This window comes from Ruegeria sp. AM7 (genome assembly GCF_056535965.1).
This window is the reverse complement of the sequence record NZ_JBQFJE010000003.1, coordinates 2,701,775-2,756,636: the sequence shown is the minus strand read 5'-3', so window position 1 is coordinate 2,756,636 and position 54,862 is coordinate 2,701,775. Positions and strand designations below refer to the sequence as shown.

Sequence of the window (54,862 nt, the reverse complement as noted above, 5' to 3'; positions counted from 1 at the left end):
CAAAAGAAACCCTCTCGTCAGCAAGTTTACACCCTGCTTGTGCAGATCGGTCGCAAGGAAGGCGATGGTTTGCCTGAAGGTGCAACCGGTGCGGCGCTGATGTGCTTTGCCAGTGGCGTGGACGAAGCCGAGGCCGTTCGTGAAACCGTCGCCATCCTGAAACAGGCTGACACAGCGCCTTTGGATGTGACCGGCTATGGCACGCTGGCTGAACGCGAGGCGCAGGGGCATGAAATCGACCCGGATGAGCGCGCCCTGATGCAGCGCGCGTTGGACGAAAACGCGGTTATTGTCGCCCAGATGACACCGTTTTTCGGGGATGAGGAACCAGCTTAGTTCCGCGCCCCGAACCATTTGCGGTAGATTTCGTCATAGGTTCCATCTTCGCGTAGCGCCAGCAGCGCCTGATTGACATCCTCGACCAGAGGCGACCCGGTGGGAAAGGCTATGCCGTAGTTTTCGCGCAGGAACACCCCGCCGGTCATGGACGCGAATCTGCGTCCTTCGTGCGATGCATAGTAGGACAGGATGGGCGCATCAAAGACGATCGCGTCCAGTTCTTCGGCCCGGAATGCGTCCAGCATGGATTCAAGCCTGTCGTATCCGGTAAATTCGATCTCGCGCCGGTTCAGGAAGCTGGCCGCAGTCGAGTTCGAGATCGTTCCGACCTGTTTGCCGTACAGATCATTCACCGAATTCACGTTGCCGCTGATCGCATCCACCGTCATCACCGAGGTGATCCGCGCGGTAAAGACAGACACGATGAACAGGGACGATACGACCAAAACAACACCCAGCAAACGCCCAAAGGGTGTGCGCGGCATCCGTTCCTCGAACCCGCCATTCACGACCAGATTCAGCGCCCACCAGAAGGACGGAAACCATGCTTCGTCCAGCTTGCGATCGAAATAGGGTTGCGAGCGGCGCTCGAACACCCACATCAGCATCCCTCCACCCAGCAGGATGGCAAAGGCCAGCCCGATGGCGATGAACAACTCGACCGACAACAACGCCTGCAACAGTGACGGGCGGCGCATCGCGTCCGACGGCACCATGATCTGAAGCCCGGCCTCGAAAATCGGTTGACTGAAATCCATCTGGGTTTCGCGCGCAGCCGTGATCGAGATATTGGCGATGGCCAGATCTGCTGATCCGTCCTGCACTGCGACCAGCATATCACCGAACCCCTCGACCCGGTTGATTTGGTAGTCCCAGTCCAACGATTGTGCCAGTGCAGCCAGAAGATCCATCGAGAATCCGGTCTCTGCCCCGTCCTCGACATACGAGAACGGTTGGCGGGTCACAGTGGTGACCGTCAAAGTCTGAGCCTGGCTTTGCTGTGCAAGAACGGCGAAAGTCAGGCAGATCCAAGCGATAAAAGCGCGTGTCATCGAAATTTACCTGTTTCGCGGCCCTCTAACGCGATTTCGAATTGGGCGGCAAGGCAATCGCAACGGAAAGCCAATGTTTTGTTGACATCTCATCGCGAGATAAACTGCAAAAAAGCGTGTGAAGCGTGCCGTGCGGGGGTTGGCAATCCCGCCAATTCGTTGAATCTGTGCGCGAAGATGCAGTTCAGTGCAGAGAAAGGGCAAGAAATGACAGATGCGGTAGAATTGACAGCGGACCTGATCCGTTGCCCATCGGTCACACCTGATGAAGGGGGCGCCCTTGTTCTGTTGGAAAAGCTGCTGGCGGAGGCGGGGTTCGCCTGCACCCGTGTCGATCGCGGCGGGATTTGCAATCTGTTTGCACGCTGGGGCGACAAAGGGCATCCGCGCAGCTTTGGTTTTAATGGCCATACAGACGTCGTGCCAGTTGGGGATGAGGCTGCATGGACCATGCCACCTTTCGGGGCCGAGGTGAAAGATGGCGTGATGTTTGGTCGAGGCACGACGGACATGAAATCCGGAGTGGCGGCCTTTGCCGCAGCGGCCGTTGATTTTGTGCGCGACACGCCGCCCGACGGGGCCGTCATCCTGACCATCACCGGGGATGAGGAAGGCGACGCGCTGGACGGCACCACCGCCCTGCTGGACTATATGGACAGCGCTGGGGAAAAGATGTCGGTTTGTCTGGTTGGTGAGCCGACCTGCCCCAACACAATGGGCGAGATGATGAAGATCGGGCGGCGTGGCTCGATGAACATCTGGTTCACCGTGACCGGGGTACAGGGCCACGCGGCCTATCCGCACCGCGCCAAGAACCCGATGCCCGCAATGGCGCGGCTGATGGACCGGTTGGCCAGCTACGAGCTGGATCAGGGTACAGACCATTTCGACGCCTCAACACTGGCCGTGGTGACGATCGACACGGGCAACCCGGCAACCAACGTGATCCCCGCGCAATCTACAGGGGCGGTGAATATCCGGTTCAACGATTTGCATTCCGGGGCCAGCCTCAGCGATTGGTTGCGGGCCGAGGCCGCTGCAGTGGCCGATGAGTTCGGGGTTGAGATCGACCTGCGCATCAAGATCTCGGGCGAGAGCTTTCTGACCCCGCCGGGACCCCTGTCCACCCTGGTCGCCAAGGCGGTTGAGGCGGAAACCGGTGTGGTGCCCGAGATGTCGACCACGGGCGGTACCTCGGACGCGCGATTTGTGAAGAACCACTGCCCGGTGGTGGAATTCGGCCTTGTGGGCCGCACCATGCATCAGGTGGATGAATGCGTCGAGGTGGCGCAGATCGAACAGCTCAAGTCCATCTACACGCGCATCCTGCGGGACTATTTCGCCTGACATGCAGCGCACTCTCGTGATCATGGTGAAAGAGCCGCGCCCGGGTCGGGTGAAAACCCGGCTGGGCCGCGATATCGGTATGGTTGGGGCGGCTTGGTGGTTTCGCCACCAGACACGCTCGTTGATCCGGCGGCTGCGTGATCCGCGTTGGCAGATCGTGCTGGCGGTCTCGCCTGACCGCGAAGCTCTGACCAGCCGAATCTGGCCTGCTGATCTGCCGCGGGCGGCGCAGGGGCGCGGAGATCTGGGTGACCGGATGGGTCGGATGCTGCGCGGGATGCCGCCGGGGCCGGTCTGCCTGATCGGCGCGGATATTCCGGGCATTACCCGCAGCCACATTGCCCGCGCGTTCACGGCGTTGGGGTCAACGCAGATGGCATTTGGCCCCGCGCCTGACGGCGGCTATTGGCTGGTGGGCGCGCAAAGATATGGCGCGCTGCCCCACAATCTGTTCCGCAATGTGCGCTGGTCGACTGAGCATGCGCTGGCGGACACGCTGGCCTCGATCCCCGGTCAGCGCGTGGCCCTATTGGACCCGTTGCGCGATGTGGACACGGTGGCGGATCTGAAACCCTGATCCGTTTTTGGTCATGACGCCGTCGCACGCCCGTGTTACGCCAAATATATGAGTCGTATCCCCACCAAGCAGGAGGTCCTTGACTGGATCTCGGCGAACCCCACCCTGACCTCGAAACGCGATATCGCCAAAGCCTTTGGGATCAAGGGCGCGGCGCGGATCGATCTGAAACGCATCCTGCGCGAGCTGGAGGCCGAGGGCCATCTGGAAAAGCGCAAGCGCAGCTATGGCGACCCGGATCGTCTGCCGCCGGTCAGTGTGCTGCAGGTGAAGGCTCCGAACGTGGATGGCGACCTGTTTGCGCGCCCGTTGGAATGGCATGGCGAGGGGGTTGAGCCCATCGTCTTGCTGATCACCCGCGCCAGTGACCCGGCTTTGGGCGAGGGCGACCGAATTCTGGCCCGCCTGACCGTGGTACATGAAGAAGACCACAATTATGAGGCCCGTCTGATCCGCCGGATCGGCACCAACCCGCGCAAGATCGTCGGCATCTTCCGCAAAGGGGCCGAGGGCGGGCGGATCGTGCCCATCGACAAAGCGGGCCAGAATGAATGGCTGGTCCCTGATGGTGCGGTGCATGGCGCCAAGGATGGTGAGTTGGTCGAGGCCGAACAGGCCGGGCCCAAGAACCGCATGGGCCTGCCTCGTGCGCGCATCGTGGAACGGCTGGGCGATCCCACCGCACCCAAGGCGGTCTCGCTGATTGCTATCCACCAGCATGGTATCCCGGACGACTTCCCGGACAAGGTGATCGCTGAGGCTGATAAGGCCAAACCCGTCGGTCTGAAGGGCCGCGAAGACCTGCGGGATATGCCGCTGCTGACCATCGACCCCTCAGATGCGCGGGATCATGACGACGCGTGCTATGCGCACGCTGATGACGACCCCAAGAACCCCGGCGGCCATGTAATCTGGGTCGCTATCGCAGATGTCGCCGCCTATGTGCAGCCCGGCACCGCGCTCGACCGTGAGGCACGCAAGCGCGGCAATTCCAGCTATTTCCCCGACCGGGTGGTGCCGATGCTGCCGGATCGTCTGTCGGGCGATTTGTGCTCGCTGCACGAAGGCGTCCCGCGCGCTTGTATCGCCGTGCGGATGCAGATCGACGCCGAGGGTAACAAGATCGGCCACCGTTTCGTGCGCGGGCTGATGCGCTCGGCCGCGTCGTTGCACTATGCCGAGGTGCAGGAGGCCATCGACGGGTCGCCGAATGATCGCACCGGCCCACTGTTAGAGACAGTTCTGAAGCCGCTCTATGCTGCTTATGCCGCGCTAAAAACCGCACGGGCAGAGCGGCAGCCGCTGGATCTGGACCTGCCGGAACGCAAGATCGTGCTCAGCGATACGGGTGAGGTGACCAGCGTGGCGTTCCGCGACCGGCTGGACGCGCATAAGCTGATCGAGGAGTTCATGATCCTCGCCAATGTGGCTGCCGCTGAAACTCTGATCGCCAAGCGCCGCCCGCTGCTGTTTCGTGTCCACGAAGAACCCGCGCCCGAGAAGTTGGAAAGCCTGCGGGAAACCGCGCAGGCCGCCGGGTTGAACCTTGCCAAGGGGCAGGTATTGCAGACTCGCCATCTGAACGCGCTGCTGAACGCTGCTGCGGGCACTGAAGATGCCGAGTTGATCAACCTCAGCACCCTGCGCTCGATGGCACAGGCCTATTACAACCCCGAAAACTTTGGCCATTTCGGGCTGGCCTTGCGGAACTACGCGCATTTCACCTCGCCCATTCGCCGCTATGCCGATCTGATCGTGCATCGCGCGCTGATCTCGGCCCATGGATGGGGCGAAGATGGGCTGACCGAGGATGAAATCGCGCGACTGGACGAAACCGCCACCCATATCTCGGACACCGAGCGGCGTTCGATGATGGCCGAGCGCGACACAACCGATCGCTATCTGGCGGCTTATTTGAGCGAGCGGGTGGGCAATGAGTTTACCGGCCGCATCAGCGGCATCGCGCGGTTCGGGGCCTTTGTGAAGATGGACGAAACCGGCGCTGATGGGTTGGTGCCCGTGCGATCCTTGGGGCGTGAGTTCTTCCACTTCGACCGCGAAGCCGGGACGCTGATGGGATCAGACACCGGGTTGATCATCGCCATCGGTCAACGCGTCACCGTGCGTCTGACACAGGCCACACCGGTCACGGGCGGGCTGGAGCTGGAGCTGCTGTCCATCGACGATCAAGCCCTGCCGCGCGGCCGCGGCCCAGTGAAACGCGGCGCGCGGCGAAAGGCGGTCAGTTCCAAGCGCAAGAAAGACAAGATCAAGCGCAAGGTCGAACGCAAACGCCGTCAGAGGTGATAGGTCAGCGCCCGCGCAATCAGCCATCCGTGGCGGTTCGCGTCAATCTGGCGGGGGTCGTCGAAAAGAACTGCCCGGTTGCCTTCCAGCCGATCCTCGTCTGGGAAGGCCGAAGTGAAATCACTGATCAGACGGCTTTGGCAATGGACGAACAGGGCGAAACTAGCGGTCTTGTGGCCCCCTAACCTGATTGTGGACCCTTTGGGTGCCAGGTAGGCGGGTTGCCCCCAGCGCAAGGCTTCTTGCAGCGGTTGGGCGCTGGGAAGAGCTAGGGCCGTTTCAAAGATCAATTCACGCAGGGCCAGCACACCCTTGTGGGTGTCTGATTTGTACCCGTCGAAAACGGACTGAACAGCGGGGTCTTGAAAGGGCGTCATAGGGGGATCGCCTGCTCTAACCGGTCCAAATAACTGTTAAGCAAGGTATCGGTTTTGATGCGCCGCGTCAGCTGAGTTTCTTTTGGTGTCGCGCGCATCGCGGCCAGTACAGGCCCGACGCTCATGTCTGCGGCGGTTGGGCTTTCACCGAACAGGAAGGGCGACTGCCACAAAAAGGCCGATATCGCTTCGAGGTCACGTTCCAGGCGATCTGTGCGCTCAGTATCCGAGAACCGCGAGACACCGGCTCCGTCCATTCGCTTCATCACCGATTTGCGGATTGCGTGGGTCACGGGGCGACGGATCAGTGCAGGAACCTCGGTGAAGAACATATCGCGCAGGATCGGCCAGACCTCGTCATTGCCCCAGCGATCCAGAACGACGTGGTTATAGATATGTTCTTCGGCCATGCGGATCAGGGCGCGGGACTGAGCCTTTTGAATATCACTAAGGCTTGCATCGAAATTGGCCCCTTGTGTTTCCAGCCAGTCCCGGATCAGGTCGCTGTCGGCCACCAGCCTTTGAGACGTGCGCAAAACAGGCAATTTCTGGTGGGGCATCTTCGATGGGTTCAGCATATCGGACCGCTGCCAGCTTTGGCCGGACAGTTGCAACATATACGCCGTTTTGACGCAAAAAGGGCTGGCGCTGAATTGGCCGAAGGCGGCAGGGAAGGTCAGAAGGGTCAGCATCGTTGGCTCCGGAGTCGTTAAGATGCCGTTTGGATAAGATGCCATAATGACAGTTTCTGTCATTAGCCTTAGTCTAGATTGCGATATGTCTCGCACCGCTCGCCTGTTCCAACTGATGCAAGCCTTGCGCTCTGGCCCGTCGCCCAAGACCTCGGTCCAACTGGCGCAGGATCTGGGCGTCTCTGCTCGCACCGTTCATCGTGACATCGACGCTTTGCGCGGACTGGGGGCCGTCATCGACGGAGAGGCAGGGTTTGGGTTCACCCTGATCGAGGATGCGACTCTGCCGCCTTTGGGCTTCACCGATGACGAGCTAGAGGCACTGGTTTTGGGCCTGCGTGAGGTGCAATCCATTGGCGATCCAGGTCTGGCAGATGCGGCTGGGGCGGTTCTGCGCAAGCTGCAGGGACGCTTGCCACACCGCCAGTCGCATCGCCTGTCACACGCCGTCCTGACGGCCACCCGGTTTGATCGCCCGGCCCGGCCAACCATAGATGTGCGCGATCTGAGACAGGCCACATGGGATGAACGCACAGTCGAGTTTGCCTATACCGATGCCAAGGGGGATGCCACCCGTCGTCGGGTGAATCCGCTGAGTATCGTATATATGGACCGGGCAAGCGTTTTGATCAGTTGGTGCCATTTACGGCAGGATTTCAGGATATTCCGGCTGGACCGTATGCGCGACATGGCCCTGACCGAAGACTTTTTCCGGCCCAACAGGGTGCCTCTGCTTCGGCAAGCGCTGGATCGGTTGCGGGCCGAGCGGGCAGCAAAACTCCGCGAGGACGAAACCTGAGCTCTTTGTGATTTCGCCATTATGCGCTACCTTGGTGTTGAGCAGTAATCAGGAAAATCGGAATGCATAAATGCGTAAGCGGCGTCATGACCGCTGCATTATGGGCATCCATAGTGCAGGCGGATTCTATCAACTCGGCCAATGGCCCACAGATTCACGAGCTCGCATCGGCCGATGTCACCGTGTCGATACGGCCGGTTGTTCGGCCAGAGTTTAAGGAGATCCGCGTGTCAACCGAAGGGAATGCGCGCTTTCAGGCGTGGCTGGGAGCGTTCCGCGAACGCACGTTGCAGCAAGGTATATCTGCGACGACGTTGGACCGGTCATTGGCGGGGCTGACTTACGATTGGGACGTTATCAAGCGCGATCGCAATCAAGCCGAGTTCTCGAAGCCAATCTGGGAGTATCTGGACTCTGCCGTATCAGACCGGCGAATTGCGAATGGACGCGCCGGGTTGGAGCGCCATGACGCGGTCTTGACCCGGATCGAAGCGCAATATGGCGTCGAGAAAGAAGTTGTAACGGCCATCTGGGGGCTTGAGACGTCGTATGGTTCGTTTCGGGGCGGAGATCAGACGATCCGGTCGCTGGCAACGCTGGCGTTCGACGCACGTCGGGCGTCTTTCTTCGAGGCGCAACTGGTGGCGGCCTTGCAGATCATTCAGGCTGGCGATGTCGAGCCCGGTGCTATGACAGGCAGTTGGGCGGGCGCAATGGGTCATACGCAGTTTATGCCGACCTCGTATTTGGAACATGCGGTGGATTTTGATGGCGACGGACGGCGAGATATCTGGTCCGACGACCCGACAGACGCTTTGGCTTCGGCTGCATCCTACCTGGCGCGACATGGGTGGAAAAAGGGTCAACCCTGGGGGATCGAAGTGCAGTTGCCAGGCGGTTTCGATTTTGCCTCGGCCAAGCGGGACCATAGGTTGATGCCATCCGAATGGGCCGCGCTTGGTGTTGTTGGACGCGATGGGCAGGCTATTCCGGATCATGGAAAGGCGGCCATTCTATTGCCGGCAGGCGGCCAAGGCGTGGCCTTCATGATATTCGAGAATTTCAAGGTGATCGAGAAATACAACGGTGCCGATGCCTATGTGATCGGGATCGGTCATTTATCGGATCGGCTGGTCGGTGGCGGCCCGTTTCAGACTTCTTGGCCCCGCGATGACCGGATACTGAGCTTTACCGAAAAGAAAGAGCTGCAGAGCCTTTTGACCGAGGCTGGGTTCGATACCCAAGGAATCGACGGGCGCACAGGCCCGAATACTGTCAACGCGGTGCGGGCCTATCAGTTGGCGCAGGGTTTGGTACCGGATGGTTATCCAACCCTGCGGTTGCTAGAACGTTTGAGGTAGGGGAGGGGGCTCTGCCCCCGTCGCGGCAAGCCGCGCCTCCCCCGAGGTATTTTGGGCCAGATGAAGCTGCGCGGATCAGCTTGCGGCTTTCATCAGCCCTTGTTCGATAATGTCGGCCTGGGCTTCGTCCAGCGATTTGTGGATGCGCACGAACATCTCGTCGATATCCGATGGGGTCAGGATCAGCGGAGGTGAGATGATCATCCGGTCCCCCACATGGCGCATGATCAGGTTGTTGCCAAAGCAACGGTCGCGGCAGACATAGCCGACGGCGCCGGGGGCTGAGGCGAACTTAGCGCGGCTTGCCTTGTCGGGTGTCAGCGCGATTGAGGCCATCATACCGACGATTTTCGCTTCGCCCACCAGCGGGTGATCGACCAGCGCCTCCCATTTTTCTTTCAGGTAGGGGGCGGCGACGTCGCGGACGTGGTCCACGATCTTTTCTTCTTCGAGGATACGTAGATTTTCCAGTGCCACGGCGGCGGCGACCGGGTGGCCGGAATAGGTGTAGCCGTGGTTGAATTCGGTGCCGCCGATCACCTCGGCGATCTCATCATTGACGATGGAACCTCCGATGGGCGCGTAACCCGAGCTGAGGCCCTTGGCGATAGTCATGATATGGGGGCGGATGCCCACGGTTTGCGACCCGAACCAGTTGCCAGTGCGGCCAAAGCCGCAGATGACCTCATCCGCGATCAGCAGGATATCGTATTTGTCGCAGATACGCTGGATTTCGGGCCAATAGCTGTCGGGGGCGACGATCACGCCACCTGCGCCCTGAACCGGCTCGGCGATGAAGGCCGCGACGCGGTTTTCGCCCAATTCAAGAATTGCCTCTTCCAGTTCCTGCGCGCGGGCCAAACCAAATTCTTCGGGCGACATGTCGCCGCCTTCGGCCCACCAGTTCGGCTGGTTGATGTGGTGAATGTTCGGGATCGGAATACCACCCTGCGCGTGCATTCCCGCCATGCCCCCCAGCGAGGCCGAACCCACGGACGAACCGTGATAGGCATTGTGGCGGCTGATGATGATATTCTTGTCGGGTTGGCCTTTTTCGGCCCAATAAGTGCGTACAAGGCGGATATTGGTGTCGTTTGCTTCGGACCCGCCGGCGGCGAAGAACACGTGGTTCAGATCGCCCGGCGCCAGTTCGGCCAGCTTTTTAGCCAGCGCGATGGCGGGGACATGCGTGGTTTTGAAGAAGGTATTGTAGTAGGGTAGTTCGCGCATTTGTCGCGCAGCTGCCTCGGCCAGCTCGTCGCGGCCATAGCCGACATTGACACACCAAAGACCCGCCATGGCATCCAGAATTTCCTCGCCCTCGCTATCGGTCAGATAGACGCCCTTGGCGCGGGTGATGACGCGGGCACCCTCTTTCCCGAGCGCGCCATTGGCCGAGAACGGGTGCATGTGGTGGGCGGCATCCAGTGCCTGCAATTCGGCAGTCGGCATGTGATTTGTGATGGTCGACATCGGGGAATCTCCTGCAAGAGCAATTAGTAGTCACAATATGATCAAATTTTTTTCTGTCAATCGAATCGCATTTATCTAGGTAGATGACAAGGCACCTGCCATCAGCTCCATTCCTTGTTCGATGTCCTGCGCGGTGGCTTTCGCGACCCGGTCGGGGTCCTTACGGCGGAGCGCCGTTATGATATCTTTGTGACGGTCGGGCAGGCTTTGGGTTCCGAAACGACCGCAAACGACACGCAGTGAGGGGCCGAACCGCAGCCATAACCGTTCAGCCAAATCGTTGAGAATCGGAGCGTCTGCGTAGGAATAGAGCGTTTCATGAAACAGGTGGTTGAGGCGCAGATATCCGCCGACGTCGCCGTCGGCGATGGTACGGTCCAACTGTTTATCGATCTGAGTCAGATGATCTATTTCGACAGCGCTCATGTTGGTTGTCGCGCGTCTGGAAAGCTCTGATTCTATTGAAATTCTAGCAAAAATCATCTGTTGAATATCGCTGTGTTTCAGTAAGGGTACGCTGACCCGGCGATTGCCCTGAAACATAAGTGCTCCGTCAGAGATCAGCCTGCGAATCGCTTCGCGAACAGGGGTCATGCCAACGTCCAGCGAATCAGTCAGCCCTTGAATGGTGACAGGCTGTCCGGGGACCAGATCGCCATACATGATCTGGGCGCGCAACGTCTGATAGACCTGCTCGTGGGCAGGTCGTTTCTGATCATCGGCCACTGGCCTCGTTGCCTTATTTTTGATCAAATCCAATTGGTTTGCCCTGTTTGCGATTGTGTTGACTTGCCAGGTGCCTGACCTCGTGAAACCATACGACGGATCGGGGAAAAACGCAAAACTTGATCAAATCCAAAAAAACGGGAAAATACCCGCACACTTGCAGGGAGAATAAAATGTCAATCAAAACGCTGACACTGACAGCGGTCATCGCATTGGGGACTTCGGCGGCCTTCGCTGAAGAAGTGCGTGTTTACAACTGGTCGGATTACATCGACGAAGACCTTTTGCAGAAATTCGAGGAAGAAACCGGCCTGACGCTGGTTTACGACGTGTTCGACAGCAACGAGGTTCTGGAAACCAAGATGCTGGCCGGTGGGTCAGGCTATGATGTGGTGGTTCCGTCCGGCACGTTCCTTCAACGTCAGATTCAAGCGGGGGCTTTCCAGCAACTGGATAATTCCAAGCTGGATAACTCTGGGAATCTTTGGGACGTCATTCAGGAACGGACCGCAGGTTACGACCCCGACAACGCCTTCTCGATCAACTACATGTGGGGCACCACGGGGATCGGCGTCAATGTTGGTAAGGTCAAAGAGGCGCTGGGCGATGACGTCGCGCTGAATAGCATGGAGTTGGTGCTGAACCCGGAAAACATGGAGAAGCTCGCCGGGTGCGGTGTGCATTTCCTGGATGCGCCTGCCGAGATGATCCCCATGACGTTGCAATATCTGGGCGAAGATCCGGACAGCCACGATCCGGACGTCATCAAGAAGGTCGAAGAAGTTCTGACCAGCGTGCGTCCGCATATCCAGAAGTTCCACAGTTCGGAATACATCAACGCGCTGGCCAATGGTGATATCTGCGTGGCCGTGGGTTGGTCGGGTGACATTCTACAGGCCCGCGACCGTGCGGCCGAGGCCGATAACGGGGTCGAGATAGAATACCATCCGTTCGCTGAAGGCTCGCTGATGTGGTTTGACCAGATGGCCATCCCGGCAGATGCTCCGAACCCAGAAGGCGCACACAAGTTCCTGAACTTCATTCTGGATGCCAACAACATGGCTGCGGCGTCGAACTATGTTTATTACGCCAATGGCAACAAAGCCTCGCAAGAGTTCCTTGAGGAAGACGTGATCGGCGATCCGGCGATCTACCCGGACGACGCGACGATGCAGAATCTCTACATCACCACGCCCTACCCGGCAAAAACGCAGCGGGTTGTGACCCGTCTGTGGACCAAAATCAAATCGGGCACCTGAACCGATTTGCCAAGGCAAGGCGGGGTTCCCGCCTTGCTGTTTTTTCCAAGATTGCCGAACGGGGGCTGTAGTGAACTCTGACGTCTTTGCGCCGTGGGAAGACCCACAGGCGAAACCCTTGATCCAATTCCAGAATGTCACCAAGCGGTTTGGAGACTTTACGGCAATCGACAACCTGTCTCTGGATATTTTCGAGAAAGAATTTTTCGCTCTGCTGGGGCCATCGGGCTGCGGCAAAACCACGATGATGCGGATGTTGGCGGGGTTCGAAACACCCACCGAGGGCCACATCATGTTGGGCGGTCAGGATATCGACCCGATCCCGCCGAATAAGCGGGCGGTAAACATGATGTTCCAGTCCTACGCGCTGTTCCCGCACTTAAGCATCTGGGAAAACATCGCCTTTGGTCTGCGCCGGGACAACATGCCCAAGCATGATCTTGAGGAGCGGGTCGAGGAAATGCTGCGTCTGACCCGGCTGACGCAATTCGCGCGTCGGAAACCGCACCAGATCTCGGGCGGGCAGCGACAGCGGGTTGCGCTGGCGCGGTCTTTGGCGAAAGCGCCCAAGCTGTTGCTGCTGGACGAGCCGTTGGGGGCGCTGGACAAGAAGCTGCGGCAGGACACGCAGTTTGAACTGATGGATATTCAGGAAAAGACCGGCACCACCTTTGTCATCGTGACCCATGATCAGGAGGAAGCTATGACCGTGGCCAGCCGCGTGGCCGTAATGGATCAGGGACAGCTGATGCAGGTCGCCACGCCGGACCGGATTTATGAGAACCCCAACTCGGTCTATGTCGCCGACTTTATTGGCGACGTGAATATCATCGAAGGCCGCGCCACCGCCAATGGCGAAGACACCTATCAGATCGATTGGGCCGAAGGGCAGGCCCCGTTGACCGCGACCTCGGCCAATGGGTTCGCGCAGGGTCAGACCTGCCATCTGGCAATCCGCCCCGAAAAGGTGACGATTTCTGCCGACCGCCCCGCCGAGGCGATCAATGCGGTGCAGGGCAAGGTGCATGACATCGCCTATCTGGGCAACCTGTCCACCTATTACGTGGAACTGCCCACCGGCACGATCATCAAGGCGCAGACGGCCAATACCCGCCGTATCTCGCGCCGGTCCTTTACCTGGGAAGACCCGGTCTGGCTGTCCTGGACAGCAACGGCTGCGGTTCTGCTGGCCGACTGATGCGCCGCGCCTTTCTTATCGCCGTCCCCTATATCTGGCTGTTGGCATTGTTTCTGGTGCCGTTTTTTATCGTCCTGAAAATCTCGCTGTCGGATATCGAACTGGCGATCCCGCCTTACACGCCAACGCTGGACTTCTCGCAGGGCTGGTCGGGAATCAAAGAATTCTTCAGCCAATTGGATTTTGAAAACTTCGTCTGGCTGACCGAGGACGACCTGTATTGGAAAGCCTATCTGTCCAGCGTCAAAATCGCGGTGATTTCCACGTTTTTCACGCTGCTGGTGGGCTATCCTATCGCTTACGGCATGGCCCGCGCCCCGGCTGAGTGGCGGCCGACGCTGATGATGCTGGTGATCCTGCCCTTCTGGACCTCGTTCCTGATCCGCGTTTACGCGTGGATGGGCATCCTGTCGAACGAAGGCTATCTGAACCAGCTGCTGCTGTGGACGGGGATCATTTCAACCCCGCTGACGATCCTCAATACCAATACGGCGGTCTATATCGGTGTGGTTTATACCTATCTGCCTTTCATGATCCTGCCGATCTATTCCTCTCTGGAGCGGATGGACGGCTCTTTGATCGAGGCCGCCGAAGACCTGGGCTGTTCGCGCCTGCAGGCGTTCTGGCTGGTGACGATCCCGCTATCGCGCCCCGGCATAATCGCGGGGTGTTTCCTTGTGATGATCCCGGTGATTGGCGAGTTCGTGATCCCCTCGCTTCTGGGCGGCTCGGGCACGCTGATGATCGGCAAGGTGCTGTGGGAGGAGTTCTTCTCGAACCGCGACTGGCCGGTGGCCAGCGCCGTGGCCGTAGTACTGCTGCTGATCCTTGTGATCCCCATCGTGCTGTTCCAGCGCAACCAGCAAAAACAGGCGGAGGCCGAGCGATGAACAGGCTCAGTTGGTTCAATGCGGTCTCGCTGACGCTGGGCTTTGCGTTTCTCTACATCCCGATGGTGATCCTGATCATCTACAGCTTCAACGCGGGCAAACTGGTGACGGTCTGGGCCGGTTTCTCGACCAAATGGTACGGAGAGCTGCTGCAGAATGAGGCGTTTCTGGACGCGGCCTGGGTCACGATCCGGGTGGCCGTTTTCTCATCAACGCTGGCGACCATTCTGGGCACCGCCGCCGCTTATGTGCTGGTGCGCGGCGGGCGTTTCTTCGGTCGAACGCTGTTCTCCGGTATGATCTACGCTCCGCTGGTGATGCCCGAGGTGATCACCGGCCTGTCGCTGCTGCTGCTGTTCATCGGCATCGGGCTGGATCGCGGTATCCTGACCATCGTTCTGGCGCATACGACCTTTTCGATGTGTTTCGTATCGGTCGTTGTCTCGTCGCGCTTGGTCACGTTCGATCAGTCGCTGGAAGAGGCCGCTCTTGACCTTGGTTGTTCGCCCGCGCAAGCGTTCCGACTGGTGACGCTGCCGATCATCGCGCCTGCCGTGATTTCCGGCTGGTTGCTGGCCTTTACCCTGTCGCTGGATGATCTGGTGATTGCGTCCTTTACCTCGGGGCCGTCGGCCACAACCCTGCCGATCAAGATCTTCTCGGCGGTCAGGCTGGGTGTCAGCCCCGAGATCAATGCGCTGTCCACGTTGATGATTGCAGTTGTGACGGTTGGGGTCATCACCGCGTCATTGGTGACAAAACGGGCGATGATACGCCAAAAGCAGGATGAAATGGCCGCGGCGCGTGCCGAATGAAACGGCTGTTCCCGGACTACACTTATGGCCCTGGACCCCGGGCAGGATGCTGGTGGGATGAGACCATTCCCAGCCTGAATTGGCCGGAAATGAAAGGAGACCTGACGGTTGATGTCGCGGTCGTGGGTGGTGGGTTCACGGGCCTTTCCGCAGCGCTACATTTGGCGCAAGAGGGTACGTCTGTCGCTGTGCTTGAGGCCGAGACGCCCGGCTGGGGCGCGTCCGGGCGAAACGGTGGGTTCTGCTGTCTGGGCGGTTCAAAACTCAGCCCGAAGGCAATGTTCCGCAGGTTCGGAGCTTCTGCTGCGCGTGAATACGGACAAGCCGAAGAGGATGCCGTTCATCTCGTGGCCGATCTCCTAAGGGACCATCGGATTGATGCGGACCTCCATTCGAAAGGAGAGACCCAGCTGGCGCACAATGCGCGGGCCATGTCTGCCCTTAGGAAAGGTGCGGATTCGACCGGAGTTTTGCACGAAGCCAAGGACTTGCCCGGTCTCGGTTTCGGTGGCGCGTTTCATGGCGGGTATACGAACCCTGTGGGCTTTGGCCTGAACCCCCGGAAGTACTTGTTCGGACTGGCCGAAGCGGCGCAGCGAAATGGTGCAAAACTGTTTCAGAAAAGCGCCGTCCAGGAACTGCAAAAGATCGCTCAGGGTTTTGAGGTCACAACACCTGTAGGGAAAGTGCGTGCATCAAATGTCTTGATTTGCACCAATGGGTATTCCAGCGAGGATGTGCCGGACTGGATGTCCGGGCGCTACATGCCCGCCCAGTCCACGGTACTCGTGACTCGTCCCTTGACTAAACTCGAGTTGGCGGCGCAAGGCTGGACCACGGATCAGATGTCTTATGACACGCGGCACCTGCTGCATTATTTCCGGCTGTTGCCCGACCGACGGTTCCTGTTTGGAATGCGCGGCGGTCTGCGATCCTCACCCCGAGCTGAGGCCGCGATTCGACATAAAGTTCACCGTGACTTCACACAGATGTTCCCGGAATGGAGCGCAGTGGATATCACCCATATCTGGTCGGGAATGGTGTGTTTAACACGGGGGTTAACGCCCTATGTGGGGCCGGTTCCGGGCCAGCCTGGCATGTTTGCAGGGTTTGCGTTCCACGGCAACGGCGTCGCGATGGGAACTTATTGCGGGCGCGCACTTGCCCATTTGGCCCTTGGTCAAGGCCCGCAGCTTCCCACTCCGATGACGCGTACTCCTCCCCGGTTTCCGCTGGGGCCCTGGCGGAGGGCATTGATGCCGCCCGCCTATTGGATGATGGGGCTTGCGGACATGTGACCCGGTCACAGTGACTTGAGTTCCAGTTCCAGGCCCTTCGCATAGTCTTCGGCCCCGCGCTCGATACGCCACAGGCAATAGGCTGCCATGCGCCAGGCATACCAGGGACGCAACGCAAGATAGCGCGACGTCGTGGCCGGGTGATTATAGGCCGCCAAAAAGGCGTTTTCCTCATCGGGGGTCAGGGGCGCGCCGCGATAGACCTGTTGCATGGCAGGCGACAGGAACATGGCAAGGTCTTCGCAGGGGTCGCCCTGTGCGGGGCATTGCCAGTCGATCAAAGTCAATGCCGAACCGTCGACCAGAATATTGCCGGCCACCGGATCTCCATGGATCAAGCAGGTTTGGTGTGACGGCGGAACCGATGTCGCCGGGCGCATTCGGTTGAGGCGGGCCTTCATCGCGGACTCGCACCCGTTCAGAATGTTTAGCGTATGAGCCTCCAAATCGGCGCTTCCGTTGCATCCGGCTGGGGCCTGAACTGGGATTTTAAGGTCGTGCAGATCGCGCAATAACACACCGACAGCCTCTGGCCCGGTCGACCAGGGCGATCCCGGCGCATGGTCGTAGAATACCCAATGACCTTGCCCATGCGTCCCGGTGGTTCGCAAACGCGGCACAAAGCCGGTCTGTTCCAATGCGCGCAGACACCGCGCCTCTAGTTCGGGATCATTGCGAAACAGGGGATTGCATCGATTGTCACGGTAGAGCTTTAGGACCTTGTCACCATCTCCGCCGAGCACTTTCCACACCTGATTGGTGCGCCCGCCATACAAGGTGCGAAACTGCGCACCCGCTCCGATAAGCCCCGCGTCGCGCAGCCGGTTGACAAGGTCTTGTGTAGGAGGCGTCTGGTCAGGCAGCGGGATCACCGTTTGAAAAACGAGTCGAAGGTTGCAAACCTTTGGCCTGTCTCGCCTCTTAGATCAAGCGCCCGCTCTGACTGCAGTCACGTTTCCAACCGGCACAACCTGCCCGCTTTCCAAGGTCAGAAGGACAGCACCCTCTCCGACTTGTGCTTCTACGACCCGGTTGTAGACCGCGGCCAGCTGCTGTGACACAAGCTCTTCGCCGTCATAGCTTTCCAAAGTGGCGGAATAAGAGCCGGTCGGCAGGGGCGTGCCGGTCCCGTCTGTGCCTGCCCATTCGAACTCTGCCTGATCGGTCGGAACGGGGATGCGGTCGATCACTGTCCCGTCCTTGTCGCGGATGACCATGACGGCGCTGTCCGCCGCCGCGCTGGCCTGCGCAAGCAAAGTAACGGGCTGGCCATCAAAGCGGAACGCGGCCGGTGACCGGACTTCCATCCCGACCCAGCTGGCAAGCTCGCCCATATCCACGTTGCCCATCGACAAGGCCAGACCAGTCAGAAGATCGTTGGTCTGGACCTGTTGTTCGACCATTGAAAACTGCGCCAGTTGCGAGGCGTATTCCGTCGAGTCCAACGGCTCGAGAGGGTCCTGGTTCTTTGCTTGAGCCGTCAGCATCAGCAAGAAGGTTTCAAAATCCGAGGCCAGCCCGGATGAAACAGAAGGTGCGGTGGTCTGTGCCGTGTTGCCGGGTTGAGTTGCAGATTGAATAGGAGTGATCATTGTCAAAGCCTCATGTCGATGCGCCCGAGGGTGCCAATTATTGGTCGGGCCGAAGGGTCTTGTTGCGCTTGGGTCGCGTGTTCGGGTTCTGATGCCGCAGTGTGCGCATCGTTCTGTTCGTCCGATCCCGTGTCAGACGAAGTCCCGAGATCGAAAGACAAATCCCCCAGTCCAAGGGACTTGAACTCGGCCTCTAGCAACGAGATGTGCCGCCGGATCATGTCCAGTGTTTCGGGGCGTTCGGTGGCGATCGTCAGATGTAGCCCATCGTCGCGGCCATTCATGACGATCGAAACGCGCCCCAGTTCTTCGGGGTTAAGGGCGATCTCGATCATACCTGATTGCGGTCGCGTGTGGATTGCCGCAGCCATTTGACCTGCGACTGCGCGGGCCGTCTCGGCGCGGGCAGATGCGGTCAAAGCTTGCGCGGCTGCCATAGTGTCGCGGGTTGAGGATGTGGGTGATACATCTTTGAAAGCCGGGATTTCGTCTAATTCGGGTGTGGCGGCAACGTCGGGGACAACAGGGTTTTTTTCTGTCGCCATGATCTGCATTTGAACAAGGCTGGTTGCTGTATTGATCGGCGTGCGCGGCTGCGCGGCCGGAGCGTCCTGAGCTGGCTCGACCAAGTTCGGATCGGCTGCATGTTCTGACAGAACCGGTGTCGGCGCTTTGGACGTTTGAGTTGCTTGGGCCAGTGATGTCGAATTCACTGCCCGATTAACGTCAGGCGCTACGGGCGCGGGAGTCTTGGTCGGTGAAACATGTGGTAGATCAGACGCGACACGGCCGGACTGTTGGATTGGTGTATCCGGCTTGACGATGATGGCAGCCGCCGCCTCGCCCCTGACCGCCGGTTTTTCCAGCGCTAGTGCATTCCCAAAAACTAGAATGGCGCGATCTGGTTGGACCTCATGATTGCCATTGGCCAACGAGGTTGGTCGGTCAGTTGGCAAAGGCTCGGCATCTGTAGGTTCGTCGCTGATGGGCAGCTCATGTTGTGCCGCCTCAGCCTCTGGCGTCGGAACATCCGGCGTTTCGGCATCATCGGTGGTCGTTTCTGTCTGCTCGTCCAGAACGGATTGAAACGAACCCGCCTCTTTCTGTTCAGGCTGTTCCTGCGCGTTCTGGTTGCCTTTTGCATGGGTGGTCGGCGCTGACATCGCCGCTGTAAGAGGGTTGGGCATTTTGCTCCGACTCCGGTTGTGTGACCCGAAATCTGCCTGCAGGAAGTTACGTTTATTTTAACCGCTTTCGCCTTTGATCAAGAAAGTTCGACGTAAATTTCGGAGAAAACAATGCAGATCTCTGCGACCTTACCTACGCATCAAACACCCACCACATCCGACAGGCTGCGCTCTGCCGCGGTCGAGATTGAGGCAGCATTTCTTTCGGAAATGCTCAAGTCGGCAGGGTTGGGTGAAGCGCGCAAAGCCTTTGGTGGCGGTGCGGGCGAAGACCAGTTCTCATCTTTTCTTGTTCAGCACCAAGCACGCCAGCTGGTCGAATCCGGTGGCGTTGGCCTTTCAGAACTTCTTTTGCGGTCCATGATGGAGAAAACCAATGCCGACAAAATCTGAACCTGATCTGGTGCAGTCTCTTGAAGAGGTTTTGGACCTGGAGCGCTCTGCTCTGATCGAAGGTGATCTGGATCGGCTTAATCATATGGTCCCTGCAAAGGAAAAACTGATTGGGGCGATCAACGAACTGGATGTGTTCGACAGCGAGGATTTGATTCGCGTGCAAAAAAAGGTCGAGCGGAACCAGGCACTGCTGAACAGCGCGGCGGATGGGATTCGCGCTGTGGCCGCGCGCATGGCTGAACTGCGCCGGGTGCGTCAGGAATTCAGCACTTACGGGGCTGATGGGCAACGCAATGGCTTCGCGGTGCGCAGTCACCCGAAACTGGAAAAACGGGCATAGATGTCGGTTTGATTCAAATCCGAATTTTTCCACGTTTGGGTTTTAGCACTCCGTTAGGGGATCGGCGGCAAAGGTGGTCGGGCATCTGAAACAGCAGGTGGCGCGAACAGCCCGACGGCGGATCGCAATGATCAGAAAGACGTTAAAGCCCGCATGTGGTGCGGGGTTAGCACGGGCGCAAAGGGCCCATACGAAAAAAGGAAGAAGCTATGTCCAGCATTCTGACCAACAATGGCGCAATGGTTGCGCTGCAGACCCTGAAATCGGTCAACAAGAACCTGGCGATGACCCAGAACGCGATCTCGACCGGTAAAGATGTTGCTACGGCCAAGGACAACTCGGCTGTGTGGGCAATCTCGAAAGTCATGGAATCCGACGTCAAAGGGTTCAACGCGATCAAAGACAGCCTCGCCTTGGGTGAGTCCACTGTCGCGGTGGCGCGGAACGCATCGGAGACCGTGACTGATCTGCTGAACCAGATGAAAGGCAAGATCGTCGCGGCGCAGGAAGACAACGTGGATCGCGGCAAGATCAACGACGACGTAACCGCGCTGCGCGATCAGATCACCGCTGTTGTCGGAGCGGCCCAGTTCAACGGGCTTAATCTGGTTAACGGGTCGGCCGGTTCAGCTTCTATTCTGGCTTCGCTGGATCGTGACGCGACGGGCGCTGTTACGGCCTCTTCCATTACCGTCACGGGGCAGGATCTGTCGGTTGGGGGCTATACGGCCAATGACATTTTCTCGGGCAGCTCAGCGGGTGCCTCGGCCAACGGTGACACTGTCGCGATCGCGCTGGATAATGGTGGCGGTAACGAACAGATTGAAATTGCCGAAAACGCCACCGCCTTTGCGGCCGGAGACAGCGTTAGCCTTACTGTTGGCGACAAGACCGTGTCCTATACCGTGACCGCTGATGATGCTGCAGCGACAACAACCGCTGACATCGTTGCCATTGCTTTGAAAGGCAAAGTTGACGAGTTGGGCATCACCGGTTTGACCGTGGATTATGACAGCGGCACACCAGGTACACTTGATTTCACCAATGCCGGTGGCAACGACCTGACTGTCAGTGGTCAGTTCGCCAATGCTGGTTCTGGTGGTCTGGGTGCTTTGTCTTCGATTGATGTGTCCACCGGTGCCGGCGCCACTGCCGCTCTGGGCACGATTGAGACATTGATTGACACGGCTATTGATGCCTCGGCGGCCTTCGGTTCGTCGCAGGGTCGGATCGAAACCCAGAAAGAGTTCATCTCGAACCTGGCGGACTCGTTCAAATCCGGTATCGGCTCGCTGGTTGACGCCGACATGGAAGAGACCTCGGCCCGTCTGCAGGCCCTGCAGGTGCAACAGCAGCTGGCCACCCAGTCGCTGTCGATCGCCAATCAGGCGCCACAGTCGATCCTGTCGCTGTTCCGTTAAGTTCAGGAACCTGGACGGGGCGTGGTTTCGCGCCCCGTCCCTGATCGCCCGCAGACGGCCTATTGGAAGGATTTCAAGTGACTCCGCAAACTCTTGCACAGCGTGCGTATGCACAAACCGCCGCCCCGACCCGCACACCACGAGACACCGAGTATGAGGCGATTTCAAAGATCACACATCGCCTTAAGGCAGCGGCTGCGCGCCAGAAATCAGATTTTGGGGCATTCGTTCACGCGTTGCACGAAAACCGCCGCCTGTGGACGGTACTGGCCAGTGGCGTCACAGATTCCGACAACGCACTACCAAATGAGCTGCGCGCCCGGATTTTCTATCTGGCCGAATTTACCGAACAACACAGCAGTCAGGTGCTTGGAAACAAGGCAAGTGTTGAGCCGTTGCTCGAGATAAATATGGCCGTACTGCGTGGTCTCCGTCAGAGGGGGACTGCCTGATGGGAGGACTTGTTCTAAAACTCGCCCCGAAAGAGAGAGTGTTAATCAATGGGGTTGTCGTTGAAAATGGTGATCGTCGAAGCCGATTTTCGATCATGACTCCACAGGCAAATGTGTTGCGTCTGCGCGATGCAATTCACCCGGATGAGGTCAATACACCTGTCCGCCGTGTTTGCTATGCCGCCCAGCTTGTTCTGTCTGGCGATATGGAGCCGGGAGACGCCCGCCAACAGCTGTTGCGCCGGGTCGAGGAACTGAGCCAGGTGTTTACCGACGCAGATAGTCGCAAGGTTCTGGCTGAAGCGACCGAAGCGCTACTGACCGAGCAGTATTACAAATGTCTCAAATCCCTGCGTGCGCTGTTGCCGCGTGAGGAACGGTTGATGGCCTATCAGCAATGACATTCCAGCCGGTCATTCCCACTGGCGGCATTGTTGGCTGGCGTTTTCTGCAGCGCACTTATGACGCGCAGATCGACAGCTTTGCATCGTCTGCCGTCAATGAGCGTGAGTCGCAATACTTCTTGGACAACATTGGCAAAGTGCAAACCGCCGAGGATCTGGTTTCAGACCGACGGTTGCTTCAGGTGGCATTGGGTGCGTTTGGGCTGGAGGGTGATATCAACAATCGCTACTTCATCCAGAAGATATTGTCGGACGGCACCAGCGCGGATGACGCCTTGTCCAATCGGCTGGCAGATGGCCGGTACCGAGAGTTTTCCGAAGCTTTTGGTTTGGGCCCAGGTGAAATTCGACGCACTGGCCTAGTCACGTTCATGGAAGACATCGCGCGCGACAGTGTTGTCTCGCGGTTCGAAGTTGCCGTTGGAGAACGCGACGATACGATGCGTATTTCGCTCTATGCGCGCCATGCTTTGGCTGATATCGCGGCGGAAGACACAAGCGCGGATACGAAATGGTTTGATCTGATGGGTTTGCCTCCGTTGCGCAGCATGATGGAAACAGCGCTTGGTTTGCCGTCCAGTTTTGCGCAACTCGACCTGGACCGGCAGTTAGAGGTGTTCAAAGACCGGCTGTCTCGTGCAACAGGATCAGAAGATCTGAGCCAGTTCACTGACGAATCTGCAATCGACCAATTGACGGACAGGTACTTGGCACGAAGTCAGATTTCCCAGCTGCAAAGCACGATCTCGCCGGCGCAAACAGCCCTGATCCTGCTGGGTGGTTAGCCGTTGGCGTTACGCGAGCAGGATTAATCGAAACCCGTTCAAACAGGAACTGTGGTTTCAGCCGTTCAGGACGGCGTCAGCAGCCGTTCGCAGCGCATAGGACTCGACCGGTTTCGACACATTGTGAAGCTTAACATCACCCAGTGGGATAGCGTCGGCACATGCGGGAACAATATCGGCCGAAACCACGATCCGGTGATTGACTGTTTTGCCATACTCCCCAAGGCGTGCAGCAATATTGGCGGCTTGGCCGACCACTGTAAAATCCAGCCGTTCACGCGACCCGACATTGCCGTAAGTCACGCGCCCAAAGGCCACGCCGATCGAACAATCACAATGAATGTCTGATCCCGATTGACGCAACTCGCCCAGCTTTTCGACTATTTGCACAGCCGTTTTCTGCGCATTGTCACGTGCCGACTGGGCATCTTCCCCGGCGGGGAAGACAGCCAGAACCGCGTCTCCGATGAATTTCAGGACTTCACCTGCGTTCTCATGGACGATGTTTGAGACGGTTTCGAAGAAATCATTCAGAAGACTGATGTAGGTTTCCCGCCCTAACCGTTCTTCAAGGCTGGTCGAGTTGCGTAGATCACAGAACATGATCGCCGCATCAATCTCGTCCCCGTCACCCCGCCGGATTTCACCGCCCAGCACTCGCGCGCCCGAGCGTTTGCCCACATAGGTTTCCAGAAGGACCTGCGCGTTTTCCCGCTGCATGAACACCTCGTAGAACCGCGCGATGACCGAGGAGCATTCGAAAACCAGCCCCAGATTCTCGGTGGTGAAGCCATCCGGATGATCGCAGGTCAGCGTTATGACATTGGTGCGCCCGTCAGAAAACGGCAACGGCATGGCCACGTAATCGGTTGCACCTTTGGCGCGCAGATCCTCAATAATGGGAAAGCTATTGTGCGGGTTCTCATCATTCAAGCGTTGTCGTACACCGCCCAACCCGTTGGAAACATGGCGCAGGGGACTGTTGATGTAAGCGGGATGATCATGGATTTCGTAGGTCGGCACATTGGTCGAAATCTCGTCTTTGTCCTTCTCCCAGATGTAGTGTTTGCCTGCGATCAAAGGGTGTAGCGACCAGACAAGAATACTCAGCCGCTGAATTGCGATCCCGTGTTCCAGCATCTTTTCTGCCAGCGCCTTGGTAAACTCCTCGGACGTCTTGATGTCCGAGGCCCCCCGCATCAACCAGTCGATCAACGGGCCGCTGATATTGCCGTCATCCGGCATCTTAAGCCGGTTATCGCCCAAATCCATCCGATCATAGGCGGTTGATGCAAACCCTATATGGCCCTGAATGATCTTGCTTTCAGGCAGGGCATCTTCGTAAGCCCAGACTGAGTTTGCCAAGGTTTCGCCCGGCAGCAACACGTCCTGATAGGTGGCGGTGCCTTTGAACGGGCAGAAGGTTTGCAGATCAGTTTCAGCGCTCAGGTCGATTAGAACATCCTGGCGCGGGATGTAGATCATCGGCGGCAACCGTGTTTCGTACATCACCTTAGCGTCTGCGCTTTGCGCCAGCAGGATGTCACCCCGGTATACCGAGACCAAGCCATTCAATCGTTCGACAATGATTCCATAGCCACTGGACTGTGGTGCTGCGTGGACGTTCATAGGTAACCTCCTTGGCACAGGTTTCTAAAGGATGGGGCTTTTGCGCAGTTATTCCAAGGGGCGCGGCGCATTTTTCGAGAGCGTAAACCGCGCAATCAAACCATCTGAATGACGTCTTTCTCGATGGACAGCATGTACCCTTTTTTGGCGATGTTCTTGACCAGCAACTCGCTGACCATCTGATTTCCCAACGCATCCCGCAACCGTTTGATCCGTGTCGCGCCCGCGGCCTCGTCGCAATCGGCAGCATCCTTGCCTGAAATCACAGCCTCAATCTGAGCGCCTGACAGCATCTCGTCATCCAGCCGGGATTCAGCCAGAACAGACAAAGTCTCCATCGCGGCAGGGGTCAGTTTGAAATCCATGTTGTTGAGGTAAACAGTGTTTTCTTCGCGGCTGATCAACAGGGATGTAACTTGTATACCCGTACGTTCGATCTGGGCCATGCGCCGGTTTAGCAAAACCAACATGACCAGAAACACAAGCGCGGTGACCAGCATCGCGCTGGCGAACACCAACAACACGAAAATCACCATCCGATAGCTTGAGAGCGTATCCGCAAACGCCGTGCCCGATTGGGCCAGAATCTCGAGCAGCCGGATTTCGGTCTGCGCGGTCAGGTCGCTTTCGACAAACAATCGTTCGACGCGGGCGTTAAAGGCGTTTGCGTCGGGCAGAGTCCAGAACAGGAAGATGGCGGCCGTCACCAGAATCAAAACGATTGCCGCGATTCCTGCGCCGACCAGACGTACTCCGGATCGTCGGGCCTCAGTAACGGAGATAGAATTGTCCGGCATTTGCCTTCCTTTTACCCAGCCCTTCCGGCCCAAACACCGACATCACGTTAAGCAAGGTCCAGCCCGACCCGCGCAGCCGTTGCGACACTTCTTGAGTCGCCTTGCCCTTGTCGCAGGCCGACACTTGCATCACCCCATAGTGCAGGCGCAGGGGGTTGTCCTGTTTTGCCTTGTAATCGGCATAACAATCCGCCGCTGCCACAGAGCTTGCGACTGACATCAGGGCCAGAACAGCCAAGAAAGATAGGATCTGTTTCATAGGCCGCATCCTGCGCATGGCTTGGCCTGATATTCAATAACCCAAGGGGTTTTGGTGTCCTGATATTCGATAACATTTGCCCGTTATTGCTTGTCTGAGGGGGGCGTCCTCATTGTCGGTGCAAGGAATTCGCGATCGTTCACGGATCGCCCCAGCACTAAAAGGACAAGCACCATGCATCGGAAATTCATCGCCCTGATCGTAGCAACTGCCATTACCATAACAGGGGTTTCAGTGTCGCAGGCACGGGCTGCAGATGCCAAAGACATTCTGGGTGGCCTGGCCGCCATCGCGATCATTGGCGCCGGCGTGCACTACTACAACAAAGAAAAAGACAAAGACCGTGACCGTCGTCACCGTTCGCACGTTCAGACACCGAAGCCGGTTCACCCCCATCACCCGGTTCGCCCGCTGCCCCACCACGTGGCCAAGTATGATCTGCCGAAACACTGCCTGCGGACGTACGAGCGTTACTCGCCCCACCATGCGCTTTTGGGGCCGCGTTGTCTGAAAAAGCATTACAAATACACCAATAGCCTGCCGCAAGAGTGCAAAGTCGGTTTCTGGAATGGCAAAAAGGTCAAGCGCGCCTACGAGCCCGCCTGCCTGCGCCATCACGGATACCGCGTGGTTTACCAGTAACCGTTTTCGAGCAGGAGCGGCGCCACAGAAGCGCCGTGCAGGAGAGGGTGGCGTAAGCTTCCCTCTCTTTTTTGTTGCGGACGGTGGCGAAACACGGTTTGCCAGAAAGGATGACGATTCCGAATTATGACATCGAACAATCAGCCAAAGCCCTTGGGTATTTGCGGATCGCGGGCGTGGATGAGGTGGGTAGGGGCCCCTTGGCAGGGCCCGTGGTTGCTGCCGCAGTGATTCTGAACCCCGGGGACATTCCGCAGGGGCTGAACGATTCCAAGAAGCTGACCGACAAGCGCCGCGCTGCGTTGGACACTTCAATTCGTGAACGGGCCGAGTTTGCGGTGGCCCAGGCCACAGTTGCCGAGATTGATACACACAACATCTTGCGCGCCTCGCATATCGCGATGGAGCGCGCAGTGGCCGCCTTGGACCCGCCCCCAGATTATGTGCTGATCGACGGCAACATGATTCCGCGCGGTTTGACGATCCCGGCGCAGGCGGTGGTCAAGGGGGATGGGCGGTCGGTCTCAATTGCAGCGGCATCGATCCTTGCGAAAAACTGGCGCGATCAGGTGATGGTGGATTTGGCGCAACAGCATCCCGGCTACGGGTGGGAGTCGAATGCAGGCTATCCGACAAAAATGCATCGCGAAGCGTTGCGAAATCTTGGTGTGACCCCACACCATAGACGTTCGTTCAAACCGGTCCACAATATCTTGTATCAAGAGTAAATCGTAAGTCGCTGATTCAAAAAAGAAATTGACGGCGATTCGTCTTTGACTCATCCTTGTCTCAACCAAATGAGCGCAAAAGCGCCGTGGATACTTGAGGCAGTATAATGACCATAACCACCAAAAAGGGCGCAAAAGCGCTCCCTTTAAACACGATTCTATCCGGGGACTGCATCGACGTGATGAACAGTCTGCCCGAGGCGTCGGTTGACCTGATCTTTGCAGACCCGCCGTATAACTTGCAGCTGAAAGGTCAGTTGCACCGCCCGGATAACTCTCAGGTGGATGCGGTTGATGATCACTGGGATCAGTTTTCCAGCTTTGGGGCCTATGACCAGTTCACGCGCGAATGGCTGAAAGCAGCGCATCGACTGTTGAAGCCCAATGGTGCGATTTGGGTGATCGGCTCTTATCACAACATCTTCCGCGTTGGCTCGGCCCTTCAGGATGCGGGATACTGGATTCTGAACGACGTGGTGTGGCGCAAATCGAACCCGATGCCGAACTTCCGCGGCAAACGCTTTACCAACGCGCATGAGACGATGATCTGGGCGTCAAAGCGTGAAGGTGCGAAATACACGTTCAATTACGAGGCCCTGAAGGCGTTGAACGAGGGCGTACAGATGCGCAGCGACTGGGTGCTGCCGATCTGCACCGGTCATGAACGTCTGAAAGATGAAAACGGCGACAAAGCGCATCCGACGCAAAAGCCGGAATCGCTGCTGCACCGCGTGCTGGTCGGTTCGACCAATCCGGGCGATGTGGTGCTGGATCCGTTCTTTGGCACCGGCACGACCGGCGCGGTTGCCAAGATGCTAGGCCGTGAGTTCATCGGCATCGAACGCGAGGAAAGCTATCGCAAGGTGGCCGAAAAACGCATCGCCAAGGTCCGTAAATTCGACCGCGAGGCGCTGGAGGTCAGTGCCAGCAAACGTGCCGAGCCGCGCGTGCCCTTCGGTCAGCTGGTCGAGCGCGGGATGCTGCGTCCGGGGGAAGAGCTGTATTCCATGAACCAGCGCCACAAAGCCAAGGTCCGCGCTGATGGCACGCTGGTGGGCGACAATGTCAAAGGCTCGATCCATCAGGTGGGGGCGCATCTGGAGAACGCGCCGTCCTGCAATGGCTGGACCTATTGGTGCTTCAAACGCGACGGCAAGACCGTGCCGATCGACGTGCTGCGCCAGCAGATCCGGGCTGAAATGCACAACTGAATACCGCCGGTGCCTGTGGCCTGACACAAGGCACTAAGCCTTGCCCCGCCGTTCTCGGCGGGGTCTTTTGTTTTCATCACATTCCCATTTCGGTATGAATTCGATATAGCCCGCCGCGCACCGAGGGAGCCTCAGCCATGTCGGATACTACAGCCAGCGAATCCCGGTTTGGCCGGTTTTTTGTGACGCAACCAGACAGCTACGATCTGGACAACAAATACACCGAGGCCGCGCTGGAAAAGCACAAGCGCGAAGGGTTGGAACTGGCCGTACGCGCACGTTGGGTCGCGATGGGACTAACGGGTGTGCTTTTGGTCTTTCTGAACCCCCAGTGGGAGGTGATGTGGTATCATTTCATTCTACTGCTGATCTGCGCAAATGGTTGGTTCATCCGACGTGCGGGCCGTGTCGGGCAATCGCGGGTCGAACTGCTTTTGATTTTTGTGGACCTTCTGATCATGACGCTGGGCATGATCATACCGAACCCGTTCAGCGACGACGTCCGGCCACTGGCCATGCAGTATAGGTTCGATAACTTTCAGTATTTCTTCATTATTCTCGCAGCGGGAACACTTGCTTATTCTTGGCGGACAGTTGTGGCAATAGGGTCGTGGACTGCGATGATGTGGACTATTGGCTGGATCGTTGCATGGTGGGTTGCGACTCCGATACCCGGTCTCAGCGAGCGGGTTGCTCAGGCGTTGGCTGGCTATCCTGACGTGGCCGAGTTCATGGACCCAAACAGCTTTATGCCGTCGCTGCGCATTCAGCAGGTCATTGTGTTCGTGATGGTTGCCGTGACGTTGGGTATCTCGATGCGGCGGCTGAACCGGTTGTTGATGACAAATGCCGGGTTGGAGCGGGAGCGCGCCAACCTGTCGCGCTATTTTTCGCCCAATGTGGTGGAAGAGCTGAGCCAAAATGATGAGCCGCTCAAACAGGTGCGCAAGGAAAATGTCGCAGTTTTGTTCATAGATATCGTGGGGTTTACCAAATATGCGGCGGGGCGTGATCCATATGAAGTGATCGAAGTCCTACGCGGGTTTCATGCCCGGATGGAGACCGAGGTGTTTCGCCATCACGGCACGTTGGACAAATATCTGGGGGACGGGTTGATGGCCACGTTCGGAACCCCGGTGCCCACGCCGCTGGACGCCAGTAATGCTGTGGCTTGCGCGCGGGATATGGTGGGGGTCATCAACCGTTGGAATGTTGAAAGACGGCGGCTGGGCGAGCCGGAAATACGGGTTGGGATCGGTGTTCACTACGGCTCGGTCGTATTGGGGGATATTGGGGCGAACCGGTTGGAATTTGCCGTCATAGGCGATGCGGTGAACGTGGCCGCAAAACTAGAGGCGCTGACCCGCGATTTTGACGTCAAAGTGGTGCTGAGTGACGAGGTTTGTACCCAGCTTTCCGAGGAAGGTTCAAGCGCTGAGACTTTGACCGAAGGATTTGTGCGACATACAGGCCAGAGCGTGCGGGGTGTAGAGCATCCGATGGATATCTGGGTGATGTAGGTGCTCCCGCCAGTCTATACAGCATCAAAGATGCCCTAAAGACTGTTGGGCCGGGCAGCGCGCTGGAGCGCGCTGCGGTCATGCGGGGGGCAACGGGTTTTGCGACTTATTGTAGGGCGACCAGTCGGTTATCTCGGGGTAGTATTGCCGCCTCCAGGCCTTGACACGGGGATTCATCACGCGCCTCCACAGGGGCGGTATCATGGCGGCAACCGTCATAACGGGATAGCCGTAGGGCAGTTGCGGGGCCGCGTCCTGTGAATGGTGTTGCAGCAGGGGAAAGCGGCGGTTGGGTTTGTAGTGGTGGTCCGAGTGGCGCTGTAGATTGATCAGCAGCCAGTTCGACGCCTTTTGCGAGGCATTCCACGAGTGGCGCGGTTGGACATGCTCGTATTTGCCCTCGCCCAGGTGTTTCCGGGTCAGGCCGTAGTGTTCGACATAATTCACCAGCTCCAGTTGCCAGATCGCAACGCCCGCCTGAATCAGGAACAGGGCAAGGCCCGAAAGACCTCCGATCAGTAGGGCCAGCAGCAGCATTCCTGCCTGCAACGCCCAATAGCGCCAGAACGGGTTTGCGGGGTCTGTCCAAGGGCGATCTTTGCGGGTCAGCTTGTCGCGCTCGGCGCGGAAGGCCGAGGTCAGGCATTGCCACAGGACACGAGGGTAAAAGCGGTGGAAGCCTTCGTTGTATCGGGCGGTAACAGGATCTCGGGGGGTGCCGACAAAGCGGTGATGGACCAGCAGGTGTTCCGACCGGAAATGTGAATACAGCACCATCGCCAGCAAGATATCACCCAGCCAGCGCTCGGCCCGACCTTTCTGGTGCATAAGCTCGTGGCTGTAATTGATCCCGATCGTGCCCGAGATCACGCCCATGCCAAAGAACAGCCCGATCTTGGACGCCGTGGACAGGTGGTCTGTATGTGTCGCGAACCAGATCAACCCGAACAGGGTCAGGAACTGAACCGGCACCCACGCTTTGGTCAACAGGACATACCAGTGCAGCGCAGTGTCGGGAGTGTCGGGGTCGGCGTTGCTGAGTTCCAGCCCGGTCAGCTTATCCAGTGCGGCAAATGCCCACCATGTTGAAAGTGGCACCAAAACAACCCACCAGCCGCCTTGAACAGCAGTGACCCAGATCAATGGGATCAGCAGGAATGAAACCCAGAACGGCAGGGCTGATTGCCATCGGGACAGGATGTCTGGTGCGATCATGTGTCAGGCTCCGCAGAGATTGAGGCGAGTCTAGCCACAGTTCGAATTGCTGTACAACGCGTTATCGACCGCGCCACAGGTCGTGCGCCTTGCGCATCACCGTTGGCAGATCACCTGGGCGAAACTGGTGTTTGTCCAAGATTATCAAACCGTCGGGCGAAGTGTCGTCTGGCAGGTCGGTCGTCCAGACGCGCAAGATCAGATGAAAATGAGTGAAGGTGTGGCGCACCTCTGCCGGCAGAACGTGCCAATCGGCAGCAAAAGGGGGTATATCGACCGGCGCGTCGGACCAATCAGAGCCAGGCCAGCCCAGCATTCCGCCCAACAGTCCTTTGTCGGGGCGGCGTTCCAGCAAAACTGCCCCGTCTCGTCGCTGGGCGATGTAGACATGGCCGTATCGCGTAGGTTTTGGCTTCTTTGGCGTTTTGCGGGGCAGGTCCACCTGTGTTCCGGCCTTGCGGGACTGACAGGGTTCGCGCAAAGGGCAAATTCCACAGGCCGGAGATTTTGGCGTGCAGATCGTTGCTCCTAAATCCATCACGGCCTGAGCATAATCTCCGGGTCGGGCCTGCGGGGTGTGTGCGGCGGCCTTGTTTTTCAGCTGCGGTTTCGAGCCGGGCAAGGGATCGTGTATGTCGTGCAGCCGTGCCATGACACGTTCGACATTGCCGTCCAGCACCGTCTCGGGGCGGTCGAAGGCAATGGCCGAGATAGCGGCGGCAGTATAAGGGCCGATGCCGGGCAGCGTCAGCAATGCTTCGTAGGTGTCGGGGAACTGACCGCCATGTTCGTCCGCCACCACGCGGGCGCATTTCAGCAGGTTGCGAGCGCGGGCGTAGTACCCCAAACCAGCCCACTCGCCCATGACCTGATCATCTGGGGATGCGGCCAGCGCCTGCACCGTGGGCCAACGTGTCGTGAACCGCATGAAATAGTCGCGCACGGCGGCCACGGTGGTCTGTTGCAGCATCACTTCGGACAGCCAGACACGATAGGGGTCGGGCAGCACCCCGGCGGCTCGATCTGTGGGGCTGACACGCCACGGCATCTGGCGGGCGTGGCGGTCGTACCAGTCCAGCAATTCGTTGCTGACGTCAAATTCGCCTGTGTCACGCAATTTTTAATCATCTCCCCGTCGGGTTTCGCTGGCGCCCGGTGTTCTGCCCTCTACAATAGTGGTGCAGGAGTTGGAAACCAGATGCAGCGCAGACGTTCTTCGACCCGCGGGTTCAAACGCACCGCGACATTGCTGAATACGCAGATCAGGCGTGCGGGCGAAAGCCGCGGGTTTGCCGTGTCGCGCATCCTGACTCACTGGGCCGAGATCGTGGGGCACGATATGGCCGCCATCGCGCGGCCTGTGAATGTGGGCTATGGTAAGGGCGGCATGGGGGCGACGCTGACTGTGCTGACCACCGGCCCGCAGGCACCGATGCTTGAGATGCAAAAGGAACAGCTGCGCGGCAAGGTGAACGCGGTCTACGGCTATAACGCCATCAGCCGGGTTCGTATCACCCAGACCGCTCCGACAGGATTTGCCGAGGGGCAAGCCAGTTTCGATCACAAACCGAAGGCGGCGAAACCCACACTGAAACCGGAAATCGCGGCCGAGGCGGACCGGGCAGCGCAAGGCGTCCATGATGGCGATCTGCGTGCAGCCCTTGAACGTCTGGGCCGTAACGTTCTATCCAAACAAAAACGCTGAGAAAGGGCTGATACATGAGCCGTATTGCAACCGGAATTTGCGCGGCCGTCGCCATTGCCGCAGGCAGCTTTTTGCTGTCGTCACCAAACGCGTCACTTTCGCTGATCGGCAGCGCCGAGGCGCAAGAGGCCGAGCTGGACACCTCGACTATCGTCGAAATGACTCAGGGGGCCGAGGATGCACCGGTCGAGATCATCGAATACGCATCCTACACCTGCCCGCATTGCGCGAATTTCCACAAAGGGCCGTATAAGCAGCTCAAGAAGGATTTCATCGACACCGGCAAGGTTAAGTTCACCTACCGCGAGGTTTACTTCGATCGCTACGGGCTGTGGGCCTCGATGGTCGCGCGCTGTGCTGGACCCGATAAGTTCTTTGGCATCTCGGACCTGATCTATGAAGGCCAGTCCGAATGGACGCGCGCTGGCGGTCCTGCTGAAATCGTGGATGAACTGCGCAAGATCGGGCGTCTGGCAGGGATCGACAACGATCAGCTTGAGGCCTGTCTGCAGGACGGAGACCGGGCGCGTACTCTGGTCGCTTGGTATCAGGAAAATGCCGAAAAGGATGGTATCCAGTCGACACCTTCGTTCATCGTGAACGGTAAAAAGGTCGACAACCAGTCTTATGACGAGTTCAAGAAGCTGATCGAAGCTGAATTGGGCAGTTAATATGGGTTGGCCGGTCTTAGGACCGGCCGCTGCCTACGGCGACGGTGCGATTTTAAGTAGCATCTGCCTGACGTTGTCGGCCTCATTGACACGCAAACGGACGGGCAACGTTATTACTTTGCTGCGAAAGGCGGCGGGCAAACGAACAGCATCTTTTTCCGTTGTGACCATTTGAGCGCCCAACAAACGTGCCTCGTTTTCCAGGCGGGTCATCAACGCCGAGGTCAACGGTTGATGATCGTCTAAGGCTTCGGCCCGCAAGAGTGTCGCGCCTTGATTGCGCAAGGTAGCAAAGAACTTCTCGGGGTAGCCGATACCGGCAAACGCCAATACGGAAGTGTCGCTCCAGTCCATACCCGTTTGCAGAGGCTCGACCGCACCGGTGACATGTGGAACAGTTAAATCCTCTACCCAACGGTCTGAGAATTGGACCTGTGCATCTGTATCACCCAACGACAAAACCAGATCGGCCCGCTGCAATCCCACATCGACCGGTTCGCGCAACGGGCCTGCGGGCAGGCACAGGCCATTGCCGAACCCGCGTTCCGCATCCACAACGATGACCGAGAAATCCTTTGCGACCGAGGGATTTTGAAACCCGTCATCCAGCACAATAACCGTTGCTCCGGCTTGGGCTGCGGCTTTTGCTCCGGCGGCGCGATCTTTGGCGACCCAAACATCGGCGAACGCCGCCAGCAAAAGCGGTTCATCGCCAACATCTGCTGCGGTGTGTTTGCCGGGATCGACGCGAACCGGCCCGTCCAGCGATCCGCCATGGCCGCGGGTGACCACATGGGTCTGATGCCAGGCGTCGCGCAGTTGTTCGATCATCCAGATGACCGTAGGCGTTTTGCCAGTGCCGCCTGCGTTCAGGTTACCGACACATATAACCGGCACACCGGGGGTAAAGCCGGGATCGCTTGCAACGCGGCGAGCGGTTGCTGCGGCATAGAGGTGCCCAAGCGGCGACAGAAGCCGGGCCGCCAATGACGGTTTGTCCGGCGAAGTATTCCAGAAATCAGGTGCTCGCATGATCTTGGCCCCGCTGGTCCAGACTGTCCTGTACAATTTCGATCAGGTGATCCGTTTGCGGAGCGCCTTCGGACACGATTTCCCAACCCGCCAGAGCCATTCTCGCGGCCTCGTCAGGTGCCAGAAGTTCTACCACTGCATCGCCCAGTTCGGTCGCGGTGCGGACCAATCTAGCCGCACCTGCTCTGTTTAGCTGATCATATAGCTGCTGATGACGATGCACGAAAGGTCCGTGAATGACCGCGGATCCCAGAGCAGTTGCTGTCAGCGGATCGCGCCCCCCTGCACCCCGTTCAAGCGAACTGCTCATGAATGCTACGGGTGACAGGCGATACCACAGACCCAGATTTTCAGGATCCGATGTCAGTATAACTTGTGTTGTATCTTCGATTGTCCCTCCGTCATCCCAATTGACGCATCTAAGGTCCATCGAGAGCAGCCTGCGATGCAGTGGTTCGGTCTCGGACATGTCGGCGACATGTAGGATAAGAGCCAAGCGCGGCAGCATCCGCATTGCCTGGCGGTGCGCGCTGAGGACCGAGATGAATTCTTTGTCCTGAACCCAGGTTGCCAACCACACTGGCCGGCTGGACAGCGCGTGGGTCATTTCGATCAATTCATCTTCGGGCCAGGGACTTGGATTGGGGCTGACGTGCAAGGGCGGGGCCGTGTCGACTTTGGAGGCCGGGACGCCGAGCCTGCGAATGTGTCGAGCTGTTTCGGGTGAAGCGGCAAGAATTGTTTGAAAACAATCAAATGTGTATCGTGTGATATCAGGCAACCATCGTGCGCCGCGTGCCACGTGGATATCAATCTCGGCTTCGATCAGAATCAGGGGTAGCCCACGTTCTTCAGCGCGGGTGATCACGTTGGGCATTAACCCGCCACCGACCCATAGACCAAGGTCGGGGCGCCAATGATCCAGAAATTCTCGTGCGGCGCCGGTCTGTTCGGACGGCAGATTGACCAAAGGATGGCTGCTTGCGTCCCACCGTGTCAAATCGACTCCGGGCGGAGCCGTCAGCAAGACCGACAGGTTGGGACGGGATTGGCGCAGACGTTGGCAGAAGCCCTCGACCACGCGCTGGCGATCCTGAGAGGCGATATGTATCCAGATCAGCTCACCTTCGGGGCGCGGGATGTAGGGTTTGTCCGTTCCGTTTGGAACGCCCCAGGACAGAACGCGATAGGCCGCAAGGCTAAGAGAGCGCGGTTTGCTCATGCCTGTATCCCGGGTCCTTCCGGTGCCAGTCTTTCCGACAATTGGGTGTGAATCCGCTGCCCCGCAGCAATGACCCCGTTCAGGCGCGGATTCGGGTTGTTGAACCGCAATAGGCTTCCAGTGCGATCAGTGCAGGCTCCTCCGGCCTCGCGAATGATAAGGTCTCCGGCGGCGATGTCCCATTCCCAGCTCGGGCGTAGGGTCAGCATACCGTCGAACCGCCCCTGTGCTACCAGCGCCAGTCGATAGGCCAAAGACGGACGATAGGTCCGGATGAAGTCTGGCACATCTTGGTTGCGCCAGTGACGCGCGTCCAGATTTGGCTTTGCGGCCAGAACCTGTGAGGTTTCCAAGTCCAAGGCGCCGGACACCCTGATCGGCGCGCCGTTAAGCGTGGCCCCCTGTCCTTTGGCAGCGGCGTAAAGCATGTCGCGCAAAGGCAAATAGATCACAGCGGCCGTGACTTCGCCCTGCTGGGCGACCGCAAGCGAATGCGCCCAGGTTTTTGACCCTTCCGCGAAACTGCGGGTTCCGTCGATCGGATCAATGATGAACACGCGATCTTTGGACAGACGCGCCTGCGAATCTTCGGTTTCTTCGCTGAGCCAACCGTAATCGGGCCGGGCAAAGGGAAGGCGTTGTTCCAGCATCGCGTTCACGGCCAGATCGGCTTCGGTCACTGGGCCGGCTCCGTCGGGTTTGTCCCAGCGTTGCGCAGTTGTGCCAGAGTACCGCGTTGCGATCCTTCCGGCTTCAAGCGCAGCGTCTATCAGCAGTTGCAGGTCAGTTGCCGGCAAGTGTCATCCCTTCGATCAGAACCGACGGCACAACGCGCGACAGGTAAGGTCGTGCGTCGTTTGCCGGAATGATCCGCCTGAGCATGTCGCGCAGATTGCCCGCAATGGTACATTCGTTGACCGGGTAGGCGATCTGCCCATTTTCGATCCAGAACCCCGAGGCCCCGCGCGAGTAATCGCCAGTATTTGGGTTGATCGTGGACCCGATCATCGACGTGACCAGCAGCCCGGTGCCCATGTCACGCAGCAGGTCTTCGCGGCTTTGCGTACCCTGAGTCAGGCTCAGATTCCAATTGCTGGGCGAAGGTGGACCGGACACGCCGCGTACCGCGTTCCCGGTCGAGACCATATCCAGTTTGCGCGCACTGGCCAGATCCAATGTCCAGCCAGTCAGGACACCGTTTTCGACAATCGCCCGGCGTTGGGTGGGCAGTCCTTCGGCGTCGAACGGGCGCGATCCGGCAATGCGCGGACGATGCGGGTCTTCGATCAGGGATACGTGGGCAGGAAGCACCTGCTCTCCCAGACAGTCGGACAGCCACGAAGATCCACGCGCGATGGCGGCTCCGTTGCTTGCACCCAGCAGATGACCGATCAACGAGGACGATATGCGTTCGTCAAACAGGACCGGGAACGTACCGGTCACTGGCTGGCGCGCGCCGACCAGCTGCACAGCCCGTTCACCCGCGCTGCGACCGATGTCATCGGGGCTGCGCAAATCGGACTGGAATGTACGGCTGTCGCCGTCATAGTCGCGCTCCATCCCGGTTCCCTCGCCCGAGATTGCAACGCAAGAGGTCGACCGGCTGCTGCGTTCATACCCGCCCGAAAAGCCGTTGGTCGCTGCCAGATGCACGCGGTGAACCCCATAGGCCGCCGCCGCGTCTGATACTTGTGACACGCCTTGCACAGCCAGTGCGGCTGCTTCGGCTGCCAGAGCATCCTTTAGCAAGTCTTCGGCACTCGGCTCAGGCGTTGGATCGAACAATTCAAGTGCCTCTACATCCCAATCAGCTGCCAGCTGATCCGTCCGTGCCAGTCCGGTAAACGGATCCTCGGGTGCTTCTTTCGCCATTGCAACGGCGCGTTCGGCCATGGCTGTCAGGGTCTCGGGGCGGCTGTCAGAACTTGAAACGATTGCCTGACGCTTGCCCAGAAACACCCGCAAACCCAGATCAGCCCCTTCCGAGCGTTCCGCATGTTCCAACGCTCCGCTGCGGACTTCGACCGAAACGGATGACCCGTCAAGTACGATGGTGTCTGCAGCGTCTGCTCCGGCCTTGCGGGCGGCGTCCAGCAGATCATGGCTGATATCTTCGGGCGTGCGGGTCATGAAACCTCCGGTCTGGTTGTATTGGACCTAGCCTTGGACAGCTTGTCCCGCAAGGGCTGTGGGTGGATCAGGACCATAGCAGCTGCGTGAAGGGTGCAAAAACTTTTGGTTTCAGCAAAAAACCGGCTGCCAAGGACTGGGGCATGGGCTAAACCTGATTGCGAAATGAAGGCTCTGCCCGGGTTGGCGCAGGGCAAACGGGCAGGGCAGCTTATGCAAGATCATCTCGCGTTGCGTGGGGTTCGGATACCGAATGATCCGGATGTCATCACACCTCAGGTTGCACGATCCATCCGCGCGGAACGGTACGAAAAGGACGAAGTGACCGGCCTGCCGAAATTCATTGATCCCGAGGACCGCGTGGTAGAACTTGGGGCCGGAATCGGGTTCATCTCGTCCTATCTGGCAACCCAGTTGAATGTTCGTCGCGTGATGTGCATCGAGGCCAACCCAACCCTGTGCGACTTTATCGGCCGCGTCCATGCCGCGAACGGAATTGAAGGGGTCGAAGTTCTGAATGCGGTCGCGCTGGCGGACTCGCACGAATTGGGGATGTCTACGTTTTACATTCGTGATCCGTTCTGGTCGTCCTCGTTGGATCCGAAACCCGACTATGTGCAAGAGGTCAGCGTGCCCGAACGGCACTTGTCAGAAATTCTTGGCGGCTTCGACGCCAATGTTCTGATTGTCGATATCGAAGGCGGCGAGAAATACCTGTTCGACGGAGCCAATCTGGCGAATGTGGACAAGGTCTATCTAGAGGTGCACACCCGCAAGATCGGGTTGCGCGGGATCAAAGCGTGTTTCGACCACCTGTCCGCCCTTGGGTTCGCCTATGATCAGCGCGTTAGCAGTGGCGGGTCGGTCCTGTTTCGACGCGTCGGCCGCAGGTAAAAGGGGAAGGCTCCGACAGAAGCCTTCCCTCGATGGTTATTTGATACGCTGACCGTTCGCCAGAATCTGGCCCTCTTCGGTGAATTCAATCTTGGAGTTCAGCGTGTCAGGTTCTTCGCCCGGAACCGCCATCAGACCCATCATCATGCGGGCACCCAATGCGTCGCTGTCCGACATCAGGCCCATGCCGATCAGCGTGTCAATCAACCCGTTCGCGCCGACAAGCTGCAGATTCGCAGTACCTTTTGGCGTGGGCAGGCCGTCGAAAGCCTCGGTGTTTGCGTTGTCAAAGGTGAAATCGGCATCTCCGGTCAGCTTGGTTCCCACTAGCGAGATCAGTAATTCGTTGATCTTCATCGAATGCAGCTCGCCCGGTGCGGTATCGGACAGGGCCAGCGCCTCAACTGCGTTGGGGTCAAAGAAATTGGTCAGGATTTTCGCAGTACCAGTTGTGTCCAGCGCAATCGTGGCCGGATCACGGGGCAGAGCGCCTGCGGGATCAAAGATGCCCCACAATACGTCCGACATGGTGAAGTTCGTCAGGTTCATTGCGAAACCAAACGGTTGAATTTCTTCGGATTCCTGGACCGGGAACTCGAACTTCAAACCCGCATTTTCCATCGCGACTTCGATCGGGAACGGCAAACCTGCAGTTGTTACGGCCACTTTGGTGCTGTTTTGTTCGATGTCGTATGCGAGACGCTGCGCGTCCAGGCTGGCGGCAAGGCGTCCGCCTTGGGACTCGCTTCCCAGCGAAAACGCTTGACCTTCGCTGGTTCCCGCCAAAGCGGATTTACCTGAATCGTAGGTGAAGCGGCCGGAAAAGGCGAAGCCGGCATCATAGAAAGCCTGCGGATCAGCGACGTCGAAATCTGATGGAATGACCGTGGTGCCCTCAAACGCGAGTTGTTGCAGCGCACCGTCCACATTGGCCGTCTCGCCGCTTTCGGGATCGTTGAAGACCAGCCCGTATGTCAGGTCGGCGGCTGTAAAGGTCTGGTCAACATCGCGGTTCTCACCGATTTTCATCCGCGAGCTTCCGCTTACGTCGTTCAATGCGATGCTGACGGCCAGCGCGTCCGCGGGCATTTCTTCGCCATTTACGGTAAACCCATCCAACTTGGCCCCAATCGAGCCAGCCGAATAGTCATATGTCATATCCTCGGGCGAGCCCGAGACAACCATCTTGAGGCCGGTATGGGTGTATAGGATTTCGGTGGAGAATGACTCGCCAATGCCATCACCCTTCACGGTCATCGGAAAGCTTTCGGGGACGTCTACACTGACGGTTCCGTCTCCGTTCTCGGTCAGGGTCATCTGAGGGACGACCATGTCAAAGGATCCATCTTCTTCTGGCAGAGCCATCGTCATGGTCATATCGGTGACTGTCAGCACATTGCCGTCTGCGGTTTCCTGAGCTTGCACAGTATAGCCCATTTGGGTCAGGTAGGATTTCCAATCGTCCCAGACATCCTGTGCGGTGACATCAGCCAGCGCCCCCTGAGAGATTAAGGCATAGGCCAATACAGCACCGCAGCTGCGGTGAAGGAAAACGGACATTACAGAACCCTTCTTGATCAATTTTACAGGCATCGTCGTGCCTGTGGCTCCGGGCGTCAAGGGGCAAGCACTGGACCCTTTCCCCCTTTGCACGGTAGACGTTCACACAATCTCAAAACAACGGAGGTACAGGGTCCACATGCAAGGAAAAACCGTACTGATCACAGGGGCCAGTCGCGGCATTGGGGCCGAGGCGGGGCGCGTTTTTGCCGCAGCCGGGGCGAATGTCGCGCTGGTGGCGCGCAGCCGGGACCAGATTTCCGCACTGGCTTTGGCACTTGAGGACAACGCGATCGCGCTGCAATGCGATGTCAGCGTGTTTTCGCAGGTCGAGCAAGCCATTGCCGATTGCGTGGATCGCTTTGGTGGGCTGGACGTGCTGATCGGCAATGCAGGGGTGATTGATCCGATCTTTCACCTTGGAAATGCGGATGCAGATGCGTGGGGCAAGGCCATAGACATAAACCTTAAAGGCGTTTTCCATGGTATGCGTGCGGCCTTGCCGGTCATGCGAGCTGCTGGGGGCGGTACGGTGATCACTGTCTCATCGGGTGCAGCTTCGAACGCGATTGAAGCGTGGAGTCACTATTGCGCCTCGAAAGCGGGGGCAAAGATGCTGACGGAGTGCTTGCATCTTGAGGAATCAATGCACGGCATCCGCGCTATGGGCCTGTCGCCGGGTACTGTGGCCACTGAAATGCAGCGGGTGATTAAGGCCAGCGGCATCAATGCGGTCAGCCAACTGGATTGGAGCGATCATATCCCCGCCGACTGGCCCGCACGGGCGTTGCTTTGGATGTGTTCAAAGGATGCGGATGAGTTTCTGGGCACCGAGATTTCCCTGCGGCGGGAAGACATTCGAAAAAGGGTAGGCCTGACGTGATCGAACTGACACAGGTGGATGGTCTTTGGACCGTTACACTTAACAATCCCGACAAAGCGAACGCGCTGACCGGGGCCATGCTAACCGAACTCTGCCAGATTGCCGAGGCGGCAACCGATGCCCGCGCTCTGATCCTGACCGGAAAGGGTAAGGTTTTCAGCGCGGGCGCTGATCTGGACGAAGCGCGGGCCGGTCTTGCAACTTCGGATCTGTGGGAGAGGCTTTCGGGGGCCATAGCTGCTTTGCCCTGTCTGACCGTCGCTGCGCTGAACGGAACACTGGCCGGTGGGGCCAATGGCATGGTGCTGGCCTGCGACATCCGAATTGCGGTGCCGAATGCCAAGTTTTTCTATCCGGTCATGAAGCTGGGTTTTCTGCCGCAACCGTCCGATCCCGGTCGCATGGGGGCTCTGATCGGACCATCGCGTACGAAGATGATCTTGATGGCCGGGCAAAAGATCACCGCAAAGGACGCCTATGATTTCGGTCTTGTCGACCGCGTGGTCGAGCCGGACGCATTGATGCCAACAGCTTTGGAACTGGTTGCGGATAGTGTGGCCGCCGACCCGGAAACGGCCGCGGGTATCGCGGCGCTGTGCCCATGAGGCTGTCTGCTGTAAGGTTGCGTGTTGCCGATCCTGACCGGTTGGCGGCGTTCTACGGTGATACGCTGGGCATGTCCGCGCGTTCTCAGGGCGTTAGTCAGCGTGTGGGGTATACTGGTTTGGATGCTGACCTGGTCCTGATGCCCGGCGGCGGCGGGTACAGTCACGACCGCGGGCAACGGTATTGGAAGATCGGCGTCACAGTACCGGATGTCGATCTGGCGGTTAACGCTTTGCGCGCAAAGGGGGTCGAGGTTTCGGACCCCAAGCAGTTTCTGGACATCGGTTACCTGTGCCACCTGCAAGACCCCGAAGGGTTTGTGATCGAAGTGTTGCAGCATGATTTCGAAGGCAACCGGCCAGACAATGCCGCAAGCCCCGACGCGCCCTTTGCTGATGCGCGGATCGGGCAGATCACGTTGCGTACTGGCGATATCGCGGCCGAAGATGCGTTTTGCCGCGCGCAGGGCATGCGCTTACTGTCGATGCAGGATGTGGCACAGTACGGGTTTGATCTGCATTTCTATGCGTTTTCAGAAGATACTCCGCCAAACGCGGATTTATGGTCCGTGGAAAACCGCGAATGGCTTTGGAAACGCCCCTATACGACGTTGGAGTTTCAGCACCTCGCTGGTGCCCAGTATGCCCCTGTTCCTGATTACCGCGGGTTGGAGTTTGAAGGGATCGACAGGCCTCGTGCGGATGCATTTGGTGATCGGGTCTGGCCGGCTTGATCAGCGCCCGCGCCGTTTGCCCGGCACTTTCGAGCGGAATCCGGGCGGGCGTTTGCGGACCCAGCTCAGGAATTTCTCAAGTCGGGGATGCGCGCGCAGAGTTTCGACCGTGTTATAGCTGCGGGCCAGTTCGGCCTCGGACAGGGTGGCGTGAACCTCTTTGTGGCAGATGATATGCAGCAAAACCGTAGGTCCGCCCTTGCCCCCTTTGAGTTTTGGGATCAGATGGTGCAGGCTGCCGCCCCCGTCTGGGATGGGGCGGTCACACAGCGGGCAGATGGGATTGCGATCTGACATAGGGCAGAATGTGCGCCCGCAGATGCGAAAAGCAAGAGGACAACAATGGCGCAAGCGGTGGTAATCGGGGCCGGTCCCGCTGGTCTGATGGCGGCAGAGCAGCTGGCCGCAGCGGGCCATGATGTGCTGGTGGCCGAGGCCAAGCCCTCGGTCGCGCGCAAGTTCCTGATGGCGGGCAAATCCGGTCTGAACCTGACCAAGGATGAGCCGCTCCAGACGCTTATGCCCAACTATGGCGGTGCCGCGGATTGGCTGCGCCCGATTGTGGCCGAATTTGACTCAGATGCCGTGCAGGACTGGGCGCGCGGGCTGGGGCAAGAGCTGTTCACCGGCTCGACCGGGCGAGTGTTTCCCAGCGCTATGAAAGCCTCGCCATTGTTGCGGTCATGGTTGCGACGGTTGGATGAGGCGGGTGTGCAGATCAGAACCCGCTGGCGCTGGCTGGGCTGGGATGGCAACGCGCTGTCGTTTGACACGCCCGAGGGGGGGCAGGCGATTGCATCTGACGTCACCGTTCTTGCGTTGGGTGGGGCAAGCTGGGCACGGCTGGGGTCCGATGCGCACTGGGCGCAGGTACTGGCAGAGAAAGGTGTGGCGCTGGCCCCGTTTGAACCGGCGAACTCTGCCTTGTCGGTGGCGTGGAGCCCCCATATGCAACCTCATTTTGGCAAGGCGCTGAAAGCGGTGCGCTGGCTGGCCGGAGAGCTGGAAAGCCGTGGGGAAGCTACGATTTCCGCTACCGGGTTGGAGGGCGGGGGCCTTTATTCCCTGACCCCGGCCTTGCGTTCGGGCGCGGACTTACATGTTGATCTGTTGCCTGATCTGGACGCGGCGACCTTGCAGGCGCGGCTGGCCGCAAAAAGCGCGAAAACCACGTTCACGCAATGGATGAAAAAGGCGCTGAAACTGCCGCCGCAGAAAATCGCTCTGTTTCACGAGATGTCCAAGCAAGCTGCCGTGTCGCAAGGGCATGAGGTGGCGGCGCTCAAACGCCTGCCCATCGTGGGCGCACGCCTGCGCCCGATGGACGAGGCGATCTCAACGGCAGGCGGGGTCAAACAAGCTGCCGTCAATGAAGGGCTTATGCTGATCGCGTTGCCGGGTGTGTTCTGCGCCGGAGAGATGCTGGATTGGGAGGCCCCGACCGGGGGCTATCTGCTGACCGCCTGTCTGGCGACCGGGCGGTGGGCCGGGCGTGCAGCCGTGGATTGGCTGGCCCGCGCTTAGCGCGAGCGCGCCAGCATAGCCAGTCGGATCATGGCCCGTTCAACCAGTGGCATCGCGGGCGCAGTTTGCCCGGCAGAGCGCAAGGACAGGTCCGTATCGGTCAGAACGGTCAGCGCGGTTTGCAGTTTTGGCGCGCCCCAACCCTGCGCTTGCCGCAATATCCGGTCGCGCCGCTTGCCATAGACCGGCGGACGCAGCTTGCCGATGCCCTGCGCGGCCCCTCCGGGGTCTGAGGCGCAGGCATACAGAGTTCGAAAATGCCGTGTCGCGCCGATACACAAGCTGACCGCGTTGGTGCCCTGCGACTGCAGACGCCGGATCAGAGGGCCGATTTCGCCTGCCCGCCCTTCGGCCACCACGTTCAGAACATCGTCCAACGCAGCCTCGGTTGAGCGTGGCGCGCAGGCCTCGATATCCTCAATGCTTAGCTCGGCGCTATCGCCACGTTTATACAGCGACAGTTTCTCGATCGTCTGGGCAAAGTCGCCCGGGCTGATGCCGGTGGCCAGCTCGGCCAGTGCCGACATTGCTTCGTGCGGGATATTCTGCAACCCGGCCTGAGCTAAGATCCGTTCGATTTCTCCGCGCGAGGGCGGGTCGTCATAAATGCCCACCGCATAGGCCGCGGGATGACCCTCGAACGCCTTGCGGATTTTCGAACTGGGCTTCAACTGGCCTGCCGTGACGATGATCTGAGCATCGCCGGGGGCCCAATCCTGAAGCGCGGCAATGATCGCGGGGGCGGCAACATCGGTGGTGTCTTCGACAAAGACAGCGCGCGGGCCGGGGAAAAAGCCCACTGCCTTTACCGCATCCAGCAACAGTGCGGGATCGCCGCGCAGGTCGCCCCCCGGCATTCGGGTGAGGCGCATTTCCTCTTCGGCGTTCGCGCCGAGCAAGGCGGCCAGAACCTGTTGACGCTTCAATGCCACTCTCATCGCGTCCGCGCCATAGATAAGCAGCCCGGCCTTGTCGGCGTCGGGCCGCGCAAAATACCCCTCAGCCTCGCGCGGGCTGAGCTTCATTGCGCAAGATCCGGTGTCGCGTAAAGCCGACTGACGATCTGATCTGAGAGAATCACCATCAGACGTTCATTCGCGTCCCGTTCATCTGCCAGTTCGGATACCGTCGATCCTGCGGCCGAGAAACCTACGAAATCCGCTACCGAGCCAGAGGTGATCACCTGGCCTGTCGCATTGGATCTGAGTGCGAAATCCGCTCGCCCTTCGATCGTGTAGCGATCCGTTTCATTCGTTTGCGTAATCGCCGCCCGTTGACTGACGGTCGATACATTGACATTCAGTGCGTAGTCCGAGCCCGAACTTGCACTGCGGCCCAGCCTTTGTTCCAGATTTTGAACCAGAAGATAGCTGTTGACCGAGTTAGGGGCAGAAACCTCGACCCTGCCATTCAGAGTCGAACCCGATCCGCCGGGGGCGTAAACAGGCTCGAACCCGCAAGCGGCCAGCGCCAGCGGTAATATCAAAAGGGTTCTGCGATCAAACAACGACATTCACGATCCGGCCCGGCACAACAATCACCTTCTTCGGCGCATTGCCATCCAGCGCCTTTTGCACAGCTTCGGTGCTGAGCGCGATTTTTTCAACCTCTGCCTTGTCCATATCCTTGGGAACGCTGATTTCCGCACGGCGCTTGCCGTTGATCTGAATGGGCAGGGTGATGGTGTCATCGACCAGCATCGCTTCATCAGCGATGGGCCACGGCGCGGTGGCGACCAGACCTTCGCCGCCCAGCAGCTTCCACAGTTCTTCGGACAGGTGCGGGGTCATCGGCGACATAAGCTGCGCCAGCGTCTTGGCCGCTTGACGTTTGGCATCGGTGCCGGCCTTGGACTTCGCCAACGTGTTGGTGAAGGCATAGAGTTTGGCGATGGATGCGTTGAACCCAAAGGATTCGACCCCGCCCGACACATCATGGATCGCTTTATGCGTCTCACGCAGAAGGGTTTCGTCTTCTCCGTTGGGTGGAACGTCCGACTCGGCGATTTCCGATGCGATGCGATGTACACGGCTGAGATGTTTAAACGCTGCCTCAGCCCCGGATGCGGTCCACTCGACGTCGCGTTCGGGCGGCGAATCGGACAGTACGAACCAGCGCGCGGTATCTGCGCCGAAGGCCGAGATGATGCTGACCGGATCAACCACGTTCTTCTTGGATTTCGACATTTTGGCCGAGGGGATGATCTCGACCTCGGTGCCGTCGGCCAGTTTGCCGTCGGTCACGTCCTCTGGCAGGTGATAGACCGGGCGGCCATTGGCGTCGCGGGTCTGATAGATTTCGTGAGTCACCATGCCCTGAGTGAACAGCGCGTCGAATGGCTCGATGGCTTTCTTCGGCAGGTGGCCGGTTATCTGCATGGCTCGCGCAAAGAAGCGCGAATAGAGCAGGTGCAGAATCGCATGTTCGATGCCGCCGATATACTGATCCACGTTCATCCAGTATTCGGCCTCGGCCAGATCGGTGGGGGTTTCGGCACGGGGCGCGGTGAAGCGCGCGAAATACCACGACGAATCAACGAACGTGTCCATCGTGTCGGTTTCGCGCTTGGCCGGCGCCCCGCAGGACGGGCATTCGCAGTCACGCCAGGTCGGGTGGCGGTCCAGCGGGTTGCCGGGTTTGTCGAATGTCACATCATCGGGCAGGCGAACCGGCAGGTTCTCTTTCTTTTCGGGCACAACGCCGCAAGTGTCGCAATGCACCACGGGAATCGGGCAGCCCCAGTAGCGCTGGCGGCTCAGACCCCAGTCGCGCAGGCGATATTTGGTGACACCTTCGCCCCAGTCCGCCTTTTCGGCGAAATCGACGGTAGTGTTGATGGCCTCATCACCCGTTGCTTCGGTCAGGCCGGCGAAGTGATTCACCCAGCGGACTTTTTCGGTTTTCGGCGGAACGAAAGCGATCTTGTCGACCGGGGTGTCATCGTCCAGTGCAAAGAACGTATCGACCACCGGCAGACCGTATTTGCGGCAGAAGTCCAAATCACGTTGGTCATGCGCCGGGCAGGCAAATATCGCACCGGTGCCGTAATCCATCAGAATAAAGTTCGCGATCCAGACCGGCAGTTCCCAATTCGGGTCCAGCGGGTGTTTGACGGTGATGCCGGTGTCATAGCCCAGCTTTTCTGCTGTTTCGATGGCCTCTTCGGTGGTGCCACCCTTGCGGCATTCGGCCACGAATTCAGCAACTTCGGCGTTTTCAGCCTCCAACTGCTTGGCAATCGGGTGGTCAGGCGAGATACCCACAAAAGACGCGCCCATCAGCGTATCGGGGCGGGTCGTATATACGGTGATCGGCTCGGCCCCATCGGTGCGTTCAAAGCTGAACTGCAGGCCGCGCGATTTGCCGATCCAGTTTTCCTGCATCAGCCGCACCTTGGCGGGCCAGTTTTCCAGCTTGTCCAGCGCGCTCAGCAGCTCTTCGGAATAGTCGGATATCTTGAAGAACCACTGTGTCAACTCACGCCGCTCGACCAGAGCGCCCGAGCGCCAGCCGCGCCCGTTTTCCACCTGTTCATTGGCCAGAACAGTCATGTCGACCGGGTCCCAGTTCACCACGGCGTTCTTGCGATAGACCAGCCCGGCCTCAAGCATATCCAGAAACAACGCCTGTTGCTGGCCGTAATATTCCGGGTCACAAGTGGCGAATTCGCGCGACCAGTCGACCGACAGGCCAAGCGGTTTCATTTGCCCTCGCATGTCGGCGATGTTGCCGTAGGTCCAGTCTTTGGGATGGCCGCCGATAGCCATCGCGGCGTTCTCGGCAGGCATCCCGAATGCGTCCCAGCCCATTGGATGTAGCACGTTGTGTCCAGTCGCCAGTTTGTGCCGCGCGATCACGTCGCCCATCGTGTAGTTGCGGACATGCCCCATGTGGATTCGGCCGGACGGGTAGGGGAACATCTCAAGCACGTAGTATTTCGGCTTGTCTGCCTTGTGATTAGCGGCAAAGATTCCGGCCTTGTCCCAGGCCTCTTGCCATTTTGCTTCGATTTCGTTGGCCGAGTAGCGCGACATCGTGCGGTCCTTCGTGAATGAAAACGCCGGGTGAGAGCCCGGCGTGGTATTAGTGTGATTTTCGGCAAGTTGCTAGAACTTGTTGTCCGCGATGCGCAGCTGGCGGGCTCGGGACAGGATGGCGTCTTCTACCGCGCGCGTGGTCGCCGCGCTGACCGGGTTGCCTCCGCTGGTTTGTAGTGCCACGGATAGCGACCGCGCTGCGAGGGCTGGATCGCTGATGTGGACGGTCGCGCGATATTGGCGCCCGCCACCCGGTGGGGTGCCGTAACCCGTTACAATTACACCGGTAAACGGATCGACTTCCTGCACAGGCAGAAAGTTGAGAACATCCAGAGAAGCCGTCCACAGGTATCGGTTCACATTCGCGACCTGCTCGGTATTGCCGGTATTGAAAACATCCCAGATGGTTGAACGATTTGGGTCGTTCAGTTCCCGCTCGTCCGAACGTCCACCATCCACGTTTCCAAGATTGGGGTTGGGGGCAGCGCTCCGATTCTGTCCGCAGGTCGACACGAGTGCGGTCGCTATGATCAAGCCGAAAATCGTCTGCAGGCGCATTGTAGAGGTGTCCTGTTTCACTGGGTCTCACTTGCTAGGTGATACTCCTAGACAAGGTCCAGTGCGGCAACAACCCTATTATTGTCACATACGGGTGGGTTTACTGACTGAAGAGGTCACAAAACTGACTGTGGCATCCTTGCACCAATCTGTGGCCAATGCGGTCTTCACGTTTATGCCATACTTGCGTGAAGGGGGCAAAAAGAGCGAAACGGTTCCCGTGCTGAGACATGTGCAATGACACTTGTCGAGTTAGAAAACTTTGAAACCGAGGGAAACAAGATGAAAAAAGTTCTCTTCGCATCGACCGCTCTGATCGCAACCGCATCGGTTGCCGCGGCCGAAGTTAAGTTCAGCGGTTATGGCCGCTTTGGTATTGGTTACCTGGAGGATCGTGGCTTCACGACCACCACCACCACTGCAGGCGGTGCAACCAACACTTTCTTCAACGAAGCCGACGAGACCATTCTGGTATCTCGCTTCCGTCTGAACATCGACGCAAACGTTGAAACCGACGGTGGCGTCGAATTCTCGGGTCGTGTTCGTCTGCAGGCTGACGAAGATGCAAGCACCGGCGAAGCCAACGCGGCTGGCCTGAACGGTGCACGCTTCTCGGTCATCTACGGTGGTCTGCGTGTTGACGCGGGCAACGTCGCAGGTGCATTCGACAACCTGGCAAACTACTACGGTAACGAGCCTGGCCTGGAAAACTTCATCGGCCAGTACTCGGGCGTTGACTATGACTTCCTGGCATACTCGTCGACCGGTTCGGGTTCGAACGCTGTGTTCTTCCAGTACGCAGTTGGTGACTTCGCATTTGGCGCTTCGTATGACCAAGCGACCATCTTCCAAGGTCAGGGCGTAACCAACGACGCTGATCGTTGGGACATCAGCGCGACCTACACCTTCAACAACTTCACTGGTGCTCTGGCATACGGTCAAACCGACTCGGACGGTCTCCTGGCCGACGACCCGAGCCTGCTGGTTCTGACGCTGGGCGCAGAATTCGGTGACTTCTCGGGTACTGTGTTTGTCGCAGACGATAAAACCGAAGTCGACGCAACCGACGGCACCGCATACGGTGTTTCGGCAGCCTACAATGTTGGTTCGGCTCTGACCCTGACCTTCGCTTACGGCGACGGTTCGGCTGACGAAGACCTGCAGCAGTACGGTATCGGTGCTCTGTACGACCTGGGTGGCGGTGCATCGCTGCGCGGTGGTATCGGCAACAGCGACTGTGACGTCTGCGAAGACTCGCAGCTGCGCGCAGACTTCGGTGCCCAGTTCAACTTCTAAGTTGATCTGAACCGCAAGGTTTAAGGGCAGGTCTTCGGACCTGCCCTTTTCTTTTTGATCGACATGGTGTTTTCCTGCGCCCAAGCCAGAATGAGGAATCCCATGTCACTGCAGGAAATCTCTGCCCGTATTGCTAAAGCCGAAACCGCCGCCGGGCGGCCGGAAGGGTCAGTTCAACTGATTGCCGTCTCAAAGGTGCAGCCCAACGAACGTATCCGCGATGTACTGCAACAGGGTCACAAGTGCTTTGGTGAGAATCGTGTGCAAGAGGCTGCAGGGAAGTGGCCCGAATTCTCTGTAACCTACCCCGATATTGACCTTCACCTGATCGGCCCCTTGCAAACCAACAAGGCCCGGCAGGCAATGGAGCTATTCAGCACAATTCATTCGATCGATCGCCCGAAGCTGGCGAAAACTCTTGCCCGTTTGGCGCAAGAGATTGGGTCATGTCCTGACCTGTTTATTCAGGTTAATACAGGTGAAGAAGATCAGAAAGCTGGGATTCCGCCAGCTGATACCGATGCGTTTATTGCCGAGTGCCGAGACCTTGACCTGCCTGTGAAAGGGCTGATGTGCATTCCTCCGGTGGAAGAAGAACCTGCGCTGCATTTTGCCTTGCTGGCCAAGATCGCCGAGCGCAACGGTTTGGCAGGCTTGTCGATGGGTATGAGCAGCGACTTTGAGCGCGCAATTGCGCTGGGTGCGACCCATGTGCGGGTTGGGTCTGCTATATTTGGCGCACGCGTTAAACCTCAGGAATGATCAGCCGCGTGCCCGGTTGAACATGGGCAGCAATCCAATGGAGGTGATCGCGCCGGAAGGCGACACAGCCTTCAGTGGGATAACCTGGTCGCCGCCATTGATGCAGAAAAATGGCCGACCCTTGCCCTGGTATTGCATTCGGCCAGTTCCAATCCGTGAGCAACACCATATCATATAGCGGGTCGGAACGGCGCAGCTTTTCGTGGCTGCAGGCGTAGGGCGCGCTGACCATTTGGTTATATCGCGCGTCGCTCACATCATCAGACCACAGGTCGCGGGGCCCGATCGGAATCGCCCAAGCGGTTGGGGGTGAAATCCTGTCTGGCCGATAAAGCATTCCGACGATTTGGTGCTCGCCAGTTGGGGTGGCGCCGTCGCCTTCGCGTTTTGTCGGGCTACGCCCGCCTTTTCCGATTGAGCATGGAAACGTGCGGCCAGCGAACCGAACCCCACGAGGCGTCAGCACCAGATCTTTTGGCGTCACAGCAGATGGCCCGACTTGGCTGCTTTTGTAGCCAGATACCCTCGGTTATGTGCAGTTTCACCAACCTTGAGAGGTACACGTTCGGTCACGGCAATGCCGGTTTTTTCCATCATGGCGATTTTAGCGGGGTTGTTCGTCAACAAGCGCACCGCGTTGAACCCTAGCGACTTCAGGATATCCGAACCCAGCCGGAAATCACGCTCATCATCCTCGAACCCAAGACGGTGATTGGCTTCGACCGTGTCAAAGCCCTGATCCTGCAGGAAATAAGCGCGCATCTTGTTGGCTAGGCCGATCCCGCGCCCCTCTTGGTTGAGATAAAGCAGGACACCAGCCCCTTCAGATCCCATCTGCGCCAGCGCGCCGCGCAACTGCGGTCCGCAATCGCATTTCAGGCTGCCCATCAGGTCGCCGGTAAAACAAGCCGAGTGCAAGCGCGCAAGAACCGGCTTGCTGCGATCCGGTCGCCCGATTTCAATGGCGTAATGCTCTTCACCCCCATCTTCGGGGCGGAAGACGTGCAGGCGTCCGGCCTCGGAAACCTCCATTGGCAGGCGCGCGGCGACCACCTCGTTCAGCAGGCTACGATCTGCCAGATGCGGGGCAGCGCGGGTATGGTCGATGCAGGTCAACCCGTTCGAGGCCGCAAAACCGCGCCCATCTTCGATCTGCACAACAACAGCAGAAGGCAGAAGCCGCGCGGATTTTGTAAGGGCAATGGCGATACGGTGAAGGTTCGCATTGCCCGTACGTTCGCTCATCAACGGCCCCTTCATCGGAGCGTCCAGGTCGTCCGAGGGGTCGGCTACAGCCTGAACCCAGGAAATATCGACGTCGGCCGGAACCACGACCCGCGCCAAATCACCGTCATAAGCGCGTGCCTTTAACGTCTCGGCCCGGCGAACAGTGATGGCAACCACCGGGTCACCATCCAGGCCACGCAAATCGGCAAGCCGTTGTGCGCTAAGTGTTTCTGCGGCAATGGCGACAACGCTGAACCCGGTGTCATCGGTCAGCACAACCGGAACGCCCATGCGCAGGTCGGCCCGCGCCCGCGCCAGCAGTTCAGAGATATCCGGAATGAGACTCATGCATGTTACCCTATAACGGTCAAAAACTCCTCTAGCGCGATCTGAAAGAAATGTGAAACAATTCCTACTCGCCGGACACGAGGGCGTGAGACGATTGCAGCAAACCTTGTTGAACGCGTGTTCTACGCGCAAGTGTCCGAAAAGGCTTAGGAGGACCGGGAATGGCACAGCTTAAGAAAATCCTGTTGGTGGATGATGACGAGGATCTGCGCGAAGCGCTGAGTGAGCAACTCGTGATGACCGAAGACTTCGACGTGTTCGAAGCGTCAGATGGTGCCTCGGCAATGGAGCGCGCCCGCGAGGCGATTTACGATCTGGTGATTCTGGATGTTGGCTTGCCGGATACCGATGGACGCGAACTGTGCCGCCTGATGCGTAAGCAGGGCGTTAAAAGCCCGATCCTGATGCTGACCGGTCATGACAGCGACGCCGACACCATCCTGGGCCTGGATGCCGGTGCGAATGACTATGTTCCTAAGCCGTTCAAATTCCCGGTTCTTCTGGCCCGCATTCGCGCCCAGCTGCGTCAGCACGAACAATCCGAAGATGCCGTTTTTGTTCTGGGGCCGTACACCTTCAAGCCCGCGATGAAGATGCTGATCACCGAAGAAGATCGCAAAATCCGTCTGACCGAGAAAGAGACGAATATCCTCAAGTTCCTCTATCGTTCGGCTGATGGCGTCGTCGCGCGCGATGTGCTGTTGCATGAGGTCTGGGGATACAACGCAGGTGTCACCACCCATACGTTGGAAACCCACATCTATCGCCTGCGTCAAAAGATCGAGCCCGATCCGTCGAACGCGCGCCTTTTGGTCACAGAATCGGGCGGATATCGGTTGGTATCTTAACTTTGATGGTATGACGCAGATCAAAGTGATACTCTGAAGATATATTTAGGTTACTCCCAACCCGTGCATGTCCGGGTAATGACATGTACCTCCCTGTTGGACTGCCGGGCCTTTGGCCCGGCTTTTTTTGGCTCGGGCGCTGCCCCATAGTCTTGATCCAACTGCTTGACTTATCAGTGGTTCGCGGTGCCAATTCTGCCCAACGAATTGGGAGGCGTGAGACTTGGCAAACGAAATCTGCACTCTGTTGAATATTGAAAAACCCGTTCTGTCGGCCCCTATGGGTGGGGCCGCTGGACCTGAACTTGTTGCGGCTGTTTGTAATGCAGGCGGGTACGGAGTGATTCCCCTATGGGGTAAGCCTGCGGATCAGGTCTCGGAAGGGATAGATGCCGTGCGTGCGCTGACGGATCGCAATTTCGCCGTCAATCTGAACCTCGCCTTCCCGTACGAAGACCAGCTGCGGGTTTGTATCGACAAGCAGGTTCACGCCGTTTCGTTGTTCTGGGGGATGGAACCTTCGGCCATCTCGGACGCCAAGAAAGGCGGGCTGTGCGTCATGGTCAGTGTCGGTAACGCTGCCGAGGCAAAGGCCGCGCAGGATGCCGGAGCGGACATCATCGTTGCCCAAGGATGGGAAGCAGGTGGCCATGTCTGGGGGCAGGTCGCGACAATGGCGCTGATTCCGGCCGTCGTGGACGCGGTTTCGATTCCTGTTGTTGCCGCTGGCGGAATCGCCGACGGGCGCGGTATGGCGGCCGCGTTGATGTTGGGGGCTTCGGCGGTTTGGGTCGGTACTCGGTTTTTGGCCAGTGCCGAGGCAACGATACACGAAGACTATCGCCGCCGCGTGCTGAACGCGTCTGAGGCGCAGACCGAATGGTACACTGACCTGTATGATGTGAAGTGGCCGCAGGCACCACATCGCGCGTTAGCCAATTCTACCGCGCAAACGTGGAAAGAAGCAGGCTCGGCCGCTCCGGGGCATCGCCCGAACGAAGGCGAAATCATCGGTCAGCGCCCGGGTGGAGAGGACGTTGTCCGATACCAGAGCTATACGCCGTTGTCAGGGACAGAAGGGGATATCGAGGCGATGTCACTTTGGTCTGGGCAAGGTGTTGCAATGGTCCGTGACATCATGCCTGCCGCCCAAATCGTCGAGGAGCTTTTTACCGAAGCGCAAGCGCTTTTGAACTCCGCCCCTGCTCGATTATAGGCTGGGAAAGCGCTGCTTTTTCCGATGGTACCTTGTCTTCTACCGCGTTAACGTCGCGCGCAACCGCGATAAAGGAATCCCCCATGCCTTTCACTCTTGCCACCTGGAACATCAACTCGGTCCGCCTGCGCGAACCTATCGTGTTGAAATTGCTGCAGGAAGAGGCCCCTGATGTGCTGTGCCTGCAAGAGTGTAAATCCCCCGTCGAGAAAATCCCGACCGAAGGCTTTGCAGAACTGGGCTATACCCACATGGTTGCGCGCGGGCAAAAGGGCTATAACGGCGTCGCGATCCTGTCGCGTATCCCGATGGAGGAGGTCGGCGACAAGGACTTCGCCGGTCTCGGCCACGCCCGCCACATTGCCGCGCGGCTGGAAAACGGTGTGACCATCCAGAATTTTTATGTTCCTGCGGGCGGTGATGTGCCCGACCGCGAGGTGAATGAGAAGTTCGGGCAAAAGCTGGACTACCTGGCCGACATGCGCGACTGGTTCCGCGCTGACAAGCCCGAAAAATCCATTC

General features: G+C 58.6%; 58 protein-coding genes (2 of these 58 cut by a window edge). 33 read left to right on the top strand and 25 right to left on the bottom strand.

Going from position 1 to position 54,862, the window contains the following annotated elements; genetic code table 11:
• Positions 1-336, top strand: partial view of a hypothetical protein gene (locus tag ACR3EG_RS17765; RefSeq protein WP_480497601.1) — the 3' portion only. 9 nt of this gene lie to the left of the window's left edge; 336 of the gene's 345 nt are visible here — the last part of the coding sequence; its start codon lies beyond the left edge, outside the window; its stop codon occupies positions 334-336.
• Here ACR3EG_RS17765 and ACR3EG_RS17760 read toward each other — a convergent pair.
• A complete protein-coding gene (locus tag ACR3EG_RS17760) occupies positions 333-1,391 on the bottom strand; it encodes a transporter substrate-binding domain-containing protein (protein WP_480497603.1) in 1,059 nt (352 codons plus the stop codon). The genes ACR3EG_RS17765 and ACR3EG_RS17760 overlap by 4 nt on opposite strands.
• Before the next feature lie 207 nt (positions 1,392-1,598).
• Here ACR3EG_RS17760 and dapE point away from each other — a divergent pair, with 207 nt between their 5' ends.
• From dapE to rnr, 3 genes are read left to right on the top strand one after another with little or no spacing between them, the layout of a single operon-like run.
• Positions 1,599-2,738, top strand: a complete 1,140-nt coding sequence (gene dapE, locus ACR3EG_RS17755) for a succinyl-diaminopimelate desuccinylase (protein WP_480497605.1) — start codon at positions 1,599-1,601, stop codon at positions 2,736-2,738.
• A 1-nt stretch (position 2,739) separates the two neighbouring features.
• Positions 2,740-3,315, top strand: a complete 576-nt coding sequence (locus tag ACR3EG_RS17750; RefSeq protein WP_480497607.1) for a TIGR04282 family arsenosugar biosynthesis glycosyltransferase — start codon at positions 2,740-2,742, stop codon at positions 3,313-3,315.
• Positions 3,316-3,363: 48 nt separating this feature from the next.
• A complete protein-coding gene (gene rnr / locus ACR3EG_RS17745) occupies positions 3,364-5,622 on the top strand; it encodes a ribonuclease R (RefSeq protein WP_480497609.1) in 2,259 nt (752 codons plus the stop codon).
• Here the strand turns inward: rnr and ACR3EG_RS17740 are convergent.
• Together ACR3EG_RS17740 and ACR3EG_RS17735 are read right to left on the bottom strand one after the other, a co-directional pair.
• Positions 5,613-5,999: a DUF1801 domain-containing protein gene (locus ACR3EG_RS17740; RefSeq protein WP_480497611.1), complete on the bottom strand. Its 387-nt coding sequence runs from the start codon at positions 5,997-5,999 to the stop codon at positions 5,613-5,615. The two genes, rnr and ACR3EG_RS17740, sit on opposite strands and share 10 nt — an antisense overlap.
• Entirely contained in the window at positions 5,996-6,691 is a 696-nt protein-coding gene (locus ACR3EG_RS17735) for a glutathione S-transferase family protein (protein ID WP_480497613.1), read from the bottom strand. Before ACR3EG_RS17735 ends, ACR3EG_RS17740 begins: the two co-directional genes overlap by 4 nt.
• A gap of 85 nt (positions 6,692-6,776) precedes the next feature.
• Between ACR3EG_RS17735 and ACR3EG_RS17730 the strand changes: the two genes are divergently transcribed.
• Together ACR3EG_RS17730 and ACR3EG_RS17725 are read left to right on the top strand one after the other, a co-directional pair.
• The gene (locus ACR3EG_RS17730) at positions 6,777-7,490 is read left to right on the top strand and encodes a helix-turn-helix transcriptional regulator (protein WP_480497615.1); all 714 of its coding nucleotides are present in this window, start codon (positions 6,777-6,779) and stop codon (positions 7,488-7,490) included.
• 62 nt (positions 7,491-7,552) lie between these two features.
• Positions 7,553-8,851 (top strand): lytic murein transglycosylase, encoded by a 1,299-nt coding sequence (locus tag ACR3EG_RS17725; RefSeq protein WP_480501837.1) that lies wholly within the window; start codon positions 7,553-7,555, stop codon positions 8,849-8,851.
• A gap of 75 nt (positions 8,852-8,926) precedes the next feature.
• Here ACR3EG_RS17725 and ACR3EG_RS17720 read toward each other — a convergent pair whose 3' ends face one another.
• Positions 8,927-10,324, bottom strand: coding sequence for an aspartate aminotransferase family protein (locus ACR3EG_RS17720; RefSeq protein WP_480497619.1), 1,398 nt, complete (start codon positions 10,322-10,324; stop codon positions 8,927-8,929).
• 75 nt (positions 10,325-10,399) lie between these two features.
• Complete coding sequence (locus ACR3EG_RS17715) at positions 10,400-11,083, bottom strand: GntR family transcriptional regulator (RefSeq protein ID WP_480497621.1); 684 nt, start codon at positions 11,081-11,083, stop codon at positions 10,400-10,402.
• 140 nt (positions 11,084-11,223) lie between these two features.
• Here ACR3EG_RS17715 and ACR3EG_RS17710 point away from each other — a divergent pair, with 140 nt between their 5' ends.
• The 5 genes from ACR3EG_RS17710 (at position 11,224) to ACR3EG_RS17690 (ending at position 16,510) form a co-directional block, all read left to right on the top strand.
• Complete coding sequence (locus tag ACR3EG_RS17710; protein ID WP_480497623.1) at positions 11,224-12,309, top strand: polyamine ABC transporter substrate-binding protein; 1,086 nt, start codon at positions 11,224-11,226, stop codon at positions 12,307-12,309.
• Between the two features lie 70 nt (positions 12,310-12,379).
• Positions 12,380-13,507 (top strand): ABC transporter ATP-binding protein, encoded by a 1,128-nt coding sequence (locus ACR3EG_RS17705; RefSeq protein ID WP_480497624.1) that lies wholly within the window; start codon positions 12,380-12,382, stop codon positions 13,505-13,507.
• Positions 13,507-14,397, top strand: a complete 891-nt coding sequence (locus tag ACR3EG_RS17700) for an ABC transporter permease subunit (protein WP_480497626.1) — start codon at positions 13,507-13,509, stop codon at positions 14,395-14,397. The genes ACR3EG_RS17705 and ACR3EG_RS17700 overlap by 1 nt, the downstream gene beginning before the upstream one ends.
• Positions 14,394-15,212, top strand: a complete 819-nt coding sequence (locus ACR3EG_RS17695; protein WP_480497628.1) for an ABC transporter permease — start codon at positions 14,394-14,396, stop codon at positions 15,210-15,212. The genes ACR3EG_RS17700 and ACR3EG_RS17695 overlap by 4 nt, the downstream gene beginning before the upstream one ends.
• Entirely contained in the window at positions 15,209-16,510 is a 1,302-nt protein-coding gene (locus ACR3EG_RS17690) for an NAD(P)/FAD-dependent oxidoreductase (RefSeq protein WP_480497629.1), read from the top strand. Before ACR3EG_RS17695 ends, ACR3EG_RS17690 begins: the two co-directional genes overlap by 4 nt.
• Positions 16,511-16,515: 5 nt before the next feature.
• On the opposite strand, the gene ACR3EG_RS17685 is transcribed toward ACR3EG_RS17690, so the two are convergent.
• Genes ACR3EG_RS17685 through ACR3EG_RS17675 form a run of 3 tightly spaced genes read right to left on the bottom strand, consistent with a single transcriptional unit; the run spans position 16,516 to position 19,289 of the window.
• Positions 16,516-17,382 (bottom strand): phosphotransferase, encoded by an 867-nt coding sequence (locus ACR3EG_RS17685; protein ID WP_480497631.1) that lies wholly within the window; start codon positions 17,380-17,382, stop codon positions 16,516-16,518.
• A 54-nt stretch (positions 17,383-17,436) separates the two neighbouring features.
• Positions 17,437-18,102, bottom strand: coding sequence for a flagellar hook capping FlgD N-terminal domain-containing protein (locus tag ACR3EG_RS17680; protein ID WP_480497633.1), 666 nt, complete (start codon positions 18,100-18,102; stop codon positions 17,437-17,439).
• Between the two features lie 2 nt (positions 18,103-18,104).
• Entirely contained in the window at positions 18,105-19,289 is a 1,185-nt protein-coding gene (locus ACR3EG_RS17675; protein ID WP_480497635.1) for a flagellar hook-length control protein FliK, read from the bottom strand.
• 111 nt (positions 19,290-19,400) lie between these two features.
• Between ACR3EG_RS17675 and ACR3EG_RS17670 the strand changes: the two genes are divergently transcribed.
• The 6 genes from ACR3EG_RS17670 (at position 19,401) to ACR3EG_RS17645 (ending at position 23,087) form a co-directional block, all read left to right on the top strand.
• The gene (locus ACR3EG_RS17670) at positions 19,401-19,682 is read left to right on the top strand and encodes a rod-binding protein (protein ID WP_480497637.1); all 282 of its coding nucleotides are present in this window, start codon (positions 19,401-19,403) and stop codon (positions 19,680-19,682) included.
• The gene (locus ACR3EG_RS17665; protein ID WP_170355421.1) at positions 19,666-20,025 is read left to right on the top strand and encodes a flagellar export chaperone FlgN; all 360 of its coding nucleotides are present in this window, start codon (positions 19,666-19,668) and stop codon (positions 20,023-20,025) included. Before ACR3EG_RS17670 ends, ACR3EG_RS17665 begins: the two co-directional genes overlap by 17 nt.
• Before the next feature lie 209 nt (positions 20,026-20,234).
• The gene (locus tag ACR3EG_RS17660) at positions 20,235-21,446 is read left to right on the top strand and encodes a flagellin N-terminal helical domain-containing protein (protein WP_480497639.1); all 1,212 of its coding nucleotides are present in this window, start codon (positions 20,235-20,237) and stop codon (positions 21,444-21,446) included.
• Between the two features lie 77 nt (positions 21,447-21,523).
• Positions 21,524-21,898: a flagellar biosynthesis regulator FlaF gene (gene flaF, locus ACR3EG_RS17655; protein WP_170754618.1), complete on the top strand. Its 375-nt coding sequence runs from the start codon at positions 21,524-21,526 to the stop codon at positions 21,896-21,898.
• Positions 21,898-22,299, top strand: coding sequence for a flagellar biosynthesis repressor FlbT (gene flbT / locus ACR3EG_RS17650; protein ID WP_170355418.1), 402 nt, complete (start codon positions 21,898-21,900; stop codon positions 22,297-22,299). The genes flaF and flbT overlap by 1 nt, the downstream gene beginning before the upstream one ends.
• Complete coding sequence (locus tag ACR3EG_RS17645) at positions 22,296-23,087, top strand: DUF1217 domain-containing protein (RefSeq protein WP_480497642.1); 792 nt, start codon at positions 22,296-22,298, stop codon at positions 23,085-23,087. The genes flbT and ACR3EG_RS17645 overlap by 4 nt, the downstream gene beginning before the upstream one ends.
• Before the next feature lie 57 nt (positions 23,088-23,144).
• Here ACR3EG_RS17645 and ACR3EG_RS17640 read toward each other — a convergent pair whose 3' ends face one another.
• From ACR3EG_RS17640 to ACR3EG_RS17630, 3 genes are all read right to left on the bottom strand, one after another.
• Positions 23,145-24,716, bottom strand: a complete 1,572-nt coding sequence (locus tag ACR3EG_RS17640; protein ID WP_480497643.1) for a DUF427 domain-containing protein — start codon at positions 24,714-24,716, stop codon at positions 23,145-23,147.
• 95 nt (positions 24,717-24,811) lie between these two features.
• The gene (locus ACR3EG_RS17635) at positions 24,812-25,513 is read right to left on the bottom strand and encodes a winged helix-turn-helix domain-containing protein (protein ID WP_170355415.1); all 702 of its coding nucleotides are present in this window, start codon (positions 25,511-25,513) and stop codon (positions 24,812-24,814) included.
• Positions 25,485-25,772, bottom strand: a complete 288-nt coding sequence (locus ACR3EG_RS17630; protein ID WP_480497646.1) for a hypothetical protein — start codon at positions 25,770-25,772, stop codon at positions 25,485-25,487. Before ACR3EG_RS17630 ends, ACR3EG_RS17635 begins: the two co-directional genes overlap by 29 nt.
• A 174-nt stretch (positions 25,773-25,946) precedes the next feature.
• On the opposite strand from ACR3EG_RS17630, the gene ACR3EG_RS17625 reads away from it, so the two are divergent.
• From ACR3EG_RS17625 to ACR3EG_RS17610, 4 genes are all read left to right on the top strand, one after another.
• Entirely contained in the window at positions 25,947-26,414 is a 468-nt protein-coding gene (locus tag ACR3EG_RS17625; protein ID WP_170754612.1) for a hypothetical protein, read from the top strand.
• Between the two features lie 110 nt (positions 26,415-26,524).
• Positions 26,525-27,142, top strand: a complete 618-nt coding sequence (locus ACR3EG_RS17620; RefSeq protein WP_480497648.1) for a ribonuclease HII — start codon at positions 26,525-26,527, stop codon at positions 27,140-27,142.
• 107 nt (positions 27,143-27,249) lie between these two features.
• The gene (locus tag ACR3EG_RS17615) at positions 27,250-28,353 is read left to right on the top strand and encodes a DNA methyltransferase (RefSeq protein ID WP_480497650.1); all 1,104 of its coding nucleotides are present in this window, start codon (positions 27,250-27,252) and stop codon (positions 28,351-28,353) included.
• 137 nt (positions 28,354-28,490) lie between these two features.
• Complete coding sequence (locus ACR3EG_RS17610) at positions 28,491-29,873, top strand: adenylate/guanylate cyclase domain-containing protein (protein ID WP_480497652.1); 1,383 nt, start codon at positions 28,491-28,493, stop codon at positions 29,871-29,873.
• A 78-nt stretch (positions 29,874-29,951) separates the two neighbouring features.
• Here ACR3EG_RS17610 and ACR3EG_RS17605 read toward each other — a convergent pair whose 3' ends face one another.
• The gene (locus tag ACR3EG_RS17605) at positions 29,952-31,088 is read right to left on the bottom strand and encodes an alkane 1-monooxygenase (protein ID WP_480497654.1); all 1,137 of its coding nucleotides are present in this window, start codon (positions 31,086-31,088) and stop codon (positions 29,952-29,954) included.
• A 61-nt stretch (positions 31,089-31,149) separates the two neighbouring features.
• Positions 31,150-32,205, bottom strand: coding sequence for an A/G-specific adenine glycosylase (mutY, locus tag ACR3EG_RS17600; protein ID WP_480497656.1), 1,056 nt, complete (start codon positions 32,203-32,205; stop codon positions 31,150-31,152).
• Positions 32,206-32,286: 81 nt separating this feature from the next.
• Here mutY and ACR3EG_RS17595 point away from each other — a divergent pair, with 81 nt between their 5' ends.
• Together ACR3EG_RS17595 and ACR3EG_RS17590 are read left to right on the top strand one after the other, a co-directional pair.
• Positions 32,287-32,793, top strand: a complete 507-nt coding sequence (locus ACR3EG_RS17595) for a DUF721 domain-containing protein (protein ID WP_480497657.1) — start codon at positions 32,287-32,289, stop codon at positions 32,791-32,793.
• A 14-nt stretch (positions 32,794-32,807) separates the two neighbouring features.
• The gene (locus ACR3EG_RS17590; RefSeq protein WP_480497659.1) at positions 32,808-33,464 is read left to right on the top strand and encodes a DsbA family protein; all 657 of its coding nucleotides are present in this window, start codon (positions 32,808-32,810) and stop codon (positions 33,462-33,464) included.
• A gap of 33 nt (positions 33,465-33,497) precedes the next feature.
• On the opposite strand, the gene lpxK is transcribed toward ACR3EG_RS17590, so the two are convergent.
• Genes lpxK through ACR3EG_RS17570 form a run of 4 tightly spaced genes read right to left on the bottom strand, consistent with a single transcriptional unit; the run spans position 33,498 to position 37,848 of the window.
• Entirely contained in the window at positions 33,498-34,496 is a 999-nt protein-coding gene (gene lpxK / locus ACR3EG_RS17585; RefSeq protein ID WP_480497661.1) for a tetraacyldisaccharide 4'-kinase, read from the bottom strand.
• Positions 34,483-35,718, bottom strand: a complete 1,236-nt coding sequence (locus ACR3EG_RS17580; RefSeq protein ID WP_480497663.1) for a 3-deoxy-D-manno-octulosonic acid transferase — start codon at positions 35,716-35,718, stop codon at positions 34,483-34,485. The genes lpxK and ACR3EG_RS17580 overlap by 14 nt, the downstream gene beginning before the upstream one ends.
• Positions 35,715-36,515 carry an inositol monophosphatase family protein gene (locus ACR3EG_RS17575; protein WP_480497665.1) on the bottom strand — a complete coding sequence of 267 codons (801 nt, stop codon included), beginning with the start codon at positions 36,513-36,515 and terminating at the stop codon, positions 35,715-35,717. The genes ACR3EG_RS17580 and ACR3EG_RS17575 overlap by 4 nt, the downstream gene beginning before the upstream one ends.
• A complete protein-coding gene (locus tag ACR3EG_RS17570) occupies positions 36,502-37,848 on the bottom strand; it encodes a TldD/PmbA family protein (RefSeq protein WP_480497667.1) in 1,347 nt (448 codons plus the stop codon). Before ACR3EG_RS17570 ends, ACR3EG_RS17575 begins: the two co-directional genes overlap by 14 nt.
• Before the next feature lie 165 nt (positions 37,849-38,013).
• Here ACR3EG_RS17570 and ACR3EG_RS17565 point away from each other — a divergent pair, with 165 nt between their 5' ends.
• Positions 38,014-38,742: an FkbM family methyltransferase gene (locus ACR3EG_RS17565; protein WP_480497669.1), complete on the top strand. Its 729-nt coding sequence runs from the start codon at positions 38,014-38,016 to the stop codon at positions 38,740-38,742.
• Positions 38,743-38,778: 36 nt separating this feature from the next.
• Here the strand turns inward: ACR3EG_RS17565 and ACR3EG_RS17560 are convergent, their stop codons facing one another.
• Positions 38,779-40,302, bottom strand: a complete 1,524-nt coding sequence (locus ACR3EG_RS17560) for a DUF2125 domain-containing protein (RefSeq protein ID WP_480497671.1) — start codon at positions 40,300-40,302, stop codon at positions 38,779-38,781.
• A 139-nt stretch (positions 40,303-40,441) separates the two neighbouring features.
• On the opposite strand from ACR3EG_RS17560, the gene ACR3EG_RS17555 reads away from it, so the two are divergent.
• The 3 genes from ACR3EG_RS17555 to ACR3EG_RS17545 are packed head-to-tail and all read left to right on the top strand — an operon-like array spanning position 40,442 to position 42,524.
• A complete protein-coding gene (locus ACR3EG_RS17555; RefSeq protein WP_480497673.1) occupies positions 40,442-41,185 on the top strand; it encodes an SDR family oxidoreductase in 744 nt (247 codons plus the stop codon).
• The gene (locus ACR3EG_RS17550; RefSeq protein ID WP_480497675.1) at positions 41,182-41,790 is read left to right on the top strand and encodes an enoyl-CoA hydratase/isomerase family protein; all 609 of its coding nucleotides are present in this window, start codon (positions 41,182-41,184) and stop codon (positions 41,788-41,790) included. The genes ACR3EG_RS17555 and ACR3EG_RS17550 overlap by 4 nt, the downstream gene beginning before the upstream one ends.
• On the top strand, positions 41,787-42,524 hold the full coding sequence (locus ACR3EG_RS17545; protein WP_480497677.1) for a VOC family protein: 738 nt from the start codon (positions 41,787-41,789) through the stop codon (positions 42,522-42,524). Before ACR3EG_RS17550 ends, ACR3EG_RS17545 begins: the two co-directional genes overlap by 4 nt.
• Here ACR3EG_RS17545 and ACR3EG_RS17540 read toward each other — a convergent pair whose 3' ends face one another.
• Positions 42,525-42,821 carry an HNH endonuclease gene (locus ACR3EG_RS17540; protein ID WP_480497679.1) on the bottom strand — a complete coding sequence of 99 codons (297 nt, stop codon included), beginning with the start codon at positions 42,819-42,821 and terminating at the stop codon, positions 42,525-42,527.
• A 45-nt stretch (positions 42,822-42,866) separates the two neighbouring features.
• On the opposite strand from ACR3EG_RS17540, the gene ACR3EG_RS17535 reads away from it, so the two are divergent.
• Positions 42,867-44,048, top strand: coding sequence for a TIGR03862 family flavoprotein (locus tag ACR3EG_RS17535; RefSeq protein ID WP_480497681.1), 1,182 nt, complete (start codon positions 42,867-42,869; stop codon positions 44,046-44,048).
• On the opposite strand, the gene holA is transcribed toward ACR3EG_RS17535, so the two are convergent.
• The 4 genes from holA to ACR3EG_RS17515 form a co-directional block, all read right to left on the bottom strand.
• A complete protein-coding gene (gene holA, locus ACR3EG_RS17530) occupies positions 44,045-45,073 on the bottom strand; it encodes a DNA polymerase III subunit delta (RefSeq protein ID WP_480497683.1) in 1,029 nt (342 codons plus the stop codon). The genes ACR3EG_RS17535 and holA overlap by 4 nt on opposite strands.
• A complete protein-coding gene (lptE, locus tag ACR3EG_RS17525; RefSeq protein WP_480497685.1) occupies positions 45,070-45,561 on the bottom strand; it encodes an LPS assembly lipoprotein LptE in 492 nt (163 codons plus the stop codon). Before lptE ends, holA begins: the two co-directional genes overlap by 4 nt.
• On the bottom strand, positions 45,548-48,082 hold the full coding sequence (gene leuS, locus ACR3EG_RS17520; RefSeq protein WP_480497687.1) for a leucine--tRNA ligase: 2,535 nt from the start codon (positions 48,080-48,082) through the stop codon (positions 45,548-45,550). The genes lptE and leuS overlap by 14 nt, the downstream gene beginning before the upstream one ends.
• A 72-nt stretch (positions 48,083-48,154) precedes the next feature.
• Positions 48,155-48,643: a DUF3576 domain-containing protein gene (locus ACR3EG_RS17515; protein WP_480497689.1), complete on the bottom strand. Its 489-nt coding sequence runs from the start codon at positions 48,641-48,643 to the stop codon at positions 48,155-48,157.
• A gap of 282 nt (positions 48,644-48,925) precedes the next feature.
• Here ACR3EG_RS17515 and ACR3EG_RS17510 point away from each other — a divergent pair, with 282 nt between their 5' ends.
• A complete protein-coding gene (locus tag ACR3EG_RS17510) occupies positions 48,926-49,939 on the top strand; it encodes a porin (RefSeq protein ID WP_480497691.1) in 1,014 nt (337 codons plus the stop codon).
• A 102-nt stretch (positions 49,940-50,041) separates the two neighbouring features.
• On the top strand, positions 50,042-50,701 hold the full coding sequence (locus ACR3EG_RS17505; RefSeq protein WP_480497693.1) for a YggS family pyridoxal phosphate-dependent enzyme: 660 nt from the start codon (positions 50,042-50,044) through the stop codon (positions 50,699-50,701).
• Here ACR3EG_RS17505 and ACR3EG_RS17500 read toward each other — a convergent pair.
• Positions 50,685-51,185 carry a L,D-transpeptidase family protein gene (locus ACR3EG_RS17500; protein WP_480497694.1) on the bottom strand — a complete coding sequence of 167 codons (501 nt, stop codon included), beginning with the start codon at positions 51,183-51,185 and terminating at the stop codon, positions 50,685-50,687. The genes ACR3EG_RS17505 and ACR3EG_RS17500 overlap by 17 nt on opposite strands.
• Positions 51,182-52,276 carry a GTP cyclohydrolase II gene (ribA, locus tag ACR3EG_RS17495; RefSeq protein ID WP_480497696.1) on the bottom strand — a complete coding sequence of 365 codons (1,095 nt, stop codon included), beginning with the start codon at positions 52,274-52,276 and terminating at the stop codon, positions 51,182-51,184. Before ribA ends, ACR3EG_RS17500 begins: the two co-directional genes overlap by 4 nt.
• A gap of 161 nt (positions 52,277-52,437) precedes the next feature.
• On the opposite strand from ribA, the gene ACR3EG_RS17490 reads away from it, so the two are divergent.
• The 3 genes from ACR3EG_RS17490 to ACR3EG_RS17480 form a co-directional block, all read left to right on the top strand.
• The gene (locus ACR3EG_RS17490) at positions 52,438-53,124 is read left to right on the top strand and encodes a response regulator transcription factor (RefSeq protein WP_170355386.1); all 687 of its coding nucleotides are present in this window, start codon (positions 52,438-52,440) and stop codon (positions 53,122-53,124) included.
• A gap of 223 nt (positions 53,125-53,347) precedes the next feature.
• Positions 53,348-54,340 (top strand): NAD(P)H-dependent flavin oxidoreductase, encoded by a 993-nt coding sequence (locus ACR3EG_RS17485; RefSeq protein ID WP_480497698.1) that lies wholly within the window; start codon positions 53,348-53,350, stop codon positions 54,338-54,340.
• A gap of 83 nt (positions 54,341-54,423) precedes the next feature.
• On the top strand, positions 54,424-54,862 hold the 5' portion of the coding sequence (locus tag ACR3EG_RS17480) for an exodeoxyribonuclease III (protein WP_480497700.1). It continues 350 nt past the right edge of the window; only the first 439 of its 789 coding nucleotides appear in the window; it begins with the start codon at positions 54,424-54,426; its stop codon lies beyond the right edge, outside the window.

Bases quoted from the DNA above. Each gene is read 5' to 3' on its own strand.
- ACR3EG_RS17580 (WP_480497663.1), bottom strand. From the start codon at position 35,718: ATGAGCAAACCGCGCTCTCTTAGCCTTGCGGCCTATCGCGTTCTGTCC.
- leuS (WP_480497687.1), bottom strand. From the start codon at position 48,082: ATGTCGCGCTACTCGGCCAACGAAATCGAAGCAAAATGGCAAGAGGCC.
- ACR3EG_RS17570 (WP_480497667.1), bottom strand. From the start codon at position 37,848: ATGACCCGCACGCCCGAAGATATCAGCCATGATCTGCTGGACGCCGCC.
- ACR3EG_RS17710 (WP_480497623.1), top strand. From the start codon at position 11,224: ATGTCAATCAAAACGCTGACACTGACAGCGGTCATCGCATTGGGGACT.
- ACR3EG_RS17540 (WP_480497679.1), bottom strand. From the start codon at position 42,821: ATGTCAGATCGCAATCCCATCTGCCCGCTGTGTGACCGCCCCATCCCA.
- ACR3EG_RS17740 (WP_480497611.1), bottom strand. From the start codon at position 5,999: ATGACGCCCTTTCAAGACCCCGCTGTTCAGTCCGTTTTCGACGGGTAC.
- ACR3EG_RS17555 (WP_480497673.1), top strand. From the start codon at position 40,442: ATGCAAGGAAAAACCGTACTGATCACAGGGGCCAGTCGCGGCATTGGG.
- ACR3EG_RS17635 (WP_170355415.1), bottom strand. From the start codon at position 25,513: ATGCCGGACAATTCTATCTCCGTTACTGAGGCCCGACGATCCGGAGTA.
- ACR3EG_RS17760 (WP_480497603.1), bottom strand. From the start codon at position 1,391: ATGACACGCGCTTTTATCGCTTGGATCTGCCTGACTTTCGCCGTTCTT.
- ACR3EG_RS17595 (WP_480497657.1), top strand. From the start codon at position 32,287: ATGCAGCGCAGACGTTCTTCGACCCGCGGGTTCAAACGCACCGCGACA.
- ACR3EG_RS17510 (WP_480497691.1), top strand. From the start codon at position 48,926: ATGAAAAAAGTTCTCTTCGCATCGACCGCTCTGATCGCAACCGCATCG.
- ACR3EG_RS17680 (WP_480497633.1), bottom strand. From the start codon at position 18,102: ATGATCACTCCTATTCAATCTGCAACTCAACCCGGCAACACGGCACAG.
- ACR3EG_RS17565 (WP_480497669.1), top strand. From the start codon at position 38,014: ATGAAGGCTCTGCCCGGGTTGGCGCAGGGCAAACGGGCAGGGCAGCTT.
- ACR3EG_RS17605 (WP_480497654.1), bottom strand. From the start codon at position 31,088: ATGATCGCACCAGACATCCTGTCCCGATGGCAATCAGCCCTGCCGTTC.
- holA (WP_480497683.1), bottom strand. From the start codon at position 45,073: ATGAAGCTCAGCCCGCGCGAGGCTGAGGGGTATTTTGCGCGGCCCGAC.
- ACR3EG_RS17695 (WP_480497628.1), top strand. From the start codon at position 14,394: ATGAACAGGCTCAGTTGGTTCAATGCGGTCTCGCTGACGCTGGGCTTT.
- ACR3EG_RS17750 (WP_480497607.1), top strand. From the start codon at position 2,740: ATGCAGCGCACTCTCGTGATCATGGTGAAAGAGCCGCGCCCGGGTCGG.
- ACR3EG_RS17535 (WP_480497681.1), top strand. From the start codon at position 42,867: ATGGCGCAAGCGGTGGTAATCGGGGCCGGTCCCGCTGGTCTGATGGCG.
- ACR3EG_RS17620 (WP_480497648.1), top strand. From the start codon at position 26,525: ATGACGATTCCGAATTATGACATCGAACAATCAGCCAAAGCCCTTGGG.
- ACR3EG_RS17670 (WP_480497637.1), top strand. From the start codon at position 19,401: ATGCAGATCTCTGCGACCTTACCTACGCATCAAACACCCACCACATCC.
- ACR3EG_RS17590 (WP_480497659.1), top strand. From the start codon at position 32,808: ATGAGCCGTATTGCAACCGGAATTTGCGCGGCCGTCGCCATTGCCGCA.
- ACR3EG_RS17545 (WP_480497677.1), top strand. From the start codon at position 41,787: ATGAGGCTGTCTGCTGTAAGGTTGCGTGTTGCCGATCCTGACCGGTTG.
- ACR3EG_RS17660 (WP_480497639.1), top strand. From the start codon at position 20,235: ATGTCCAGCATTCTGACCAACAATGGCGCAATGGTTGCGCTGCAGACC.
- ribA (WP_480497696.1), bottom strand. From the start codon at position 52,276: ATGAGTCTCATTCCGGATATCTCTGAACTGCTGGCGCGGGCGCGGGCC.
- ACR3EG_RS17515 (WP_480497689.1), bottom strand. From the start codon at position 48,643: ATGCGCCTGCAGACGATTTTCGGCTTGATCATAGCGACCGCACTCGTG.
- ACR3EG_RS17735 (WP_480497613.1), bottom strand. From the start codon at position 6,691: ATGCTGACCCTTCTGACCTTCCCTGCCGCCTTCGGCCAATTCAGCGCC.
- ACR3EG_RS17490 (WP_170355386.1), top strand. From the start codon at position 52,438: ATGGCACAGCTTAAGAAAATCCTGTTGGTGGATGATGACGAGGATCTG.
- ACR3EG_RS17560 (WP_480497671.1), bottom strand. From the start codon at position 40,302: ATGTCCGTTTTCCTTCACCGCAGCTGCGGTGCTGTATTGGCCTATGCC.
- ACR3EG_RS17615 (WP_480497650.1), top strand. From the start codon at position 27,250: ATGACCATAACCACCAAAAAGGGCGCAAAAGCGCTCCCTTTAAACACG.
- ACR3EG_RS17720 (WP_480497619.1), bottom strand. From the start codon at position 10,324: ATGTCGACCATCACAAATCACATGCCGACTGCCGAATTGCAGGCACTG.
- ACR3EG_RS17640 (WP_480497643.1), bottom strand. From the start codon at position 24,716: ATGAACGTCCACGCAGCACCACAGTCCAGTGGCTATGGAATCATTGTC.
- ACR3EG_RS17700 (WP_480497626.1), top strand. From the start codon at position 13,507: ATGCGCCGCGCCTTTCTTATCGCCGTCCCCTATATCTGGCTGTTGGCA.
- rnr (WP_480497609.1), top strand. From the start codon at position 3,364: ATGAGTCGTATCCCCACCAAGCAGGAGGTCCTTGACTGGATCTCGGCG.
- flbT (WP_170355418.1), top strand. From the start codon at position 21,898: ATGGGAGGACTTGTTCTAAAACTCGCCCCGAAAGAGAGAGTGTTAATC.
- ACR3EG_RS17630 (WP_480497646.1), bottom strand. From the start codon at position 25,772: ATGAAACAGATCCTATCTTTCTTGGCTGTTCTGGCCCTGATGTCAGTC.
- ACR3EG_RS17610 (WP_480497652.1), top strand. From the start codon at position 28,491: ATGTCGGATACTACAGCCAGCGAATCCCGGTTTGGCCGGTTTTTTGTG.
- ACR3EG_RS17625 (WP_170754612.1), top strand. From the start codon at position 25,947: ATGCATCGGAAATTCATCGCCCTGATCGTAGCAACTGCCATTACCATA.
- dapE (WP_480497605.1), top strand. From the start codon at position 1,599: ATGACAGATGCGGTAGAATTGACAGCGGACCTGATCCGTTGCCCATCG.
- lpxK (WP_480497661.1), bottom strand. From the start codon at position 34,496: ATGCGAGCACCTGATTTCTGGAATACTTCGCCGGACAAACCGTCATTG.
- ACR3EG_RS17665 (WP_170355421.1), top strand. From the start codon at position 19,666: ATGCCGACAAAATCTGAACCTGATCTGGTGCAGTCTCTTGAAGAGGTT.
- ACR3EG_RS17505 (WP_480497693.1), top strand. From the start codon at position 50,042: ATGTCACTGCAGGAAATCTCTGCCCGTATTGCTAAAGCCGAAACCGCC.
- ACR3EG_RS17725 (WP_480501837.1), top strand. From the start codon at position 7,553: ATGCATAAATGCGTAAGCGGCGTCATGACCGCTGCATTATGGGCATCC.
- ACR3EG_RS17690 (WP_480497629.1), top strand. From the start codon at position 15,209: ATGAAACGGCTGTTCCCGGACTACACTTATGGCCCTGGACCCCGGGCA.
- ACR3EG_RS17645 (WP_480497642.1), top strand. From the start codon at position 22,296: ATGACATTCCAGCCGGTCATTCCCACTGGCGGCATTGTTGGCTGGCGT.
- lptE (WP_480497685.1), bottom strand. From the start codon at position 45,561: ATGTCGTTGTTTGATCGCAGAACCCTTTTGATATTACCGCTGGCGCTG.
- ACR3EG_RS17675 (WP_480497635.1), bottom strand. From the start codon at position 19,289: ATGCCCAACCCTCTTACAGCGGCGATGTCAGCGCCGACCACCCATGCA.
- ACR3EG_RS17730 (WP_480497615.1), top strand. From the start codon at position 6,777: ATGTCTCGCACCGCTCGCCTGTTCCAACTGATGCAAGCCTTGCGCTCT.